Raw genomic sequence first — 57,671 nt, forward strand, 5'->3', positions numbered from 1 at the left:
GGGGCTATAGCTCAGCTGGGAGAGCGCTTGCATGGCATGCAAGAGGTCAGCGGTTCGATCCCGCTTAGCTCCACCAAATTTACTCCCGATAAATTTGGCGTATACGTAAAAGCACTATGGGGCTATAGCTCAGCTGGGAGAGCGCTTGCATGGCATGCAAGAGGTCAGCGGTTCGATCCCGCTTAGCTCCACCAACATTCAAACCCTCGCTGAAAAGCGGGGGTTTTTGCTTTTTGTCACAAAATTTATGGCGTCTGAGCTGCTCTTCAGGTGCGTTTGTTTGCCGCTGCTTTTGCGGTCAATATGAGCTTTTGTTAGATTGCTTCATAATGCGAATATACTTATTATTCATGCGCCTTATATAATGATGTGAGCATTAAAGCAATGCCGGATAAGTGTAACGTATTAAAAAATATAAAAATATTCTTACTGGCCTTCTGCCTGACCGTTCCGGCTATTCTGTTATCTCGTCTCATTTCTCCCCGCGCCACAATTGATTCCAGCTATATCTTTCTGGCCTGGCTACCGCTCTGCGTCATGTTTTCCGTGCTGTTTTTATTTGGCCGCCGTGGCGTCGCGCCGATGGTAGGCGGAATGATGTTGACTAATGAATGGAATTTTCATTTACCTCTGCCACAGGCGATGGTGCTGCTATTTTGCCAGACGTTTCCCGTGTTGCTGGTTTGCGCTATCGTACGCTGGCAGTTGGGCGCGCGCTGGCGCTACGGAATACCCAACCAAGGCATCTGGCTACGCGTTTTCTGGTTAGGGTTAATGACGCCGTTTGGCATAAAAATCAGTATGCATCTGGCGGGGCACTACCTGGCTTTCCCGGTGACCATCTCTACCTTCTTTGGCACCGGCACCGCTATTTTCTCGATTGTTGATTTATTGAGTCTGATTTCTGCCGCGCTTATTTTTACCCTCTTTTTCTATTATCCGCTGCGGATGATAGTCAGCCCGCACTATATTCGTATTTTCTGGCGGAGGGATGTCGCTCCTTATCTCGCCAAAGAAAAACGCCTGTTTACGCTTCTCTGGTTTGCCACTCTGGCGACGCTATTAGCGGTGCTGTGTACGCCTTTCGAGACAAAGTATATTGCTGGCTATCTGGTGCCAGTCCTGTTCATTGGATTTACCATCGGCGTGGGGAAAATCAGCTATCCGCTGTTGAATTTTAGTTGGGCTCTCACTGCGCTATTCCTGCTTAGCTATAACCGCAATTTTCTGCAGGGCGTGGGCTCAGAATATTCGCTGGCATTTATCCTTTCAGTTCTCATTTCTTTTAGTATTTGTTTGTTGTACATGGCGCGGATTAATCAGCGTAGCGAATGGTTGAATCGACAGTGGCACTCGCAGGCATTAACCGATCCGTTGACGCAACTGCCTAACCTGCGTGCGCTGGAGCAGTTTCTTTTACAGGATGCCGGGCAAAGCGTGTGTTATCTACGCATGGAAAACCTGGAATTTCTGAGCCGTCATTACGGTATGCAGATGCGCGTGCATTGCGAACGCGAGGTGTTTCGCGTGTTGCAGCCGCTGCTGCTGGAAAAGGAGAAAATTTTCCATCTGCCGGGCAGTGAGTTATTGCTGGTATTGACGGGACCGGAGACGGAAGCCCGCCTGCAATATATGCTCAATGTGCTTAATAACCGCAAAATTTACTGGAACAATACCGGTCTGGACATGGAATACGGCGCATCGTGGGGAACATTCGATGGTCGCCAGGAAACCTTGCAACCGCTGTTGGGGCAATTAAGCTGGCTGGCGGAGCAATCCTGTTCGCACCGTCGGGTGCTTGCACTGACCCAGAGTATTGAAGCCGCTTCCGGGCAGACGACGGAACGGGTGCTGCGGTTGCAGAAAATCCGTCAGGCGCTGGAGCGCGGCGCGCTGGTTTTGTATGCGCAACCCATTCGCGACGCGCAGGGAAAAGGGTATGACGAGATTCTGACGCGGCTTCGGTGCGACGACGGTATCATGATGCCCAATCAGTTCATTCCGCTTATCGCCCAGTTTAACCTGAGCGTACGGTTTGATATGCAGGTGATGGAAGCGCTCCTGCAATGGTTGTCCGCGCATCCTTCGGCGGAGCAGGGGGCGCGTTTCTCGGTTAATTTGATGCCGCTGACGCTGCTGCAAAAAGAGACGGCGTCACGCATTATGCAGCTTTTTAAACGCTATGGCGTCCCGCCTGCTTCGGTCATCATCGAAATTACTGAAGAACAGGCCTTCTCTCATTCCGAAATCAGTATGCACAATATCAACCAGCTGCGTAAGTTTGGCCTAAAAATCGCCATTGATGATTTCGGCACCGGCTATGCAAACTATGAACGGCTAAAACGCCTCAAGGCGGACATCATTAAAATCGACGGTTGTTTCGTAAAAGATATTCTGACGGACTCCCTGGATGCGATGATCGTGAAATCCATCACTGATTTAGCGAAAGCGAAATCGTTGAGCGTCGTGGCTGAGTTTGTTGAAACGCCTGCGCAGCGCGATCTGCTATTGCAGCTTGGCGTACACAGTTTGCAGGGATATCTGATTGGCCGCCCGCGCCCGTTAGGCAAATAAGCGGCATAAAAAAACCGGGGATAGCTCCCCGGTTTCTGCATTAAACCCAGACTTACAGTACCAGCGCCGCGATAGAGGCGGACAGTACGCTCACCAGCGTAGAACCGTAAACCAGTTTCAGACCAAAACGGGAAACCACGTTGCCTTGCTCTTCGTTCAGGCCTTTAATCGCGCCCGCAATAATACCGATGGAAGAGAAGTTCGCGAAGGACACCAGGAAGACGGAGATAATGCCTTCAGCGCGTGGAGAGAGGGTAGAGGCGATTTTCTGCAGATCCATCATCGCCACGAATTCGTTGGAAACCAGTTTGGTCGCCATGATACTTCCTACCTGCAGCGCTTCACTGGACGGTACGCCCATTACCCATGCGACCGGGTAGAAGATGTAACCCAGAATGCCCTGGAAGGAGATGCTGTAGCCGAACCAACCGGTAACCGTTGCGAACAGCGCGTTCAGCGCCGCGATCAGCGCGATGAAACCGATCAGCATCGCCGCGACGATAATCGCCACTTTAAAACCTGCCAGAATGTACTCGCCCAGCATTTCGAAGAAACTTTGGCCTTCATGCAGGTTCGACATCTGAATATTTTCTTCGCTGGCATCAACGACATAGGGGTTGATCAGCGACAGAACGATAAAGGTGCTGAACATGTTCAGAACCAGCGCTGCGACCACATATTTAGGGTCCAGCATGGTCATATACGCGCCCACGATAGACATGGAAACGGTAGACATCGCCGTTGCAGCCATGGTGTACATGCGGTTACGGGACATTTTGCCGAGGATATCTTTATAAGCGATAAAGTTCTCAGACTGGCCGAGGATCAGCGAGCTGACGGCGTTAAAAGACTCCAGTTTGCCCATACCGTTTACTTTGGACAACAGAAAACCAATAGCGCGGATGACCACTGGCAGAACGCGGATATGCTGAAGAATACCGATCAACGCGGAAATAAAGACGATCGGGCACAATACTTTCAGGAAGAAGAACGCCAAACCTTGATCGTTCATACTGCCAAAGACGAAGTTTGTCCCTTCGTTGGCAAATCCGAGCAGTTTTTCAAACATCTCGGAGAAACCTTTTACGAAGCCAAGGCCAACATCCGAGTTCAGGAAGAACCAGGCCAGTAATACTTCGATAACAAGTAACTGAATGACGTAACGAATGCGAATTTTTTTACGGTCGCTGCTAACCAGCAGTGCGAGTACCGCAACAACGGCAAGCGCCAGGACAAAATGAAGGACGCGGTCCATATTTGCTCCAAATATGAGGCAGGTTTAATTTTCGTGCACATTCTATGCAACAGCCGTAAAGAAAACGAGATCCAACACACACTATAATAAGGACCTGTGACGAGATTCAAAATTAGTGATCTGTAATACACTTTTACTGTACTGAATATGAAAATGAAAAGTTATATCAGTGTGCTAATCTTGTAATGTTAAGCCAAACTGTTCTGATACAGGTCGTCATCGTATCGGTCTATCGTTTCACACTATCAAAGTAATCACCCGTACCCATTGAAATGCACTTGATAATCATTATCAATAAACATAGCATGAAACATAGCAAAGGCTATGTTTTTGAGGCAAAAGATGACTGACAATCGCGTAGAGAATAGCAGCGGACGGGCGGCGCGCAAGCTAAGGCTCGCATTAATGGGACCTGCGTTCATTGCCGCGATTGGTTATATCGATCCCGGTAACTTCGCGACCAATATTCAGGCCGGCGCCAGCTTTGGCTACCAGCTACTCTGGGTGGTGGTCTGGGCGAACCTGATGGCGATGCTGATTCAAATCCTCTCGGCAAAACTTGGAATCGCCACGGGCAAGAACCTGGCGGAGCAAATTCGCGACCATTATCCGCGCCCGGTAGTCTGGTTTTACTGGGTACAGGCGGAAATCATCGCGATGGCCACCGATTTAGCTGAATTTATCGGCGCGGCAATAGGTTTTAAGCTGATCCTGGGCGTCTCTTTATTACAGGGCGCGGTATTGACCGGTATCGCGACGTTTCTGATTTTAATGTTACAACGCCGCGGTCAAAAACCGCTTGAAAAAGTCATCGGCGGTTTACTGCTTTTTGTCGCCGCCGCTTACATTGTGGAACTGTTTTTCTCTCAGCCTGATATGGCGCAGCTCGGCAAAGGAATGGTTATCCCGGCGCTACCGAACCCGGAAGCCGTATTCTTAGCCGCCGGCGTGCTTGGCGCGACGATTATGCCGCACGTGATTTATCTGCACTCGTCATTAACACAGCATCTGCACGGCGGAACGCGGCAACAACGGTACTCAGCAACGAAATGGGATGTCGCTATTGCTATGACGATTGCCGGTTTTGTCAATCTGGCAATGATGGCGACCGCCGCGGCGGCGTTTCATTTTAGCGGCCACACCGGCATCGCCGACCTCGATCAGGCATACCTGACGCTGGAACCGTTACTAAGCCATGCGGCGGCAACGGTGTTTGGTCTTAGTCTGGTAGCGGCAGGGCTTTCCTCCACTGTGGTAGGGACTCTGGCGGGGCAGGTGGTGATGCAAGGGTTTGTCCGTTTTCACATTCCGCTGTGGGTACGGCGCACCATTACCATGCTGCCCTCATTTATTGTGATTTTGATGGGGCTGGACCCTACCCGAATTCTGGTGATGAGTCAGGTGCTGCTGAGTTTTGGTATTGCGCTGGCGCTGGTGCCGCTCCTGATTTTCACCAGTAACGCTACGCTAATGGGCGAGCTGGTGAACACGCGGCGAGTAAAACAGATTGGCTGGATAATTGTCGTGCTGGTCGTCGCCCTGAATATCTGGTTACTGGTTGGAACGGTGATGGGGTTGTCATAAAGACAGAAAGATAGCAGGCCCGATGCGTGAACGTCATCGGGCTATTATTCAGCAGGAGGCTTAGTGATGATGTTTGTGACCCCGGCCTCGCCCGCGATGATCGTCGCGATCGCGCCAGCCTTCCCGATAACCGCGTTCATACGCTTCACGCTTATCCCAGCCGCGATGATAGCCGTTGTCATGGCGCCACCAGCGATTTTTACGCCATTCATAATGGTTGTGCCAGTAATCACGGTCGCGCCAGCGACCACCGTCCCAGTAGTTACCGTAATCATCGCGATCGCCAATCTGTAATTTTATTGAGGGCAACAGGGTGATTTCGCCCGCATTCGCGGCAAGCGGTGTAAAAGCCAGCAAGGCTGCCGCCAGAATCAGTGACCTGAACATACTTTCTCTCCTTCACGATCGAGCCGTCGCCGGCCTGTTAATGCAATATTACAAAGCAGTAAAGATTTGTTTCATCGCCTTAACTCTTAAATCATGAAGGAGAGCATTTTTTGCTAAAACCGGCCCTCCAGAATAGCGTCAATTTCTGCACATTCCGCCGCCGAAAAACGGCGATTGGCCAGCATTCCCACGGCGTCTTCGATTTGCGACGGTTTGCTGGCGCCAATCAGTACCGAGGTAACGTTATCGTTACGCAGCACCCAGGCGAGCGCCATCTGAGACAATTTTTGGCCCCGTCGCGCAGCCAGTTCATTCAACCGGCGAACTTTTTCCAGTTTGTCGGCGGTAATCTGTTCTGGTTTAAGGAAACGGCTTCCGCTTGCCGCGCGGGAATCTTCCGGAATGCCATTCAGATAACGGTCAGTGAGCTGCCCGCCCGCCAGCGGCGAGAAGGCAATATTGCCGACGCCTTTTTCCTGCAATAGCGCCAGCAGCCCGTCCTCTACCCAACGCTCAAAAAGCGAATATTTAGGCTGATGAATCAGGCAAGGCGTGCCGAGATCCTCCAGAATATCGATAGCTTGTCTGGCCAGATCGGCAGGATAGTTAGAGATCCCCACGTACAACGCTTTGCCCTGGCGCACAAGGTGATCTAACGCTTTCATCGTCTCTTTAAGCGGCGTTTCGGGATCGGGACGATGGTGATAAAAGATATCGACATACTCCAGCCCCATACGTTTCAGGCTTTGATCGAGGCTGGCGATAAGGTATTTCCGTGAACCCCAGTCGCCATAAGGGCCATCCCACATGGTGTAGCCCGCTTTGGTGGAGATGATTAACTCATCGCGCCACGGTAAAAAGTCTTCCTGCAGAATGCGGCCAAAATTGCATTCTGCGGAGCCCGGCGGCGGCCCATAATTATTGGCGAGATCAAAGTGGGTAATGCCCAGATCGAACGCGCGTTGCAGCAGCGCCCGGCTATTTTCTACCCGTGTCGCATCGCCGAAGTTGTGCCATAGCCCCAGCGAAATGGCGGGAAGTTTGACGCCGCTGCGCCCGCAGCGACGATACTCCATTGTGTGATAACGATTCTCATCGGGCTGATAAATCATGACCTTTCCCCCTGTGGCGTGAATAAATAGTGTATACGGTTACACTCGCCAGGCGGTATCCGGCTTTTACTGTTTGCCGCTGTAAACATTGTTTTCCAGGCTTTCATCCCCGCCGTGCTGGACAGCCATCGGCATTCCTTAATACTCAACATAATGTCAACGTCAGAAGGAAAGCTGTCATGCAAAACCCCTATACCGTGGCCGACTATTTGCTGGACAGACTGGCAGGATGCGGCATTGGCCATCTTTTTGGCGTACCGGGCGATTATAACTTGCAGTTTCTTGACCATGTGATTGACCACCCGACCCTGCGTTGGGTGGGATGCGCCAATGAGCTGAACGCCGCTTATGCCGCGGACGGTTATGCGCGCATGTCGGGCGCTGGAGCGCTACTCACCACCTTTGGCGTGGGAGAACTTAGCGCTATTAACGGTATCGCGGGCAGTTACGCGGAATATGTCCCGGTCTTGCATATCGTCGGCGCGCCCTGTAGCGCTGCGCAGCAGCGTGGCGAATTGATGCACCATACCCTCGGCGACGGCGATTTTCGTCATTTTTATCGCATGAGTCAGGCGATATCTGTTGCCAGCGCAATATTGGATGAACAGAACGCCTGCTTCGAGATTGACCGCGTATTGGGTGAAATGCTTGCCGCACGCAGGCCAGGATACATCATGTTGCCCGCCGACGTGGCGAAAAAAACGGCCATCCCGCCTACGCAGGCGCTGACGTTGCCCGTGCATGAAGCGCAAAGCGGCGTGGAGACGGCTTTTCGTTACCACGCCCGTCAGTGCCTGATGAACAGTCGGCGCATTGCGCTATTGGCCGACTTTCTTGCCGGGCGTTTTGGTTTACGACCACTGTTGCAGCGCTGGATGGCGGAAACGCCCATCGCTCATGCGACACTACTGATGGGGAAGGGGCTTTTTGATGAACAGCACCCGAACTTCGTTGGCACCTATAGCGCTGGCGCCAGCAGCAAAGAAGTGCGTCAGGCCATAGAGGACGCCGATAGGGTTATCTGCGTCGGCACCCGTTTTGTCGATACCCTTACGGCCGGATTTACCCAACAATTGCCGGCGGAACGCACGCTGGAGATTCAGCCTTACGCGTCGCGCATCGGCGAAACCTGGTTCAACCTCCCGATGGCGCAGGCGGTGTCTACGCTGCGCGAACTGTGCCTGGAATGCGCTTTTGCGCCGCCGCCGACGCGTTCCGCCGGACAGCCAGTGCGGATTGATAAGGGAGAACTGACCCAGGAAAGCTTCTGGCAAACCTTACAGCAGTATCTTAAACCCGGAGATATTATCCTTGTCGACCAGGGGACTGCAGCTTTTGGCGCTGCCGCGCTGTCGCTTCCTGACGGCGCGGAAGTTGTGGTACAGCCGCTGTGGGGGTCTATCGGCTATTCCTTGCCCGCCGCGTTTGGCGCGCAAACCGCCTGTCCCGATCGGCGGGTGATTCTGATTATCGGCGATGGCGCGGCGCAGCTCACGATTCAGGAGATGGGCTCGATGTTACGCGACGGGCAGGCGCCGGTCATCCTGCTGCTCAACAATGACGGCTATACCGTAGAGCGCGCCATTCACGGCGCGGCCCAGCGGTATAACGACATCGCGAGCTGGAACTGGACGCAGATACCACCGGCGCTAAACGCGGCGCAACAGGCGGAGTGCTGGCGGGTGACGCAGGCTATCCAACTGGCAGAGGTCCTCGAACGTCTGGCGCGCCCACAACGTCTGTCATTTATTGAAGTGATGTTGCCAAAAGCCGATCTGCCGGAATTACTGCGTACCGTGACCCGGGCGCTGGAAGCCCGCAACGGGGGATAATGGCCCCCGCTGCGCCGGATTAGGGTTCGTGACGGTTGGCGGCCAGCAACGGTTTTCCCGCCAGCAATAGCCAGGCGGGGAGCATCACAATGCAGAGCAGCGGCAGCAGATTGGTATCCGGTACGACGACTGCCGCCATAAACAGACTGAGCCAGCCGTCGCGCGTCACTACCAGCACTAAGCCAAGAATCGCGCAGGAGACGGTAATCGCCGCGGGTACGGCCTCAACATGGGCATGGAGCATGAGCCCCAGCGCCGCGCCGATAAACACAGCCGGAAAAATGCGCCCGCCGCGAAAGCCGCTCGCCGCCGCGATGACCAGCGCGGCGAGTTTGACGACGGCTAAGGTAAAATAATCTCCTGCGCCCAACGTTTGGCTAAACGCCATTTGTTGCATTTCGTCCAGGCCTTTAAACAGGGTAAGCGGCCCGCCAATGACGCCCAGAATACCCAGTATAAAACCGCCAATGCCGAGAATCAGGACCGGATTTTTCAGGCGATGCAACAACTCATGCAGACGCGGAAGGCACCAGACGGCGACCATCCCGGCGGCAATGGCGATCGCCGCGACGATCGCTCCGCTGGCAATGTCCACCAGCCGCATCTGCGTGTAATGGGCGATGGGTAACGAAAAATGCGGATGAAAGAACAGGCTGGTGGTGAGTGACCCCGCCGCTGCCGCCATTAACGGCGCAAACAGGCGATCCCACATGGGAATATCGTTAGAGCCGCTAAGCGTTTGCGAAAAAATCAGCGCCGCGGCGACGGGCGTGCCGAACAGCGCGCCGATGGTACCCGCTGAGGCCAGAATCGTCCAGTCTAACGCCGTAATACGCGGAAACAGGCGGGAGCCGAAAGCCGCCGCCAGCGCGATATTTATTGTCATTATCGGATGCTCTGGCCCCAAACTTACCCCACCAGCAAGGCCGATGATTAAGGCGAGAAGCAGCCCGGGTAGCGCAGATGGCGAGACCGGCATACTGATTAACGGTTCGATGGCCGGATCGGGGCCAGCGTGTCCGGGACTGTAACGGATAATCAAACCCACCACGATCCCGGTTAGCGTGAGCATACCCACTATCCAGAACGGCGAATCATAAGCGATGCCGATGCTGGTGGGCAGTCGTTGCCAAAGAAATTGCTGAAAAACCGACGCGACTTTCATCGCAGCGATTAAAACCAGGCTTGACGCTACGCCAATAATCAGCGCGGGGAGCGACAGCAGCAGCATCGTTCGGGCACGCGGGTGGAACATAATCTCTTCCTTACACGGGGTCGTATACCTATTTTGCACAGCCTGCCCGACGGCATTGCTGCAATTGGTGCTGAAACAAGAAAGTAATTCTGTGATGAAGATCTATATTTATAGGCAGTCAGCCTGATGGCCGTTGTTGTTATGCCCCCATGAATTTACAGTGTGACAAAGACTTATTTTGACTTTAGCGGAGCAGTAGAAGAATGACAAAGTATGCTTTAGTAGGAGATGTAGGCGGCACGAATGCGCGTCTTGCCCTGTGTGATATCGCCAGTGGAGAAATCTCGCAGGCCAAAACGTATTCCGGCCTGGATTATCCCAGTCTTGAGGCCGTGGTGCGCGTTTATCTCGATGAGCATAGCGTCAGCGTGGAAGATGGTTGTATCGCCATAGCCTGCCCGATTACCGGTGACTGGGTAGCGATGACTAACCATACCTGGGCTTTTTCTATTGCGGAAATGAAAAAAAATCTCGGCTTTAGCCATCTGGAAATCATCAACGATTTCACCGCCGTGTCGATGGCGATCCCGATGCTGAAAAAAGAGCATTTAATTCAGTTCGGCGGCGGCGAACCGGTAGACGGCAAACCTATTGCGGTGTATGGCGCGGGAACCGGCTTGGGCGTGGCGCATCTGGTGCATGTGGATAAGCGTTGGATTAGCCTTCCGGGCGAAGGCGGGCATGTCGATTTTGCGCCTAATAGCGAAGAAGAAGCTATGATTCTGGAAATATTGCGCGCCGAAATTGGCCACGTTTCCGCCGAGCGCGTGCTGTCTGGCCCGGGGCTGGTGAATCTTTACCGGGCGATTGTTAAGTCCGACAACCGTCTGCCGGAGAATCTGCGCCCGAAAGATATTACCGAACGCGCCCTGGCGGATAGCTGTATCGATTGTCGCCGCGCGTTATCGCTCTTTTGCGTCATCATGGGGCGATTTGGCGGCGATCTGGCGTTAACCATGGGGACATTTGGCGGCGTTTATATCGCTGGCGGTATTGTCCCGCGCTTCCTGGAATTTTTTAAAGCGTCCGGCTTCCGTGGTGGCTTTGAAGATAAAGGCCGCTTTAAAGATTATGTACACGGTATTCCGGTCTATCTGATTGTCCATGATAATCCTGGCTTGTTAGGCTCCGGCGCGCATCTGCGCCAGACATTAGGTCATATTCTATAAGCCAGATGGTGGCATAAACGCCTTATCCGGCCTACAAAAGTGTGTCATCTGTAGGCCTGATGAGCGCAGCGTCATCAGGCAATTAAACATTCTCTTGTCAGTCTCAAACCGCGTGCCTCACGCGGTTTTTTTCATTGCCTTTCCTGTGCATGAATGCTTCAACTGACTGAATTATTTCACTTTACTTTTGCTGAGCGAAAGGTCAAACACCAGCGCGTTGAGTCATCATGTCATGGCGGTTAGTCAGGCGAAAACAGGGATTTATTTTACTATACGTATCCGGTTCGCTGCCTTATTTACGGTTTCATCGCGGCATCTTGCTGGAAAGGATCCTCATTTTCGGGGAAATGTCCCTGAAAAATACCGCAATATGACATGATTGAATATCATTATCATTAGTAAGGATTTTGGTTAAAGAGGAAAAACCACAAAATCAAAAGGGGATTATTTGAGATAAGGTTTATTGACAGGAAATTATCGTCGGCTGCGCCACGTTACGTAAATTCAATGATATAAATTTGTTAATAATATGATTTATTTGATGCTATAACTGACATGCTTAAAAGGTAAATTTTTACGCTTGTTCCTCTTTTTTCGTCGCTAAAAAATATTTTCATTAGCCTCTCGACAGGAAGAAAATTTTCAGGCTATTTTCTAAAGGAGCCACCATCGTGGCAGCGTCGCTCGGACGGTCCGGGCGCTAACGTTAATCTGAGGATATTATGGCTGATTTCCGCCCTGAACGTCGCTTTACGCGTATCGATCGCCTTCCGCCCTATGTTTTTAACATCACCGCTGAACTCAAAATGGCTGCGCGTCGGCGCGGCGAAGATATTATTGATTTCAGTATGGGTAATCCTGATGGCGCAACCCCTCCCCACATTGTCGAAAAACTTTGCACCGTCGCGCAACGTCCGGATACGCACGGTTATTCCACGTCTCGCGGCATACCGCGCTTACGCCGCGCGATTTCTCACTGGTATCAGGAACGTTATGATGTCGATATCGATCCGGAAACCGAAGCGATTGTGACCATCGGTTCCAAAGAGGGACTGGCGCATTTAATGCTGGCGACGCTGGATCATGGTGATACGGTACTGGTGCCGAACCCCAGTTACCCGATTCATATCTATGGCGCCGTTATCGCCGGGGCGCAGGTGCGTTCGGTTCCATTGGTAGAGGGGGTGGATTTCTTCAACGAGCTGGAGCGCGCTATTCGCGAAAGTTATCCGAAACCGAAAATGATGATTTTGGGTTTTCCGTCTAACCCTACGGCCCAGTGCGTCGAACTGGAATTTTTTGAAAAAGTGGTCGCTCTGGCTAAACGTTATGATGTGCTGGTGGTGCACGATCTGGCGTATGCCGATATCGTGTACGACGGCTGGAAAGCGCCATCCATTATGCAGGTGCCTGGCGCGCGCGACGTGGCGGTCGAATTTTTCACGCTGTCGAAAAGCTATAATATGGCGGGCTGGCGTATTGGGTTTATGGTGGGTAATAAAACCCTGGTCAGCGCGCTGGCGCGCATTAAAAGTTATCACGATTATGGCACCTTTACCCCGCTTCAGGTGGCGGCTATCGCCGCTCTGGAAGGCGATCAGCAGTGCGTGCGCGATATTGCCGAGCAGTATAAACGTCGTCGCGATGTGCTGGTGAAGGGGTTGCATGAGGCGGGCTGGATGGTTGAAATGCCGAAAGCCTCAATGTACGTCTGGGCGAAAATCCCGGAGCAATATGCGGCGATGGGATCGCTTGAGTTTGCCAAGAAGCTGCTGAATGAGGCGAAGGTTTGCGTTTCTCCAGGGATAGGCTTTGGTGATTATGGCGACACCCATGTACGCTTTGCATTAATAGAGAATCGCGACCGCATTCGCCAGGCCGTCAGAGGGATTAAAGCGATGTTCCGCGCCGATGGCGTGCTGCCGTCACATCCAAAACCCGTTGAAGCGAGCACGGAGTAGAAAAGCAAACAGGAGCCCCATGGCTCCTGTTTTTCTTTGCATTGTACTTTTAAATCATCAGGGCGAAAGTACCGGCCCAAACGATGACCATAAATGAAATGCCCATAAAGAAATATTTCACGTTTCATCTCTCCGCGTACCTGTCGTACGCCTAAATGAACTTACACTTACCTGATTATAGAGAGTTGATGCCGGACAATACGAAATTGAGAATTATTCGTGTTTCGACCGCCTGCATCACCTCAGAATTCTGCGCGTCATCGCTCCAGACGGCGCTAATGTACGCCTAAAAATGAGGTGAAACAAGAGGCATTTTCTTATTTACTTTTAGTAACTTACAAGTGTCGGGAATCGGCGACAGTTTAATTTCTGACAGTGATGAATCGCTATTGAGCGACGCCGCCGACACAGTAAAAAATCGCCTGTAAACAGGAGACTTATCGCTAAAAGCAGGAATGAGTAATTTACGATATGAATATTATGACAATGCGAAATGCCAAAATAAAAGGCCTTGCGGCCTTTTTCAGATGTAGAGTGACGCTTCCCCCAACGGGCGAGTCTTGAAACGGCGATGGATCCAGAGATATTGCTCCGGGGCGCGCATGATCTCTTTCTCAATAATTTTATTCATATAGGCAGCGGCTTGATTTTCATCTGCCGGGTAACCTTCCATTTCAGGGGTAATATACAGACGATAACCCGAGTTATCGGATTTCCTTACCATTGTAACGGTCAACATGGCGGCGCCAGACAGCCTGGACAATACATAGGTGCCGTTGGTGGTGGCGACGTTTTCAACCGCGAAAAATGGCGCAAAGGAGCTGCCTTTAGGGCCGTAGTCCTGGTCGGGAGCAAACCAAACGGCTTCCCCTTTTTTTAGCGCGCCCACAATGCCGCGCAGATTGTTTCTGCCGATCATCGCTTTATTTGAGCGCATACGACCGCGCGTCTGCACCCACTCCATGAGCGGATTGTTATGCGGACGATAGGTCGCCATCATCGGCTGGCAGAGACCCATTACCCGGCCTCCCAATTCCAGCGACATAAAATGCACGCCAACGACCATTACGCCGCGATTTTGCGCCTGCGCACGGGTAAGGTTGTCCAGCCCATCCACATCAAACCATTTGCGAACCCGGTTATCAGGCCAGAACCAGGCCATGCCCGTTTCAAGCAGCGCCATGCCAAGAGAGTGGAAATTCTCGGCGATCAGTTTTTCCCTTTCTTCCCGGGAGAGGGTCGGAAAACAGAGTTCAATATTTTTCTGGGCGATCGACTCACGTCGCTTCAGGAAGGGGCGCGCCAGTTTACCGGTGCGGGTGCCCAGAAAACGCAAAACCGGGTAGGGAAGCTGCACCAGTAACCAGAGGACGCCAACGCCAAACCACGTCAGCCAGTAGCGCGGGTGCAAAAACGCGCGTGAAAATTTGCTTTGAGGAAACATAAAATACCTTCTGTAGATACGAAAATAATGTATCGCAGAAGAGTCATTATCCGCAGCGGTACACTCTGAAATACGCATCATCCTTCAAGTTGCGTTCGCTTATCCGAAGCACTTACTTGAGTAAGCTCATCAGGGTAACTTGAATGATTTACGTATAGTTAGGCCATCATGTACGACAATGGTTCCCGTAAGGAGTGTAAAACTAAGTCAGTACTAAACCACGAGGGCATGAACGCCAGGCAGGCTAATGTACCACCAGTTATTTACTCGCGCCCAGAAATTCTTTATCAAGAAGCGTAAATATTTCTCCCGTAGCAAAAATAAGCTAATCATTATTTTTAATGCATTGTTTTTACAGTGATAATTTTATTTCAGACGAAGGTCATTGAAAAATGATTAAAAAAATAAAATGTGAGATAAATGTTATGGAAATGACGGGCTGATAAGGTTTATCTTAAAGGAGAAGTGAGAGGGACCGTAAGGCTATATGGAAGCCTTGCCATAGACAGGAGGTATTATAGATGATCTATTTATGGACATTTCTTGCAATAAGTATACTTGCCGTGAGTGGCTATATCGGTCAGGTGATGGGGGCTTTTTCTGCGGTTTCTTCTTTTACGGGAATGGTTATCCTTGCCGCGCTGATTTATTTACTCAATGTATGGTTGCAGGATGGCGATGACATCGTTAGCGGATTATTGCTTTTTCTCGCACCGGCATGTGGGTTAATTATTCGCTTTATGGTGGGATACGGTAAGCGTTAGTCAGTACATACCCTTCATACTTCAAGTTGCTGATGTGTTGGCTACGGATTACTCGGCCCATCGATGGGCCTCGCTCTGACGGGCCGTCGCACGTGACGTTCAAATCTGCTCCCGGCAGATTTGTCGCTCACCCCAGTCACATCGTTATCTATGCTCCTGGGGACTCACTCCCTTGCCGCCTTTAAGCAACTCGAATTATTTTGGGTATATACGATGCCAGTGAATAGATAGCGCCGACAATGTCGGCGCTTCTGTTCCCCAGGAAGGCTAATCGTTTATTGCGCGTCCGCAAGCTGCAGTGAGTCCTGATTATGTAACGCATTCTGGCGCTGGCGTTCCAGTTCCAGCGCGCCGCGATGGGAGAGGTAACAGAATAGAATGCAGCACACGATGCCGCCCATCAGAAGATAAAATCCGCCGTACCAGCCAAGTTTATCCACCATTACACCAAACAGGCTGGTGCCCAACGAGGCGCCGAAAATATAGCTCATGAACCCACGTAAACCGACGGCGGAACCTACGGCAAAGCTGGGGACTATCTCCATTGTCTGTACGGACGCGAGGAACTGCGGGACGTAAATCAGACAACCTACAATGGCGGCGAAAATCGTTACCATCAGCAAAGATTCACTTTTCCAGTATCCGATCAGACAGACAAAAATCAGCGCCATGCAAATCATGGCTAACGGCATTCTGCGGCCCTTAAACAGTTTATCTGACAGCCAGCCTGCCAGTAGCGTGGAGGGAATCGCCGCCCACTCGAAAAAGAGAAACGCGACGCTCATCTGTTCTTTTGAAAAGTGTTTTACTGTCAACAGATAGATAGGCAACCAGCTAATCATGCCAAACCGCACCATATAGACGAAGACATCCACCAGCGAAATATACCAGGCATTTTTATTGCGCAGCACATAAGTACAGAAGATTTGCCATGCGCTCATATTTTCCGGCGCTTTTGCCGTATTCTTCGTTTTCAGTACGACTTTTTCTTCCGGCATCATCTGTTCCAGGGAGGGAAGACCTTCTTCGCGCGGCGAACCTTTTCCCAAGACCAGAACAATTAAGGCAAAAATGACGGCGACGCAGGCCGGAACGATATAACTGGCGCTTTGCCAGTGTTCGCTGCCCAATATCGCAAAAGCCGCGCCGACGATAGGCGCGACGATCCCGCCGCCAACGTTATGCGAGATATTCCAGAAGGCGCCTACGCGTCCGCGCTCCCGACGAGGGAACCAGTTTGCAATGGTAATAAACGAGGGGCCGACGCCCATGCCCTGAAAAAGGCCATTGAAGACCACCAGAGCGGCAAATATCCAGAATGCGCTACTGAATCCCAGCCCAACGTTAACAATCGCGCAGAGTACCAGACCGCACGCCATGAAGACTTTTGGGCTGGCTTTATCCGCCAGACTGCTCATTACGCCTTTACTGATTCCGTAAGCAATAAGCATACAGCTACTCAGCAGGCCGATTTGCGTAGCGCTGAGATCCAATTGCTCTTTTAAATAAGGCGTCGATAATGTGAAGTTGTTTCTGACTATATAGTAAGCGAGATATCCCAGAAATACGCTTAACAATGCCTGTATACGATATCGACCATACGTAGCCTGGACTTTTTCCGGTGGGACTTTATGCGCCGATTGCCCTGTTTTTAATATTGTTAACATGGAGTCACCTGTATTTTATAGTGAGATGAACATCAGGAGGTTTTGTCGGTAGAGTGAAAGGAGTGACAATAAAATTCAAGTCGAAGAAATGTGTCAAAATTGACTCAATTGGGTGAATTTAAAGGTTATTTTTGACCCATCCTGAAGGGTGTGGTGAAACTTTAATTATTGGCATGGCCGTTTTATCGTTAGCATGTGCGGATATTAACAAATTTGCTGCCAGTGATCTGATACGCTTTATTGATGTTTTCGGGCGACGGACCCGTTATTATTCAAATAACGTTGTTCTGGATGCCAACAGAAATAAAAGGGTAAGTTTTGTCTCAATATTTTCTTTATGTGATATCGATATTTATGAACGGGATCACAAATCGACTTTTCTCATGCTGTAGTCGTTTCGCCAGAGTGGGCGCTTTTACGCTATGGCTGGCGGCAATGTTCGGTTCTTGCCAGGCGTACAGCCGCGAGCTGGTGATGGCAACGACCTTTTCACCCAGCGCGACCGCCTGGATTATCCAGCGCTGGCAGACGGAGCCGGGTTCCGTCATGATTCGTACGCTCAACCGTACCAGCGGTTCTTTAGAGCAATTACTTGATACGGCGAATGCGGAAAATGTCGATCTGATCCTGACGTCATCCCCCATGCTGTTGCAACACCTTCAGGAGCACCAAAAGCTGGCGCTATTGGATAGCGCGCCAGCCGCCAGCCAGAAGCTGGTGCCGCGTTCTATCCGCTCAACTTCAGTGGCGGTAGCGGTATCCGGATTTGGGCTATTGATCAACCGTTCAGCGCTCGCTGCGCGCCATCTTCCGCCGCCTGCCGACTGGCAGGATATGGGCCTGCCCAGTTACCAGGGCGCTCTATTAATGAGCAGTCCGTCACGTTCAGACACCAATCATTTGATGGTGGAGTCGCTGTTGCAGCAAAAAGGCTGGACGGCAGGATGGGCGACGCTGCTGGCAATCTCGGGTAATTTGGTCACGATTTCCTCTCGCAGTTTCGGCGTAGCGGATAAAATCAAAAGCGGGCTTGGCGTTGCCGGGCCGGTCATTGATAACTATGCTAATTTGCTACTTAACGATCCTAATCTTGCTTTTACCTATTTCCCGTCTTCTGCGGTGTCGCCCACTTACGTCGCGGTGTTGAAAAACAGTCGTCATGCAGACGAAGCGCGTGCTTTTATTCATTACTTATTAAGTCCGAAAGGGCAAAGGATACTGGCTGACGCGAATACCGGTAAGTATCCCGTCGCACCGCTTAGCGCCGATAATCCTCGCGCCGCGCAACAAAAGCGTTTGATGGCCCAGCCGCCGTTGAACTATCGCCTGATCCTGAAGCGCCAGCAACTGGTACAGCGCATGTTTGATACCGCGATCAGTTTTCGACTTGCGCAGCTTAAAGATGCATGGCGAGCGTTGCACAGCGCAGAAACGCGGCTTAAACGCCCCTTACCTGAAATCAGAGCTTTATTGACCAGCGTCCCGGTGGATGCGGCAAGCAGCGAGGATGAAACCTGGCTGGCGCAGTTTGATAATAAAAGCTTTGCCGAACAAAAAATGATGGAGTGGCAGATCTGGTTTCTGAACAATCAGCGGCTGGCGATTCACAAACTGGAAGAGCTGAAATGAAGGGGAGATTATTGCAACGGCTTCGTCAGCTCAGTATCAGCAACAGTTTACGGGGTGCATTTTTAACGGGCGCATTACTGACGCTGATTGTCAGTATGGTCAGCCTTTATTCCTGGCATGAGCAAAGTTCGCAGGTTCGCTATTCGCTTGATGAATATTTTCCTCGCATCCACTCCGCTTTTTTAATTGAGGGGAACCTGAATCTGGCCGTGGATCAACTCAATGAATTTTTGCTGGCGCCGAACACGACGGTACGTTTGCAGTTACGTACGCAGATTATTCAGCATCTGGATAAGATTGAGCGTCTCAGTCAGGGGCTTCAGCTTGCTGAGCGCCGGCAACTGGCCGTCATTTTACAGGATAGCCGGACCTTGCTGGCGGAGCTGGACAACGCCCTCTACAACATGTTTTTGGTGCGGGAGAAAGTCAGTGAGCTTTCCGCTCGCATTGACTGGCTCCATGATGATTTCACCACGGAGCTAAATTCGCTGGTACAGGATTTTACCTGGCAGCAGGGGACGCTGCTCGATCAAATTGAGGCGAATCAGGGCGATGCAGCGCAGTATTTGCAACGTTCGCGCGAGGTGCAGAACGAGCAGCAGCAGGTATATACCCTGGCGCGAATTGAAAATCAGATTGTTGACGACCTGCGCGACAGATTGAATGAGCTCAAGTCCGGCAATAATGACGGGATGCTGGTGGAGACCCATATTCGCTATCTGGAAAACCTAAAAAAAACGGCGGATGAGAATATTCGTGCGCTCGATGACTGGCCCAGTACGATCACGCTGCGGCAAACCATCGACGAACTATTGGAAATCGGGATGGTAAAAAATAAGATGCCCGATACCATGCGCGATTATGTTGCGGCGCAAAAAGCCTTACTGGACGCCAGCCGCGCCAGAGAGGCTACGCTAGGGCGCTTTCGCACGCTGCTTGAGGCGCAGTTAGGTAGTAGTCACCAGCAAATGCAGACGTTCAATCAACGCCTGGAACAGATTGTTCGCGTTAGCGGCGGGCTTATTTTAGTGGCGACGCTCCTGGCGTTGTTGCTGGCCTGGGGATTAAACCACTATTTTATCCGTTCCCGGCTGGTAAAGCGTTTTACCGCGCTTAATCAGGCTGTGGTACAGATAGGGCTGGGGAGAACCGACTCGACTATCCCGGTTTACGGGCGCGATGAGCTAGGGCGGATAGCCCGCTTGCTACGTCATACGCTGGGCCAGCTCAATATGCAACGCAGGCAGCTTGAACAAGAGGTCGCCGAGCGCAAAGAGATAGAAGCCGACCTGCGCGCCATGCAGGATGAGTTGATTCAGACGGCGAAACTGGCGGTAGTCGGCCAGACCATGACCACGCTGGCGCATGAAATTAACCAGCCGCTGAATGCGCTTTCAATGTATTTATTTACGGCGGGACGCGCGATTGAACAAGGTCAGAGCGGACAGGCGAGAAATACGCTCACCAAAGCGGAAGGGCTCATTAACCGGATTGACGGCATTATCCGTTCGCTGCGGCAGTTTACCCGTCGGGCGGAGCTGGAAACGCCATTGTATCCCGTTGATCTGCGCCAAACTTTCGTGGCGGCATGGGAGTTATTGGCCATGCGCCACCAATCCCGGCAGGGAGCGCTTTCACTGCCAACCGACACCGTATGGGTTAGCGGCGATGAAGTGCGTATTCAGCAGGTTCTGGTGAATGTGCTGGCGAATGCGCTTGACGCCTGTTCGCATGATGCGGCGATCGCGGTGACGTGGCAGACGCAGGGAGAGGCGCTGGAGGTTTATATTGCAGATAATGGCCCTGGCTGGCCTGTGGCGCTGTTGCCCTCTTTACTCAAGCCGTTTACCACTAGTAAAGCTGTCGGGTTGGGTATTGGGCTGTCGATTAGCGTGTCGCTGATGGCGCAAATGAAGGGCGACCTGCGTCTGGCGTCGACGCTGACGCGTAACGCTTGCGTGGTGCTGCAATTCTCGGTAACGGATGTCGATGATGTTGAATGATGAATGTTCTATTTTGCTGATTGATGATGACGTTGATGTACTTGACGCCTATACCCAAATGCTTGAGCAGGCAGGCTACCGCGTGCGTGGCTTTACCCATCCTTTCGAGGCCAAAGAGTGGGTAAAAGCGGATTGGGAGGGGATCGTTTTGAGCGATGTGTGTATGCCGGGGTGTTCCGGTATCGATCTTATGACGCTGTTTCATCAGGATGACGATCAACTGCCAATCTTATTGATTACCGGACATGGCGATGTACCGATGGCGGTTGATGCGGTGAAAAAGGGCGCCTGGGATTTTCTGCAAAAACCCGTCGATCCGGGCAAGCTGTTGATATTAATTGAAGACGCGCTACGCCAGCGCCGGTCGGTCATTGCACGGCGGCAATATTGCCAGCAGACGTTACAGGTTGAACTGATTGGGCGCAGCGAGTGGATGAATCAGTTTCGACAACGGTTACAACAACTGGCGGAAACGGACATTGCCGTATGGTTTTACGGTGAGCATGGCACTGGACGTATGACTGGCGCCCGTTATCTCCATCAACTGGGGCGTAACGCGAAAGGGCCGTTTGTACGCTATGAACTTACGCCGGAGAATGCCGGGCAGTTGGAGACATTCATCGACCAGGCGCAAGGAGGTACGCTGGTGTTGAGCCATCCCGAATATCTGACACGCGAACAGCAGCACCATCTGGCGCGTTTACAAAGCCTGGAGCATCGGCCTTTTCGTTTGGTGGGCGTTGGCAGCGCTTCGCTGGTGGAGCAGGCGGCAGCTAACCAGATTGCGGCCGAGCTGTACTACTGTTTCGCCATGACCCAAATCGCCTGCCAGTCTCTTTCTCAGCGACCGGATGATATCGAGCCGTTATTTCGCCATTATCTTCGAAAAGCCTGCCTGCGACTCAATCATCCAGTGCCGGAAATAGCGGGGGAATTACTGAAAGGAATAATGCGACGCGCCTGGCCAAGCAATGTGCGCGAACTGGCTAATGCGGCAGAGCTTTTTGCTGTTGGCGTGCTGCCGCTGGCGGAAACGGTCAACCCGCAGTTGCTTCTTCAGGAGCCGAGCCCGCTTGATCGGCGCGTTGAAGAGTATGAGCGACAAATTATTACCGAAGCATTAAATATTCATCAGGGACGAATTAATGAAGTGGCGGAGTATCTGCAAATTCCCCGTAAAAAACTTTATCTGCGCATGAAAAAATATGGTCTAAGTAAAGAGCATTATAAATTCTGATATTACAGTTACTTTCAATCTGGCTGACAACAACAGCAACGATGTCGTTAGCCAGATAACGTCACATCACCGTAATGGTAAATCATTCCATTATTATTATAGATTGCTTATTATTCACCTGAACATCAAATTCTATTTCTTAACTTCAATATAAGGTAAAAATGCGTCAAGTTCTCTGGTGTAATAAATGTACTCTTGTCCGACGATTTGACAAGATGAAAACTTCATCACCTCTCCAGATTACATCTGAATATGAGGACAAGAGAAATGAGAAAACATGCTATTGCAGTAATGATGATCGCCGTATTTTCTGAGTCGGTTTATGCGGAGTCTACCTTATTTATTCCGGACGTCTCTCCTGATAGCGTCACGACATCCCTTTCTGTGGGGGTGTTAAATGGTAAATCCAGGGAGCTGGTTTATGACACCGACACCGGGCGGAAGCTGAGTCAACTGGACTGGAAAATAAAAAATGTCGCCACGTTGCAGGGGGATTTATCATGGGAACCCTATTCGTTCATGACGCTGGAGGCCCGCGGCTGGACGTCTTTGGCATCGGGATCGGGTCATATGGTTGACCATGACTGGATGAGCAGTGAGCAGCCAGGCTGGGCCGATCGTTCAATTCATCCGGACACCAGCGCCAACTATGCTAATGAATACGATTTGAATGTGAAAGGTTGGTTATTGCAGGGCGATAACTACAAGGCGGGCGTGACAGCGGGCTATCAGGAAACCCGTTTTAGCTGGACGGCAAGAGGCGGGTCTTATATTTATGATAATGGTTGATATATTGGTAATTTTCCTCATGGCGTGCGCGGCATAGGTTATAGCCAGCGTTTCGAAATGCCCTATATCGGGCTGGCGGGTGATTATCGTATTAATGACTTTGAGTGTAATGTACTGTTTAAATACAGCGACTGGGTAAATGCGCATGATAATGACGAACACTACATTCGAAAACTTACCTTCCGTGAAAAAAACGGAAAATTCACGATATTATGGCGCGTCTATTGATGCCGGATATTATATTACCAGTAATGCAAAAATCTTTGCTGAGTTTGCTTACAGTAAATATGAAGAAGGTAAGGGCGGTACGCAAATCATAGATAAAACCAGCGGTGATACGGCGTATTTTGGTGGCGATGCCGCAGGTATAGCTAATAATAACTATACGGTTACCGCGGGGTTGCAGTACCGCTTCTAGACCACATCGGGATGTCATCGGTCATAACCGGCCGATGACGACTTTTTGCTGAACGTATGGCATGTCCGGTGATATTGCATAGGGGCAATAAAAGCAACATGAAAGGGGAACCGCTCGAAAGACTATGCAGCAAGAAGAGAATTTCCTGGGTATCAATGGTGTCCCCTGCAGGAATCGAACCTGCAACTAGCCCTTAGGAGGGGCTCGTTATATCCATTTAACTAAGGGGACAACGCGGTGCCAGTATAGCGTTTTTTATTCGCCGGAGTAAGTGTAGCGCCGCCTGACTGGTTAAACCGTCGCCACTCAGCGCTGTTTTTCCGCTTTTTTCCGCTCCCGTTCCAGGCGCTCGCCGCGTAGCCTCGCTTCTTCCTTACGTTTATTGCTCATATCGTTGCGGATCTGCGCGTGGCTCATTAATGCGAAAATAAAGGTGCCGCCGCAGATATTTCCGGCAAGTGTGGGAAGGGCGAAGGGCCAGAGAAAGTCGCTCCAGGGCAGCGTGCCGTTGAAAACCAAATACAAAATTTCAACGGAACCGACGACAATATGGGTGGTATCGCCCAGCGCGATAAGCCAGGTCATCAAAATAATGACCACAATCTTTGCCCCGCCTGCTGCAGGAAACATCCATACCATTGTGGCGATGATCCAGCCAGAGATAATCGCGTTGGCAAACATCTCCGTTGGGCTATTTTTCATGACCTCCATACCAATTTTGACAAAGGCGTCGCGGGTCTCTTCATCAAATATAGGCATATATTCAAATGCCCACGCAGCAACCCCGGTGCCAATAAGGTTGCCCAATAAGACTACGCCCCATAAGCGCATCAGCAGGCCAACGTTACTCAGAGTGGGATTTTGCATTACCGGCAATACGGCGGTAACGGTATTTTCAGTAAATAATTGCTGGCGGGCCATGATGACAATGATAAAACCAAAGGTATAGCCGAGATTTTCCAGTAAAAAGCCGCCGGGAACGCCTTCAAGCTGCACGTGGAAAATCCCTTTCGCCAGGAGTGATGCCCCCATAGAAAGTCCTGCGGCAATGGCTGACCAGAGCAAAGCCATCGCATCGCGTTCCATCTCTTTTTCACCATCCTGGCGAATATGTTCATGAATCGCCATGGCGCGGGAAGGAAGACGATCTTCATCCACTTCAATCTCTTTACCGCTTTGTTTTTCTTCGCTTTCAACTTCCAGGTCACTGCTGTGCCGGTTAATTTTATCGTCGTTAAGGCTATCCATGATGATCTCTGCTGATTAACACATATTAATAAAGCGTAGCGGTTTTTCATTTACCCAGGCCGGGGCATTCTCCGAAAAAATAAAAATGATCACGCTCGTTTTTATCTGTTTCGTTAGAATAGGGCCGTCACGTTGTTGCGTTACCAGGCTATGCTCAAAGCAATGAGATCGCGCATATAGACATCGTTTGACGTGCTGTTAAAATCGCTCACACCTAAACAGGCGGATACGGTAGCGTTCCGTCATGGATGGCAATCAGCGATAGCCATAATTCACAGGGAGACATCTATGAAGCTTCGCCTGTCGGCGCTGGCGCTGGGAACCACACTGCTGGTCGGGTGTGCGAGTTCCGGTACAGAACAGCAGGGGCGTTCAGACCCATTTGAAGGGTTTAACCGCACCATGTACAACTTCAACTTTAATGTGCTGGACCCGTATGTTGTTCGGCCGGTCGCGGTCGCCTGGCGTGATTATGTTCCACAGCCTGCGCGTAACGGTTTAAGTAATTTCACCGGCAACCTCGAAGAACCGGCGATCATGGTGAACTATTTCCTGCAGGGCGATCCTTATCAGGGTATGGTGCATTTCACCCGTTTCTTCCTGAACACCTTATTAGGGATGGGCGGCTTTATTGACGTCGCGGGAATGGCGAATCCTAAGCTGCAGCGCGTTGAACCGCATCGCTTTGGCAGTACGCTGGGCCATTATGGCGTGGGGTATGGGCCTTATATGCAACTTCCGTTCTACGGCAGCTTCACGCTGCGTGAAGATGGCGGGGATATGGCGGATACCTTGTATCCGGTGCTCTCGTGGTTGACCTGGCCAATGTCCATAGGAAAATGGACTATCGAAGGGATAGAAACCCGCGCGCAGTTGCTGGACTCCGATGGTTTGCTGCGCCAGTCTTCCGATCCTTATATTATGGTGCGCGAGGCGTACTTCCAGCGTCATGACTTTATCGCCAATGGCGGAAAACTCAAGCCGCAGGAAAACCCGAACGCGCAGGCGATTCAGGATGAACTCAAAGAGATCGACTCGGAATAAACGGCAGTAAATAAAAAGGTGAGCGCAATGCTCACCTTTTTGATCCGTCTCAGAAAGAGATTAGAACGCGTAGTTAAAGTTAGTACCGAACAGCCAGGCTTTCCCTTCAGATTCAAACTGATAAGGGCCTTCATTAATTTTCACGCTCTGACCATGCATATAAGAGACGCCAACGTCGACAGACGCATCTTTGTTAAAGGCGTAAGTCGTACCGGCGCTCAGCCAGAAACGGTCCTGGTCCGGAATAGAGATAGAACGGTTTTGCGCTGGTACCGGGCTGTCATCGAAGGCGATACCGGTACGGAACGTCCAGTTGTCATCGTAGTAATAGGTGGTACCCAACGCAATGCGATAAGCGTCTTTAAAGCCTTCATGCTTCTCAAAGAGCGTATCGCCGGCGGTCGATTTTGCCTTCAATTCCTGGAACTGGCTCCAGCTGGTATAGGCCAGGCTATAGTGGATGGCCCACTGTGGCGCCACACGGTTATAACCGGACACTTCCCACATTTCCGGCAGATTCAGCGTCAGGTAGCCTGACCGTGTCGCGCCGCCGGTTGCCGTTGGGATAGGCAGGTTAAATCGGTTTATAGCGATGGGAAGATCGCTACTGTAGTTGCCTTTAAAGTCAATTTTGACTTCCGAGCGGTAGGTCAGCGCGTAGCGGTTATTTTTATCCAGTTCATAAAGGATACCGGCATTCCAGCCAAAGCCCCACTGATTACCGTTCAGGTGGGCAATCTTGGTGTCGCTGGGAATCTGACCCGCGACCGGCGCCAGCGCCGGATTCTGTGCCGCGACCAACTGGCCTAAATCGCCCGCAAAACGTTCGATTTTCGCACGTGCGTATACCGCATCAAAGCCGAGGCCGAAGCTCCAGGCCTCATTTAAGCGATAAGCGCCGCTTAAATTCAGGTTCATGGTTTCAAGATCGGTCGTACCGCCAACCGAGCCGCCGGCGTATGTGTCGTTAAACTCTGTCGCCAGACCATAGTTAGAGGTAATAGAAGCCCCCCAGCCAAACTGATCGTTAATCGGGGCGACAAAATGGACGTTCGGCACCCAGGCCGTCGGCGCGATGTTATCCGCATCTAACGTCCGACGAGATGGCGATGTCCCGCTAATATTAACATCAGGATCAATATAAACCGCGCCCGCTGAAAACGTCGGGCGGTCAAACATGGTAATTAACGCCGGGTTGCGGCTAACGTTACCCGCATCATCTGCGATTGCGCCTTCACCCGAATAGGCCCGGCCAAGGCCAGAGGAAGAAAATTCGTTTAACTGAAAGCCTGCAGACCAGGCCTGGGTGGAGATGATTGCCACTGCGACTGCGAGAGCAGACTTTGTAAACAGGGTTTTCTGGCTCATGACCATAACCTCATTGATTATTTTTATACAAACTATGTTACATGCTGTAACAGGAGCGCGAAGTGTAGGGTCTGCGGTACGACTTAGAAATCAGACCAGTGGCGAGAGTATAGGTCTGACCAGCTAGAATGTTGCAAGTATGTTTATAAGTTTTTTCAATTGTGATCTTAGAAACGAGATCTGGCTGGCAAAATCGGCGGGCTTAACGGTCACCCGATCGCGCGATTTTTGTTTTAGATCATTTTTAAGTGTGATTTCGGTCACTTAACGCGTTTCCCACCATTAACGACTGGAGAGGCGAATGCCGGGAGCGTAAAATATCCCCATCGTTTATCTGGCACCCTGGGTGCAAATACAGAGGAAATCTACAATGAGTAAATGCAGTGCTGATGAAACCCCGGTTTGCTGCTGTATGGACGTTGGAACCATCATGGACAACTCCGATTGCACCGCGTCATACAGCCGCGTATTCGCTACCCGCGCAGAGGCTGAAGAGACGCTGGCGGCGTTAACCGAAAAAGCGCGTAGCGTGGAGTCTGAACCTTGCCAAATTACGCCAACCTTTACCGAGGAATCCGAAGGCGTTCGTCTGGATATTGATTTTGTTTTCGCCTGCGAAGCAGAAACGCTGATCTTCCAGCTCGGCCTGCGTTAATCCGTTCATTCACGACGCCTCCGTCATCATCTGGCGGAGGCGTTTTCTTTTTTTGTCGTTTCCCTTCACTGTGCCTTAGCTCCCACTTTCTTTTCTCTCTGCTTGGCTAAATGTAAAAAATTGGTTAAGACTGTGATCAGGTCAGACCACTAATTTATTTTTTTACAGGGGAGTACTATGCGTCAGGCTTTACCGTTGGTCACCCGTCAGGGCGATCGCATTGCTATTGTCAGTGGGTTACGAACCCCCTTCGCTCGTCAGGCCACTGCATTTCATGGTATTCCCGCTGTTGATCTCGGCAAGATGGTGGTAGGCGAGCTGCTGGCGCGCAGTGAAATTCCAGCCGATGCCATTGAGCAACTGGTTTTTGGTCAGGTAGTACAAATGCCGGAAGCCCCCAACATTGCGCGCGAAATTGTGCTGGGTACGGGAATGAATGTTCATACCGATGCCTATAGCGTAAGCCGCGCCTGCGCCACCAGTTTTCAGGCGGTAGCGAATGTGGCGGAAAGCCTGATGGCCGGCACGATACGCGCGGGTATCGCTGGCGGCGCAGATTCGTCGTCGGTACTGCCAATAGGCGTGAGTAAAGCCCTGGCGCGGGTACTGGTTGATGTCAATAAAGCCCGGACGACCCGCCAACGGCTGACGCTTTTTTCTCGTCTGCGCTTACGCGACCTGCTGCCCGTTCCCCCCGCTGTTGCTGAGTATTCCACCGGTCTGCGCATGGGCGATACCGCCGAACAGATGGCGAAAACGTATGGTATTACGCGTGAACAGCAGGACGCGCTGGCGCATCGTTCACATCAGCGCGCCGCGCAGGCATGGGCGGAGGGCAAACTGGCGGAAGAAGTGATGACGACCTATGTGCCGCCGTATAAAAACCCCTTTGCAGAAGACAACAACATTCGCGGCGCCTCCACGCTGGCGGACTACGCTAAACTGCGTCCCGCTTTTGACAGAAAACATGGCTCCGTAACTGCCGCCAACAGTACACCGCTGACCGACGGCGCTGCCGCCGTTATTCTGATGACCGAATCCCGCGCTAAAGAGCTGGGGCTGCTCCCGCTTGGTTATCTGCGCAGCTACGCCTTTACCGCTATTGATGTCTGGCAGGACATGCTATTGGGGCCGGCCTGGTCAACGCCGCTGGCGCTGGAGCGGGCCGGGTTGACGATGGCCGATCTGACGCTTTTTGACATGCATGAAGCGTTTGCCGCTCAGACTCTGGCGAACTTACAACTGCTGGGCAGCGAACGATTTGCCCGTGAGGTGCTTGGTCGTGCGCAGGCGACAGGGGAGGTGGATGACGCTAAATTCAACGTGCTCGGCGGCTCAATCGCCTACGGGCATCCTTTTGCCGCAACGGGCGCGCGGATGATAACCCAAACGTTGCATGAATTACGGCGTCGGGGCGGAGGTTTTGGCCTGGTCACGGCCTGCGCAGCTGGCGGTCTTGGCGCGGCGATGGTTCTGGAGGCGGAATAATGACTACCACATCAGCTTTTATGCTTAACGTGCGTCTGGATAATGTCGCGGTTGTCGCTATTGATGTCCCTGGAGAAAAGGTGAACACCCTGAAAGCGGAGTTTGCCGCGCAGGTACGCGCCATCCTGAAGCAGATCCGGGAAAATAAAGCGTTGCAGGGCGTTGTTTTTATCTCAGCCAAAGCAGATAACTTTATTGCTGGCGCTGATATCAACATGATAGGTCACTGCCAAAACGCGCAGGAAGCGGAAACGCTGGCGCGTCAGGGGCAACAACTGATGGCGGAGATTCAGGCGTTGCCTGTTCCGGTTATCGCTGCCATTCACGGCGCCTGCCTGGGGGGCGGTCTTGAAATGGTGCTGGCCTGCCATCGGCGTATCTGTACCGACGACGTTAAAACCGTTCTCGGACTGCCGGAGGTACAGTTAGGGCTTTTACCGGGATCGGGCGGAACGCAGCGACTTCCACGGCTGGTGGGGGTCAGTACCGCGTTGGATATGATCCTGACAGGTAAACAGCTTCGCGCCAGACAGGCGCTTAAAGCCGGGCTGGTTGATGATGTGGTGCCGCAAACCATTTTACTGGAAGCGGCTGTCGAGCTGGCTAAAAAAGAACGTCTGGCGCAGCGGACATTACCGGTCCGGGAACGTATCCTGGCGGGGCCGCTGGGGCGCGCGCTGTTATTTCGCCTGGTGCGTAAAAAGACAGCGCAAAAAACGCAGGGTAATTATCCGGCGACGGAGCGGATCATTGATGTGATTGAAACCGGACTGGCGCAGGGCAGCAGTAGCGGCTATGACGCGGAAGCGCGCGCTTTCGGCGAGCTGGCGATGACGCCTCAATCGCAGGCGCTGCGCGCTGTTTTCTTTGCCAGTACCGAGGTGAAAAAAGATCCCGGTAGCGATGCGCCGCCCGGCCCGCTGAACAGCGTGGGCATCTTAGGCGGCGGGTTAATGGGCGGCGGTATCGCCTGGGTTACGGCCTGTAAAGGCGGTTTGCCAGTACGAATTAAGGATATAAATACTCAGGGGATCAATCATGCTCTGAAATACAGCTGGGATCTGCTTGAAACAAAAGTACGCCGCCGCCATATCAAAGCCAACGAACGCGATAAACAGTTGGCATTGATATCAGGTTCGACCGATTACCGTGGTTTCAGTCATCGTGATCTGGTCATTGAAGCGGTGTTTGAAGATCTGCCGTTAAAACAACAGATGGTGGCGGAAGTGGAGCAAAATTGCGCTGCTCACACCATTTTTGCCTCCAATACTTCTTCCCTGCCGATTGGCGATATTGCGGCGAATGCGGCCAGACCGGAACAGGTGATTGGATTGCACTTTTTTAGCCCGGTCGAAAAAATGCCACTGGTTGAGGTTATTCCTCATGCGTCTACTTCCGCGCAGACCATCGCCACGACCGTTAAGCTGGCGAAAAAACAGGGTAAAACCCCGATAGTCGTCAGTGATAAAGCCGGGTTTTATGTTAACCGAATTCTTGCGCCGTATATCAATGAGGCGATTCGGATGCTGACTGAAGGCGAACGCGTCGAACATATTGACGCCGCCCTGGTAAAATTTGGTTTTCCGGTGGGACCAATCCAACTTTTGGATGAGGTGGGAATCGATACGGGCACTAAAATTATTCCTGTGCTTGAGGCGGCGTATGGAGAACGTTTTAGCGCGCCTGCAAATGTTGTTGCTTCAATTTTGAATGACGATCGCAAAGGTAGAAAAAATGGTCGCGGTTTCTATCTTTATGGCGAAAAAGGGCGTAAAAGCAAAAAACAGGTTGACCCTGCTATTTATAAGCTTATTGGCGTGCAAGGGCAGAGTCGACTATCTGCGCAGCAGGTGGCAGAGCGCTGTGTCATGTTAATGCTTAACGAAGCGGCGCGCTGTTTCGACGAAAAAGTGATTCGCAGCGCGCGCGATGGCGATATTGGCGCCGTGTTTGGTATCGGTTTTCCGCCGTTTCTCGGTGGCCCGTTCCGCTATATGGATGCTCTCGGACCGGGTGAAATGGTGGCGACATTACAGCGCCTGGCGGCACTTTACGGTCCTCGTTACGCGCCTTGTGAACAATTAGTGCGCATGGCGGAGCGCAGGGAGCATTTCTGGACGAATGGGGAAACTGACCAGGGAAATTGAGGTCAAAGAGAATATGAATCCGCACTGAATGCCTCCTTAGTGGCGAAATAACAATCAAGGATTGACTATACTTACGCCATTGAGGTAAAAAACAGCGTTTCATTCAGTGAATGGATAAGGCACAATGCCGGCCACCGCATTTTTGCCGCAGCCAATAGGGGCATGTGGTAAGCGTGTTGGTGAAACTGGTTAACAAAAGCGGTGCAATATGCAAGTTTTTATCATGCGTCACGGCGACGCAGCCCTCGATGCCGCCAGTGATTCGGTTCGTCCCTTGACCCCTTGTGGGTGTGACGAGTCTCGCCTGATGGCGAACTGGCTGAAAGGTCAAAAAGTGGATATCGAACGTGTTCTGGTGAGTCCGTTTCTTCGGGCCGAACAGACGTTAGATGTGGTCGGCGATTGTATGAATCTGCCGGCTCAGGTGGATGTCCTGCCGGAGCTAACGCCCTGTGGCGATGTCGGTCTGGTCAGCGCCTACCTCCAGGCGCTGGCCAATGAAGAGATCGGATCGGTGCTGGTGATTTCTCACTTACCTCTGGTCGGATACCTGGTATCTGAGCTTTGTCCGGGCGAAACGCCGCCGATGTTCACGACGTCCGCAATTGCCAACGTTACGCTTGATGAAAGCGGCAAGGGGACATTCAACTGGCAAATGAGTCCCTGCAATCTGAAAATGGCGAAAGCGATTTAATCTTTGCTGCCTGATGGCGCTTCGCTTATCAGGCCTACGACAGCGCTGGCTGTTCGTAGGCTGGATCAGGCGCTTGCGCCGCCATCCGGCAATTCCGCATCAGGGTAATTCGGGCGGTTGCCACTCTTCCACTTCAATCAACACCAGCAGCGCGGCGTCGCCGCCGTACTCTTTCGGCGCCTGATGAAAGGCCATCACATGCGGATGCTGCGCCAGCCATAACGGCGTTTGCTGTTTCAGAATATGTTTACCGTGTCCATGCATGACGCAGGCGCAAAAAATATGTTCCCGACGGCAGGCGGCAATCAGCGCCCCCAGTTCCTGCTTGGCCTGAAGCTGCGTTAAGCCGTGTAAATCCAGAAACAGTTCCGGCGAATAGTCGCCGCGGCGCATTTTTTTTAGCTCGAAATGGCTGACATCTTTACGGACATACTTTACCGGCCCTTCCGTATTGAGCAGCGGCTGGAACTCATCGGAAAAATAGTGGCTGGCGTCCGCCTGTTCCTGAATTAACCTTCGGGTAGGGACTTCCGTGATTTTCTTGCGCAGTGGCCGATGGACGATAGTATCCTGTTTAATCTTTCGGGTGCCGACCATCAGCTGACGGAACAGCGCCTGGTCCTCCTCGCTGAGCGATGTTTTCTTTTTCATTCGTGGGTCTCGTCTGATCTTTTGCCTTAGTTTACCCGACCCGGAGGATATCCGAACGGTCAAAACGGATTTTTCGTATTCTCCCGCCGCGTCAATGCTGATTTATCCCTGTCTTCGTGGCAAACTAGCCGCCGAATTTAATGCGAGCATGCCCTGGAGGAATACGTGGATAAAATTTTCGTCGATGAAGCAGTAAGTGAACTGCATACCATTCAGGACATGTTGCGCTGGGCGGTAAGCCGCTTTAGCGCGGCGAATATCTGGTATGGACACGGTACCGATAACCCGTGGGATGAAGCGGTACAACTGGTGTTGCCGTCTCTTTATCTGCCGCTGGATATTCCGGAAGATATGCGGACCGCGCGGCTGACGTCCAGCGAAAAACACCGCATTGTCGAGCGAGTGATTCGTCGCATTAACGAGCGTATCCCGGTCGCCTACCTGACCAATAAAGCCTGGTTCTGCGGCCACGAATTTTATGTCGATGAGCGCGTGCTGGTGCCGCGTTCGCCGATTGGCGAGCTGATTAATAACCACTTCGCCGGCCTTATTAGCCAACAGCCGAAATATATTCTGGATATGTGTACCGGTAGCGGCTGCATCGCCATCGCCTGTGCTTATGCTTTCCCGGACGCAGAGGTTGATGCGGTCGATATTTCGCCGGATGCGCTGGCTGTCGCCGAGCATAACATTGAAGAACACGGTCTTATCCATCACGTGACGCCAATCCGTTCCGATCTGTTCCGCGATCTGCCGAAAGTTCAGTACGATCTGATTGTCACTAACCCGCCTTATGTCGATGCGGAGGATATGTCCGATCTGCCGAACGAATATCGCCACGAACCTGAGCTGGGGCTGGCGTCCGGCACTGACGGCCTCAAATTGACCCGTCGTATCCTGGGAAATGCGCCGGATTATCTGTCCGATGATGGCGTTCTGATTTGTGAAGTCGGAAACAGCATGGTACATCTGATGGAGCAGTATCCGAATGTGCCGTTCACCTGGCTGGAGTTTGACAACGGCGGCGATGGCGTCTTTATGTTGACCAAAGCGCAGTTGCTCGCGGCCCGTGAACATTTCAACATTTATAAAGATTAAAACACGCAAACGACAACAACGATAACGGAGCCGTGATGGCAGGAAACACAATTGGACAACTCTTTCGCGTAACCACTTTCGGCGAATCACACGGGCTGGCGCTTGGGTGTATCGTCGATGGCGTGCCGCCCGGCATCCCGTTGACGGAGGCCGATCTGCAGCACGATCTCGACAGACGCCGCCCCGGCACCTCGCGCTATACTACCCAGCGCCGCGAACCGGACCAGGTAAAAATTCTCTCCGGCGTGTTTGATGGCGTGACGACCGGCACCAGCATTGGCCTGCTGATTGAAAACACCGATCAGCGCTCGCAGGACTACAGCGCGATTAAAGATGTTTTTCGTCCGGGACACGCGGATTACACCTATGAGCAGAAATACGGCCTGCGTGATTACCGTGGCGGTGGACGTTCTTCCGCGCGTGAAACCGCGATGCGCGTAGCGGCAGGGGCGATCGCCAAGAAATACCTGGCGGAAAAGTTCGGCATCGAAATCCGCGGCTGCCTGACCCAGATGGGCGACATTCCGCTGGAGATTAAAGACTGGCGTCAGGTTGAGCTTAATCCGTTCTTTTGCCCCGATGCGGACAAACTTGACGCGCTGGACGAACTGATGCGCGCGCTGAAAAAAGAGGGTGACTCCATCGGCGCGAAAGTGACGGTGATGGCGAGCGGCGTGCCGGCAGGGCTTGGCGAACCGGTATTTGACCGACTGGATGCGGACATCGCCCATGCGCTGATGAGCATCAATGCGGTGAAAGGCGTGGAGATCGGCGAAGGATTTAACGTGGTGGCGCTGCGCGGCAGCCAGAATCGCGATGAAATCACGGCGCAGGGTTTTCAGAGCAACCACGCTGGCGGCATCCTCGGTGGCATCAGTAGTGGGCAACACATTGTGGCGCATATGGCGCTGAAACCTACCTCCAGCATTACCGTGCCGGGACGTACGATCAACCGGATGGGTGAAGAAGTCGAAATGATCACCAAAGGGCGCCACGATCCGTGTGTGGGGATTCGCGCAGTGCCGATCGCAGAAGCCATGCTGGCGATCGTACTGATGGATCACCTACTGCGCCATCGGGCACAGAATGCGGATGTAAAGACAGAGATTCCACGCTGGTAAGAAATGAAAAAAACCGCGATTGCGCTGCTGGCATGGTTTGTCAGTAGCGCCAGCCTGGCGGCGACGCCGTGGCAGAAAATAACTCATCCTGTCCCCGGCGCCGCACAGTCTATCGGTAGCTTTGCCAACGGCTGCATCATTGGCGCCGACAAGTTGCCGGTACAGTCCGATAATTATCAGGTGATGCGCACCGATCAGCGCCGTTATTTCGGCCACCCGGACTTGGTCATGTTTATCCAGCGGTTGAGTCATCAGGCGCAGCAACGGGGGCTCGGAACCGTCCTGATAGGCGACATGGGGATGCCTGCCGGAGGCCGCTTTAATGGCGGACACGCCAGTCATCAGACCGGGCTTGATGTGGATATTTTCTTGCAGTTGCCGAAAACGCGCTGGAGCCAGGCGCAGCTATTGCGCCCGCAGGCGTTAGATCTGGTGTCCCGCGACGGTAAACATGTCGTGCCGTCGCGCTGGTCGTCGGATATCGCCAGTCTGATCAAACTGGCGGCACAAGACAATGACGTCACCCGTATTTTCGTCAATCCGGCTATTAAACAACAGCTTTGCCTCGATGCCGGAAGCGATCGTGACTGGCTACGTAAAGTACGCCCCTGGTTCCAGCATCGCGCGCATATGCACGTGCGTTTACGCTGCCCTGCCGACAGCCTGGAGTGCGAAGATCAACCTTTACCCCCGCCGGGCGATGGATGCGGCGCTGAACTGCAAAGCTGGTTCGAACCGCCAAAACCTGGCACCACAAAGCCTGAGAAGAAGACACCGCCGCCGCTGCCGCCTTCCTGCCAGGCGCTACTGGATGAGCATGTACTCTGATGGACAATTTTTATGATCTGTTTATGGTCTCCCCGCTGCTGCTGGTGGTGCTGTTTTTTGTCGCCGTACTGGCAGGATTTATCGATTCTATCGCCGGGGGCGGAGGGCTGCTCACTATCCCTGCGCTGATGGCCGCCGGGATGTCGCCGGCAAACGCGCTGGCGACCAATAAATTACAGGCGTGCGGCGGCTCCCTCTCGTCTTCGCTCTATTTTATTCGCCGTAAAGTGGTAAACCTGGCCGAGCAAAAGCTCAATATTCTGATGACGTTCATTGGCTCGATGAGCGGCGCGCTGCTGGTGCAGCACGTGCAGGCGGATATTTTGCGCCAGATCTTGCCTATCCTGGTGATTTTCATCGGCCTCTATTTTTTATTGATGCCGAAGCTGGGCGAGGAAGATCGCCAGCGCCGCCTGTATGGATTACCGTTCGCGCTGATAGCCGGGGGATGCGTCGGGTTTTACGACGGCTTTTTCGGGCCTGCCGCCGGGTCGTTTTACGCTCTGGCGTTTGTCACCTTATGTGGCTATAACCTGGCGAAATCCACGGCACATGCCAAAGTGCTTAACGCTACCTCCAACGTTGGCGGCCTGCTGTTATTTATCATCGGCGGCAAAGTGATCTGGGCGACGGGCTTCGTGATGCTGGTTGGTCAGTTTTTAGGGGCGCGAATGGGGGCGCGTCTGGTGTTGAGCAAAGGCCAAAAACTTATCAGACCGATGATCGTTATTGTCTCGGCGGTAATGAGCGCCAGGTTACTTTATGATAGCCACGGACAGGAGATCCTCCACTGGTTGGGGATGAATTAATGAACAGTACGCACCATTACGAACAGTTAATTGAGATTTTTAACGGCTGCTTTGCCGAAGAATTTAATACCCGTCTGATTAAAGGCGACGACGAACCGATCTATCTTCCTGCTGACGCGCAGGTACCGTACCACCGTATCGTCTTTGCGCATGGGTTTTACGCCAGCGCGCTGCATGAGATTTCTCACTGGTGTATCGCCGGTAAGGCGCGCCGCGAACTGGTTGACTTTGGTTACTGGTACTGCCCGGACGGACGCGACGCGCAGACCCAAAGTCAATTCGAAGACGTTGAGGTGAAGCCACAGGCTTTCGACTGGTTGTTTTGCGTGGCGGCGGGGTATCCCTTTAACGTCAGTTGCGACAATCTGGAAGGCGATATTGAGCCGGATCGCGTGGCGTTTCAGCGCCGGGTTCATGCGCAGGTAATGACGTATCTGGAGCAGGGCATTCCTGAACGTCCGGCCCGCTTCATCAAAGCGCTACAGAATTACTATCACACGCCCGAACTTAAGGCGGAACAGTTCCCGTGGCCGGAAGCGCTTAATTAAAGCCAGCGCCACGTTTACAATGAGGAAAGAAGATGATCGCGGAGTTTGAATCACGCATTCTGGCATTAATTGACGATATGGTAGAGCACGCCAGCGACGATGAGCTTTTTGCCAGTGGATACCTGCGTGGCCACCTGACGTTAGCCATTGCCGAGCTGGAGAGCGGTGATGACCACTCCGTCGAGGCGGTCTATGCCAACGTTAGCCAAAGTCTGGAAAAAGCGATCGGCGCCGGCGAACTGTCGCCGCGCGATCAGGCGTTAGTCAAAGCGATGTGGGACAATTTGTTCGACAAGGCAAAACAATAACACCGTGGGCCGGAAGGCGACGCTTGCCGCCTTCCGCTATTGACTGACCCATTACTTCACCGCTTTTCCCTTCAATAACTTTCTCACCCATAACCGATTCGGATTTAACGCCGCCAGCGTACCGGCATCCAGTGGAATCGGCTCGTTACTCATCTGCGCCGCCAGAATTTCTGCGCATAATGGCGCTGAGCACAAACCACGCGATCCCAGCGCGCCGAGCATAAATAAACCCGGATACACAGGCGCAGGCGCCGCCGACGTTTTATTATCGGCTAAATCGGCGTAATGCGTCAGCGTGGCGTGGTAATCCGGGACATTGCCCACCATCGGCAGGTGGTCGCGGGTGGCGCAACGCACGCCGCAACGGGCGCTGTTGCCGCTAACGTCAACCTCTGTGGCCCATTTCGCATCCGGAAAACAGTCAAGCAGACGCTGTCGGTTCTGACGCTGATCTTCTTCGCGCCAGACGGTGCTTTCGTCGCCCCGGTGATAGCTGGCGCCAATACAGTGCTGCTGATTATGCGGATTTTGCGGCGTCAGATAGCCGTCGTAGCATAACACCTGACGCAACGCCGAGAGAGCGGGGGTGGTGGGAATATGACTGACCTGCCCCCCGACGGCATACACCGGCAGCGGCCGGGTCTGATCAAAACGGTTAATCTGATGGCCGTTCGCCAGGACGACGGTCTCATGGCTGGCGGTTTCACCTGACATAAAGCGCAGTTGCCAGCGCGACTCCTGCGCAACGAGCGACGTGAGCGTATGGCGAAAGCGCGTTTGTAAACCCTGTTCGGTCGCCAGTGCGATGACTGCGCGAGTTAATTGTTCCGGGCACAGCCAGCCGCCTGCCGGATAGGTAATTCCTCCGCAGCGTGTCGTCACGCCAACCGCCTGTTCCGCCTCTTCGGCATTGAGCGCCGAGGCCAGTCCGGCGGGCAGCGCCAGGGACAGCATCTGGGTAATTTTCTGCTGGCTTTTCTCATCCCATCCGAGCTGCGTTACGCCGCACCAGTCATGATCAAAAGAGACGGGCAGGGCATCATACAGGCGACGGGCAAAGGTGAATGCGGTCGGGAAAAAGCGATTAATGGCGGCGTCATGTTTGCTAAGGAGCGGATAAAGCGCGCCCTGTCGATTACCGGAGGCGCCCTGGGCGGGCTGATCATCTGCGCAATAGAGCGTCACCTGCCAGCCGCGACGCAGTAACGCCAGTGATAACAGCGCGCTGGCGATGCCGCCGCCAATGATCGCCGTTTCACGTTTTTCGCTTCCGCTGCGGTAAAACCAGGGCGCGGAAAGGGTCGGCATGAGGTGTTGTTCCATCACTCCGCAAAGCATCTCGCGTTTACGTCCGAAGCCTTTGCGTTTTTGCATGGTAAAACCTGCTTCCTGTAATCCCCGACGAACGAAGCCCGCCGAGGTAAACGTCGCCAGCGTTGCGCCGGGCCGCGCCAGCCGCGCCATCGCGTTAAACAGGTTTGGCGTCCACATATCCGGATTTTTCGCCGGGGCAAAACCGTCGAGGAACCAGGCGTCGACTGTTTGATTCAGCGTGGCGTCCAGTTGGTCGGTCAATTCATTAATATCGCCAAACCACAAATCCAGTGTCACCCGGCCCCGATCCAGCAATAGGCGGTGGCACCCCGGGAGCGGCAGCGGCCATTGCGCCTGCAGCTGCTCTGCCCAGGGCGCGAGCTCCGGCCAGTGTTGGTGCGACAGCGCCAGATCGTCGCGCGTTAACGGGAATTTCTCAAAACTGATGAAATGTAACCTTTGCAGCGTCGCCTGTGGGTGCGCAGAACGAAAGCTGTCAAACGCCTGCCACAGCGTCAGGAAGTTGAGTCCGGTGCCAAAACCGCTTTCCGCGACTATAAATAATGGATGTGAATGTACGGGAAATCGCTCCGCAAGACGATTGCCGCCAAGAAAAACGTAGCGTGTCTCTTCGAGTCCATTGTCATTAGAAAAATAGACATCATCAAAATCTCGGGAAACAGGTGTACCCTCAGCGTTAAATTCGAGTGTGGCGGGTTGTATGGCGTATTGTTTCACGTAAGTTACTCGTCTGACGGGCGGTATCGCGATCTTAACGATGTGTGCCTGATGGCGCAAATTTCCGTACTAAATGGCTGATCGGACTTGTTCGGCGTACAAGTGTACGCTATTGTGCCAATCGAAACTTAAAAATAGTGCGAATTACAGAGGTATTGAATGAAACGTGCAGTGATTACTGGCCTGGGCATCGTTTCCAGCATCGGTAATAACCAGCAGGAAGTCCTGGCATCTCTGCGTGAAGGACGTTCAGGGATCACTTTCTCTCAGGAGCTGAAGGACGCCGGCATGCGTAGCCAGGTATGGGGCAACGTAAAACTGGATACCACTGGCCTCATTGACCGCAAAGTCGTGCGCTTTATGAGCGACGCCTCCATCTATGCTTATCTGTCTATGGAGCAGGCAGTGGCCGACGCCGGTCTGGCGCCGGAAGTCTATCAGAATAACCCGCGTGTCGGCCTGATTGCAGGTTCCGGCGGCGGCTCCCCGAAATTCCAGGTCTTTGGCGCAGACGCCATGCGTAGCCCGCGTGGTCTGAAAGCCGTGGGCCCGTATGTGGTGACGAAAGCAATGGCATCCGGCGTTTCCGCCTGCCTCGCTACGCCGTTTAAAATTTATGGCGTGAACTACTCCATTAGCTCCGCTTGCGCGACCTCCGCACACTGTATCGGCAATGCGGTTGAACAGATCCAACTGGGCAAACAGGACATCGTTTTTGCTGGCGGCGGCGAAGAGCTGTGCTGGGAAATGGCCTGTGAGTTCGATGCGATGGGCGCACTGTCCACCAAATACAACGATACGCCTGAAAAAGCGTCCCGTACCTATGATGCGCACCGTGATGGGTTTGTCATCGCGGGCGGTGGCGGTATGGTTGTTGTCGAAGAGCTGGAGCACGCTCTGGCGCGCGGCGCGCATATCTATGCGGAAATCGTCGGCTATGGCGCAACATCCGATGGCGCAGACATGGTTGCTCCGTCTGGTGAAGGCGCAGTACGTTGCATGCAGATGGCGATGCACGGCGTAGACACGCCGATCGACTACCTGAACTCTCACGGTACCTCTACTCCGGTAGGCGACGTGAAAGAACTCGGTGCAATCCGTGAAGTGTTTGGCGATAACAGCCCGGCTATCTCCGCGACCAAAGCGATGACCGGCCACTCGCTGGGTGCGGCTGGCGTGCAGGAAGCCATCTACTCTCTGCTGATGCTGGAGCACGGTTTTATCGCGCCGAGCATCAACATCGAAGAGCTGGATGAGCAGGCTGCGGGTCTGAACATCGTGACCGAAACGACCGAGCGTGAACTGACTACCGTAATGTCTAACAGCTTCGGTTTTGGCGGCACCAACGCCACGCTGGTGATGCGTAAGTTGTAAGCCTGACTATTACGTTGTAGTATCAACAATGAAACAGGTCGCTAATGCGACCTGTTTTTTCATTCAGGGAACAACAAATTATATGGATATTATATAAATGCCAACTAATACATTAGATAAAATTAGGCATAGTTTGAGTTGTGTGGCTGTTTTATTTGGTTTGTTCGGCATTTTTGTTTTTGCCTCATTTTCGCCTTCCTATGCCTGGCTTTATTTGGGAGGTCTGGCTGCGCCTTTTATATATAGTATTGTTTTTGTCTATGCGATTGCCGCCTGGAGTATTTATTCAAAGTATTACCCGTTTTTATCATTGGGTCGCTTATCATTCGTGGAGTGTTTTGTTCCGGCGCTGGTCCTGGTGTGCCTTACCGTTCTCTACAATGCTTTTAGTGGCCCGGAACCCTGGATGGCCGAGTTATCAAGGCAATTTTTTCTTCATAAATTTCTTAACACGCTGGCGATGTGCTTTCTGGCTCCTGTGGCGGAGGAAATTATATTCAGAGGGTTTTTATTAAACAGCAGTATCGGTTGGGGTCGGTACTCAAGAGCTTCCGGTATTATTATTACTTCACTCGCTTTTGCATTTATGCATACACAATATCTCTTTGCGGTGACTTTTGTTTATCTGTTTGTTTTTTCATCGATATTATGCGTTGTTCGAATGAGAAGCCGTGGGCTAATGATACCGATAACACTTCATATTTTAAATAATGCCTGGGTTGTTTTCGGCTTACTGTTTTCAGCGACGGAATAAGAGCCTGATGAAATAGGCGCTTTAACCTCTCCGGTACGAACAAGAGACCGATGGCGATTCCCTTTTTTAATGCTTCTTATATTCCGGCGCGACTTTTGCTGACCAGGCCTCAGCCTGGGTGATGGCGCCTGCGTCATAAATCGGCTGTTCATAACCCCTGTCAGCATCCCGAACGCGGTAAATTTTCCAGCGTCCCTCTTCCCAACGGGTATAAACTTCCAGGTGGATGGGCGTTGACTCTGTGCCCAACAGAACATCCACTTTTTCTCCGCCGAGGAAAGGGTGTGCCTTCCCAACCCGTAACTGTGGAATCCACTCTGGCGCATAGTCCTGCGCATACATAAAATAATCTGCCCCCACAATCTCCTGTTCATAAAGGGACTGTATTAGCGCCAGGCGAAGAATAACCTCTTTAGCAACGTAACGTTGCATTAAGGCGGTGGTGTCGTCAGGGGGATTCACATCGTTCGTGAACGTCGTCATCCATGAGGTATAGAACTGCTTCACGGCCTGCGTACTGTCGTGATGAGGCGCAGAGCAACTACAAAGCAACAGGATAAGCGCGACAAGGGAGAACGTTTTCATTAATTCTTCCTGTAGATGGTATATGAGGGCCTGGCTGCCCGGTAGCCCGGGCCGGCCCACATATCGCGTTGTTTAAAATCTGAATACCACTCTGTGCCATCGTATATCGCCATGTGACCGCTCGGGTTTCCGCCAGCGTAAGGTTGAATAATGATGACGTCACCCTCGCGCGGCATTTCATAGGTACCAATAGCGGTGAATCCGGCGCTTCTTAACATTGGGCCATAATCTTTCGCATGATACGTATGCCCCAGCGTGATACCGCCCGCCTGAATTGCCTTTCGGGTAAATTCCGCACACCGGCCTTGAGAATGAGAACCTGCATGCGTTTTGGCATAATTAACCGCCACTCTTTTATCCCAACTCATAATGATTCCTGTTAATAAAATACGTAATAGCAATTACGTAATGCTTTAACAGTATTTGATTCGGGAAGCATGACAGATAGTGCTATTACTATTTTCAATAGAATAAGTTTAAATGTTTATTAATTGTTGAGATTGATAAGTTAGGGCTAATTTATTCAACATTAACTATTATTCTGCGATATCGGCATCATTTTTTATTTGCATATCGCCATAGCGCGACGGCCAGATCTCCTGCGGCGTGATGCCCAGCGCGTCCGCAATAATCCGTTCAGCTCTCGGCCAGGAGCGGGTAAAGACATTGCGCAGTGAATCAGGTGATAAACCGGCCTGACGAGAAAGATCTCTGAGCGTAATACCTCTTTTTTCCAGTGCACTTTTAATATCTGCACGATGCCAGTCTTGGCTTTTTGGTTCCATTCTGTAATCCTAAGAAGATGTGTTATCGGCACCGATATTTTTAAGGTAAAAATTAGCGCGAGAAAAAGAAAGTTACTTTCTTTTTCACTCTGAGAATAGTGCCAGAAAGAAAGCAAAATTTCGCGAAAAAGAAGAAATATTTTTATTTCATCAGGGGAAAGGAAAGAAACCGATGGCAAAGGAATGGTTCACGGTTAAGGAATGTCTTGGCTTACCGGGGTTTCCGGGAAGCGAGCCTGCGGTTCGCGAACGTTTGTATAAGTACAGCGAAGGGAAAGAGGGTGTCAGGCGTAAGCGTGTTAAATCAAAGGCCGAGGAGTTTCATATATCTGTTTTCCCTCTTTATGTTCATCGTTATCTTGACGACAGCGGAGAGGAACCTACGCCGGAACCCATTTCCTTACAGGAAGCGGAGCCTGAAGATATCTGGGAGATGATGTTCAGGTTACTGACGCCAGAACAGCGCAAGCAGGTGACCGGACGCTTTAAGGTGAGAGGAATGAAAGCGGTCTTTCCCTTTCTGTTTGATGACACGCCGCCACGTTGATACCCTGGCTGCAATTTCAAGGTTGACAAGTTTCGCGTCTCACAGGCAGACTTCACTCTCTACATTATCCTTCCGATAATGCGTAAGCGTTTAACGTTATCCAACGCACCTTAATCCTGACGTTCAGGTAGAGGGGGGCGTGGCCTTTCCCCGCCTTACTCTGCATTCTGGAGTAATGCATGACAGCAGTTAGCCAAAAAACAACGACCCCGTCTGCGAATTTTTCGCTGTTCCGCATCGCCTTTGCGGTTTTCCTGACCTATATGACGGTCGGCCTGCCGTTACCCGTCATCCCGCTTTTTGTTCATCACGAACTGGGCTATAGCAATACGATGGTTGGGATCGCCGTGGGCATTCAGTTTTTTGCGACGGTACTGACGCGCGGCTATGCCGGACGGCTGGCGGATCAATATGGCGCTAAACGATCGGCGTTACAGGGGATGTTTGCCTGCGGGCTGGCGGGCGCCGCCTGGCTCCTGGCCGCGCTGTTGCCGGTTTCCGCGCCGATAAAATTCGCGCTGCTTATTGTCGGGCGTTTGATCCTCGGATTTGGCGAAAGCCAGCTGCTGACCGGAACCCTGACCTGGGGACTGGGGCTGGTTGGCCCAACGCGTTCCGGTAAGGTGATGTCGTGGAACGGGATGGCGATTTACGGCGCGCTGGCGGCCGGTGCGCCGTTGGGCTTGCTGATCCATAGCCACTTTGGCTTCGCGGCGCTGGCGGGGACGACGATGGTTTTACCGCTGCTGGCCTGGGCATTCAACGGCACCGTGCGTAAAGTGCCTGCGTATACGGGGGAGCGACCTTCACTGTGGAGCGTGGTCGGGCTTATCTGGAAACCGGGCCTGGGCCTGACATTGCAGGGCGTGGGCTTTGCCGTCATCGGTACGTTTATTTCACTTTATTTTGTCAGCAATGGCTGGACGATGGCGGGATTCACCCTGACCGCGTTTGGCGGTGCGTTTGTACTGATGCGCATATTGTTCGGTTGGATGCCGGACCGCTTTGGCGGCGTGAAGGTCGCCGTTGTCTCATTGCTGGTTGAGACGGCAGGGTTGCTGCTCTTGTGGCTGGCGCCGACGGCCTGGATAGCGCTGGTAGGCGCGGCGCTCACCGGGGCAGGGTGTTCACTGATTTTCCCGGCGCTGGGCGTGGAGGTTGTGAAACGCGTACCTGCACAGGTACGCGGTACGGCGCTCGGCGGCTACGCCGCGTTTCAGGATATCTCCTACGGCGTTACCGGCCCGCTGGCGGGCATGCTGGCCACGTCATACGGCTATCCTTCCGTATTCCTCGCGGGAGCGATCTCCGCGGTGGTTGGCATCTTGGTGACGATATTATCGTTCCGGCGCGGTTAAGAAACCAGCCAGAAAAGCGCCAGTACAATTATTAGCGCGATAAACAACAGGCCTGGTCGCGCAGACAGATTTTTCACGGTTTCAATCATCGGCGCAAACGGGCGGTAGATGGGTTGAATAGAGAGCGGTTCCAGCTCATCCGCCTCCCGCTCTACGCGACGCAGGAAAATATGGTTAAGTAAATCCTGCACCTGGGCGGTGGTCAGCACCGTTTGCGGCTGAATTTGATAAGTGTGTTGGGCATACTCTTTGATCGCTGTGAGTTCGTCCGGTTCCAGCGGTTGTTTTAACGCAGCCTGCAGCGTATGTAGCGTAGGCGCGTGTTGTAGTGACAGCGTCTGCCGCGCCTGTAGCCATGTCGCCAGATGGGTAAACTGTTTTGCCGGAATGAGCTCGCCGCTTTTCACGCCGGAGAGTTCCAGCATTGATTGCCAGATAAGTTTGTTTGACTCGCCGGTCGCGGCCGCCAGCTTCGTCACCAACTGATTCAACGTATTATGTTCAGCAGGCAATAATGGCCGATCCGTTGCCGGACGTTGCTGCGGCTGCGGAATGGAAAGCTGCCCCTGTTGCAGGAGCGTCAGCACGTTTTTGAGTTGATCGGGCGTAAGCTGGCTAAGCGCGGTTTGACCGTATTGCTGACGGATAAAATCGCTGACGGCCTGACGATTATTTCCGACGCCAAGCAGCTCTGTTAGCTGTGAAAGCACCTGACGATTGGCGTGATTTTGCTGCGCTACGCCCAGACGCTGGGTAAGATTCTGTTCAGCGGCGGGGAAGTGGCGCGACAGTAGCGGCGCGTCATTTTTTATCCCCAGATCGTGTTTCATTCCGGCCCATACTTCCGCGCTTTGCTGCTGGGTCAGTGAAATCAGGCGCGTGATCAGCCTTTCCAGTACCGTACGCTGTTGCATGGAAAGCGGCTGCTCGCTCGCAGCGGAAAGAGGATTACGCCCTTCGCCTGGAGGCTGTGCAGGGGCGCCGGAGATGGGATGCATAATTAATTATCCTTTAACCATAAATCTGAGCAATATATGCCTGGCGGCCAGATTATGGCACACTTGTCCGGTTAACTCTCGTTCTCAAACAGGTACGACAGTCGTGAAAATTCTCGTTGATGAAAATATGCCTTACGCCCGCGAATTATTTAGCCGCCTGGGTGAGGTAAAGGCAGTGCCGGGTCGCCCGATCCCCGTTGAAGAATTGAACCATGCCGATGCGTTAATGGTGCGTTCGGTCACGAAAGTGAATGAATCGCTGCTGAGCGGCACGCCGATTAACTTCGTTGGTACTGCTACGGCAGGCACCGATCATGTGGATGAGGCATGGCTGAAGCAGGCGGGCATCGGTTTTTCAGCCGCGCCCGGCTGTAATGCTATCGCCGTGGTGGAGTATGTGTTTTCCGCGCTGTTGATGCTGGCCGAACGTGACGGCTTTTCGTTACGCGATCGCACTATAGGGATTGTCGGCGTGGGTAACGTCGGAAGCCGGCTACAGACCAGGCTTGAAGCGTTGGGTATCCGCACGTTGCTGTGCGATCCGCCACGCGCCGCACGCGGGGACGAGGGTGATTTTCGTACGCTGGATGAGCTGGTGCAGGAAGCGGATGTCCTGACTTTCCATACGCCGCTCTATAAAGACGGACCGTATAAAACGCTGCATCTGGCCGATGAGACGCTGATCCGTCGACTGAAACCCGGCGCCATTCTCATTAACGCCTGCCGCGGTCCGGTGGTGGATAACGCTGCGTTGCTGGCGCGACTTAATGCCGGGCAGCCGCTGAGCGTGGTGCTTGATGTGTGGGAGGGCGAACCGGATCTTAACGTCGCGCTACTGGAAGCCGTGGATATCGGCACGTCGCATATTGCCGGCTATACGCTGGAAGGCAAAGCGCGCGGCACCACCCAGGTCTTTGAGGCGTATAGCGCGTTTATTGGCCGCGAGCAGCATGTCGCGCTGGAGACATTACTGCCTGCGCCTGAGTTTGGTCGTATTACGCTTCATGGCCCGCTGGATCAACCGACGCTGAAAAGACTGGCGCATTTGGTGTATGATGTGCGCCGCGATGATGCGCCGCTGCGTAAAGTCGCTGGAATTCCGGGTGAATTTGATAAATTGCGTAAAAATTATCTTGAGCGCCGTGAATGGTCGTCTTTATACGTGATGTGTGACGACGAAACGGCAGCCGCCTTGCTGTGTAAGCTAGGTTTTAACGCTGTTCATCACCCGGCACATTAATGTCTTCTTAATGCTCCCTGTCGAATAATGCGACAGGGACGCTTATGTATTTCTGGAGTAAATCACCATGTCTGAAGGCTGGAACATTGCCATTCTGGGCGCAACGGGCGCCGTAGGCGAAGCCCTGCTTGAAACACTGGCTGAACGCCAGTTCCCGGTCGGTGAAATTTATGCGTTAGCGCGTCATGAAAGCGCGGGCGAGCACCTCCGTTTTGGTGGCAAGTCGGTCATTGTCCAGGATGCGGCGGACTTTGACTGGACGCAGGCGCAGTTGGCGTTTTTCGTTGCCGGCGCAGAGGCATCGGCTGCCTGGATAGACGACGCGACCAATGCAGGTTGCCTGGTGATAGATTCCAGCGGTCTGTTCGCGCTGGAGCCTGATGTGCCGCTGGTCGTGCCGGAAGTTAACCCGTATGTACTGGCGGATTACCGTAACCGTAACGTGATTGCGGTCGCCGATAGTCTGACCAGTCAACTGCTGGCGGCGCTCAAGCCGTTAATCGATCAGGGGGGACTGTCGCGCATCGCCGTCATCAGTATGTTATCAGCGTCCGCACAGGGGAAAAAAGCGGTCGATGCGCTGGCCGGACAGAGTGCGAAGTTGCTTAACGGCATACCGATTGATGAAGATGATTTCTTTGGCCGCCAGTTGGCGTTCAATATGCTGCCGCTGCTGCCGGATCGGGAAGGCAGCGTGCGCCAGGAACGTCGTATCGTCGATGAAGTGCGTAAAATTTTGCAGGACGATGGCGTGATGATCTCCGCCAGTGTCGTGCAGTCGCCAGTGTTCTATGGCCATGCGCAGATGGTGAGCTTTGAAGCGCTCCGTCCGCTGGCGGCGGAAGAGGCGCGCGAGGCGTTTTCCCGCGGTGAAGATATCGTACTATCAGAAGAGACGGATTACCCGACGCAGGTGGGCGACGCTTCCGGCAATCCACAGCTTTCTATTGGCTGTGTGCATAATGATTACGGTATGCCGGAACAAATTCAGTTCTGGTCAGTGGCGGACAACGTGCGTTTCGGCGGCGCGCTGATGGCCGTTAAAATTGCGGAGAAGCTGGTGCAGGAGTATCTGTACTGATGTCCGGACAGCAATCATCGCCGGTCTATAAAATTGCGCTGGGTATTGAGTACGACGGCAGCAAGTATTATGGCTGGCAGCGTCAGAATGAAGTGCGCAGCGTGCAGGAAAAGCTGGAAAAAGCGCTCTCGCAGGTGGCAAATGAACCTATTAACGTGTTCTGCGCCGGGCGTACCGATGCCGGCGTTCACGGCACCGGGCAGGTTGTCCATTTCGAAACGACCGCATTGCGCAAAGATGCGGCATGGACGCTGGGGGTAAATGCGAATTTGCCTGGTGACATTGCCGTGCGCTGGGTGAAAACTGTACCGGATGATTTTCACGCGCGATTTAGCGCTACGGCTCGCCGTTATCGCTATATCATCTACAATCATCGACTGCGTCCTGCGGTGTTAGCAAAAGGCGTGACGCATTACTATGAGCCGCTGGATGCAGAGCGGATGCATCGCGCGGCGCAGTGTCTGCTTGGCGAAAATGATTTTACCTCGTTTCGCGCGGTGCAGTGCCAGTCGCGCACGCCGTGGCGTAATGTGATGCACATCAACGTTACCCGCCACGGCCCTTATGTGGTGGTCGATATCAAAGCGAATGCCTTTGTTCATCATATGGTCAGGAATATTGTCGGCAGCCTGCTGGAAGTAGGCGCTCACAACCAGCCGGAGAGCTGGATCGCAGAGCTGTTAGCGGCCAGGGACAGAACGCTGGCGGCGGCAACGGCGAAGGCGGAAGGGCTATATTTGGTTGCGGTGGATTACCCTGACCGGTTTGACCTTCCAAAACCGCCAATGGGCCCGCTATTTCTGGCGGACTAATCCGAATCGTACACCCGAAACGTGTCGGGTAGAAAGGCAAAGACAAATATGGACCTGATCTACTTTATTATTGATTTTATTCTGCACATCGATGTGCATCTGGCGGAGCTGGTCGCGGAGTACGGCGTCTGGGTGTACGCTATTTTGTTTTTGATTCTGTTTTGTGAAACCGGCCTGGTCGTCACGCCGTTCCTGCCGGGCGACTCGCTGCTGTTTGTCGCCGGGGCGCTGGCTTCGCTGGAAACCAACGATCTCAATGTGCATGTCATGGTGGCGTTAATGCTGATCGCCGCAATTGTCGGCGATGCGGTAAATTACACGATTGGTCGACTGTTCGGCGAAAAACTGTTCAGTAATCCGAATTCGAAAATTTTCCGCCGCAGTTATCTGGATAAAACCCACCAGTTTTATGAAAAACACGGCGGTAAAACTATCATTCTCGCTCGCTTCGTGCCGATCGTCAGAACCTTTGCGCCGTTTGTGGCAGGGATGGGGCACATGTCCTATCGGCATTTTGCCGCTTATAACGTCATCGGCGCGCTGCTGTGGGTGCTGCTCTTTACCTACGCCGGTTATTTCTTCGGTACGATACCGTTGATTCAGGATAACCTTAAGCTGCTGATTGTGGGGATTATCGTGGTTTCGATATTACCTGGCGTCATTGAGATTGTCCGGCATAAGCGCGCTGCGTCGCGTGCCGCAAAATAGAAAGTAACTCAGCGGTTCGACCACTTTTTTATCCAAAGTTTCGGGCTGTTATGTTTTAATGTGCAACATTCATGGTCTGTTGGGGGCAAAAATGGCATTATGCGCCCCTTATAATAAAGCTGACTAAGGTTCAGGCAGAAAGGTCACCAATGAGCTGGATTGAACGAATTAAAAGCAACATTACTCCCACCCGCAAGGCTAGCATTCCTGAAGGGGTGTGGACCAAGTGTGATAGCTGCGGTCAGGTTTTATACCGCGCTGAGCTGGAACGTAATCTTGAGGTCTGTCCTAAGTGTGACCATCATATGCGCATGTCGGCGCGCAATCGCCTGCATAGCCTGTTAGATGAAGGTTCCCTTGTGGAGTTGGGTAGCGAGCTGGAGCCAAAAGACGTGCTCAAGTTCCGCGACTCCAAAAAATATAAAGACAGACTGGCGTCCGCGCAGAAAGAAACCGGCGAGAAAGACGCGCTGGTGGTCATGAAAGGGACGCTTCACGGTATGCCGGTTGTCGCCGCTGCGTTTGAATTCGCGTTCATGGGCGGCTCAATGGGGTCTGTCGTTGGCGCACGCTTCGTTCGCGCCGTTGAACAGGCGCTGGAAGACAACTGTCCGTTAGTGTGTTTCTCTGCTTCCGGCGGCGCGCGTATGCAAGAAGCGCTGATGTCGCTGATGCAGATGGCGAAAACCTCGGCGGCGCTGGCTAAAATGCAGGAACGTGGCCTGCCCTACATCTCGGTATTGACCGATCCGACAATGGGCGGCGTTTCCGCCAGTTTTGCGATGCTGGGCGATCTCAACATCGCCGAGCCAAAAGCCCTGATTGGCTTCGCCGGCCCGCGCGTTATCGAACAGACCGTTCGCGAAAAACTGCCGCCAGGATTCCAGCGCAGTGAGTTCCTGATCGAAAAAGGCGCTATTGATATGATAGTCCGCCGCCCGGAAATGCGCCTGAAGCTGGCGAGCATTCTGGCGAAGCTGATGAATCTGCCCGCGCCGAACCCGGACGCCCCGCGTGAAGGCGTGGTGGTGCCTCCGGCGCCGGATCAGGAGTCTGAGGCCTGATAACTGAAAAGGGCAGGGCCACAGGCTCTGCCCTTTTGCTTTTCACCGTAAAGAAGCAGCGGAATCAATGAAAAACAAATCTATACCTCAAGCTGCGTCGCCCCTGGCCTCGTGGCTTTCTTATCTGGAAAACCTGCACAGCAAGAGTATCGATTTAGGCCTTGAGCGCGTAAGCCAGGTGGCAGCGCGTCTGGACATCCTCAAGCCTGCGCCGTTCGTTTTTACCGTTGCGGGAACCAACGGCAAAGGTACGACCTGTCGCACGCTGGAGTCGGTGTTAATCGCGGCGGGATACCGTGTGGGCGTCTATAGTTCGCCTCATCTGGTACGTTACACCGAGCGCGTGCGCGTGCAGGGGAAAGAATTAGCGGAATCCGCGCATACCGCGTCCTTTGCGGAAATAGAAGCGGCGCGCGGCGATATTTCATTGACCTATTTTGAATATGGCACGTTGTCGGCATTGTGGCTGTTTAAACAGGCTAACCTTGACGTGGTGATTCTGGAGGTCGGGTTGGGCGGGCGCCTGGACGCCACGAACATTGTGGATGCCGATGTAGCGGTAATTACCAGCATCGCGCTTGACCATACTGACTGGCTGGGGCCGGATCGCGAAAGTATCGGCCGCGAGAAAGCCGGGATTTTTCGTGCGGAAAAACCCGCTATCGTCGGCGAACCGGAAATGCCGGCAACCATCGCGGATGTCGCGCAGGAGACCGGCGCGCTGTTGCGGCGTCGCGGCGTTGACTGGCGTTATGAGGTGACAGCGACGCACTGGGCGTTTACCGATGGCGACGGCACGCTTGTCGGGCTGCCGTTGCCGCAGGTTCCTCAGCCGAATGCCGCCACCGCTCTGGCCGCGCTGCGCGCCAGCAGGTTGAACATTGACGAGCAGGCGATTCGCGACGGTATTGCGCAGGCTACCTTGCCGGGACGTTTTCAAATCGTGAGTGAGTCGCCGCGCGTTATCTTTGATGTCGCCCATAATCCTCACGCGGCGGAATACCTGACGGGTCGTCTGAAAATGTTGCCGAAACGCGGGCGCGTGCTTGCGGTGATTGGTATGCTGCATGATAAAGATATCGCCGGCACGTTAGCCTGGTTGAAAAGCGTGGTTGACGACTGGTATTGTGCTCCGTTAGAGGGGCCGCGCGGCGCGACGGCGGAACAACTTCTGGAACATCTGGGGAAAGGGAATGTCTATGATAGCGTCGCGCAGGCATGGCAGGCCGCTATCGACGCGGCGCAGCCAGAAGATACCGTGCTGGTGTGCGGATCGTTCCACACCGTCGCACATGTTATGGAAGTGATAGACGCGGGGAGAATCGGTGGCGAGTAAGTTTCAGAATCGTTTAGTCGGCACGATTGTGTTAGTCGCGCTGGGGGTTATTGTGCTTCCCGGTCTGCTGGACGGACAGAAAAAGCATTATCAGGATGAATTTGCTGCGATTCCACTGGTACCGAAGCCTGGCGACCGCGATGAGCCGGATATGATGCCTGCCGCAACGCAGGCGCTGCCGACACAGCCGCCGGAAGGGGCGGCTGAAGAGGTGCGGGCGGGAGATGCGGCAGCGCCATCGCTGGACCCGTCGCGCATGGCGTCTAACAATGTTGAGCTTGATCCGATACCGGCGGAGACGCCTAAACCGAAGCCGGTTGAAAAGCCGAAGCCGCAGCCTAAACCGCAACAGCCGGTTGTCGCCGCTTCCACGCCGACGCCCGCGCCGCAACCAGTCGCCGACGATAAACCTGCGCCGACCGGCAAAGCCTATGTCGTACAGTTGGGCGCGCTGAAAAACGCGGATAAAGTCAACGAGATAGTCGGCAAGCTTCGTTCCGCCGGGTTCCGGGTTTATACTTCCCCCTCAACGCCGGTACAGGGTAAAATAACCCGTATTCTCGTCGGGCCGGATGCGTCGAAAGATAAGATGAAAGGATCGCTTGGCGAGCTCAAGCAGATTTCCGGGTTAAGCGGCGTGGTGATGGGATATAGCCCGAACTAAGGCGCGTTTTGCCTGAGCGCGCAGCGTTAAGGCCTACGGTGTTCACCTGGTAATAGCCGAAGTTCTGTAGGCTGGATAAGGCGTTTACGCCGCCATCCGGCAGAAGGAATGAACCTGGTATCCTGCGCTTATCAGGCCGATGGCAGCTCTTCTGGTCGTGCCCGAAGAGATAAAAAGTGTGATGGCGTTGAATATTTTTTCAGCGCCATTTTTATTTACGCGTGGGAAGGAAATCCCTACGCAAACGTTTTCTTTTTCTGTTAGAATGCGCCCCGAACAGGACGACAGGGCGTAAAATCGTGGGACATCTATGGTCTGGATTGATTACGCCATTATCGCGGTGATTGCTTTTTCCTGTCTGGTTAGCCTGATCCGCGGCTTTGTTCGTGAAGCGTTATCGCTGGTGACGTGGGGTTGTGCTTTCTTTGTCGCCAGTCACTACTACACTTACCTGTCTGTCTGGTTTACGGGCTTTGAAGACGAGCTGGTTCGTAATGGGATTGCTATCGCGGTACTGTTTATCGCGACGCTTATCGTCGGCGCTATCGTGAATTTTGTGATAGGTCAGCTAGTAGAGAAGACCGGCCTGTCGGGAACTGACCGGGTGTTGGGGATCTGTTTCGGCGCACTGCGAGGCGCGCTGATTGTCGCCGCCATTCTGTTCTTCCTTGATACCTTTACCGGCTTGTCGAAAAGCGAAGACTGGAGCAAATCGCAGCTCATCCCGCAGTTCAGCTTCATCATCAGATGGTTCTTTGACTATCTGCAAAGCTCGTCGAGTTTCTTGCCCAGGACGTAACAGGTTCTGAGATGTGGCTTAACGAGGAAAATGACGTATGTGCGGTATTGTCGGTATCGCCGGTGTTATGCCGGTCAACCAGTCGATTTATGACGCGTTAACAGTGCTCCAGCATCGTGGTCAGGATGCTGCCGGTATCATCACCATTGATGCGAATAACTGCTTCCGCTTGCGTAAGGCAAACGGGCTGGTGAACGATATTTTTGAAGCTCGCCACATGCAGCGTTTGCAGGGCAACATGGGGATCGGCCATGTGCGCTACCCTACCGCAGGCAGCTCCAGCGCTTCCGAAGCGCAACCTTTTTATGTTAACTCGCCGTATGGCATCACGTTGGCCCATAATGGCAATCTGACTAACGCGCATGAGCTACGTAAAAAGCTGTTTGAAGAAAAGCGCCGCCATATCAACACCACCTCCGATTCCGAAATCCTGCTCAATATTTTCGCCAGCGAGCTCGACAACTTCCGTCACTATCCGCTGGAAGCCGACAATATTTTTGCCGCGATTGCCGCGACTAACCGTCAAATCCGTGGCGCCTATGCCTGCGTGGCGATGATTATCGGCCACGGCATGGTGGCTTTTCGCGATCCGCACGGCATTCGCCCATTAGTGCTGGGCAAGCGTGACGTTGGCGATGGTCGTACGGAGTATATGGTCGCTTCTGAAAGCGTGGCGCTGGATACGCTGGGCTTTGAATTCCTGCGCGATGTTGCGCCAGGCGAAGCTATCTATATTACCGAAAAGGGGCAACTGTTCACGCGCCAGTGCGCGGATAATCCGGTCAGTAACCCCTGTCTGTTCGAGTACGTTTATTTTGCTCGCCCGGACTCCTTTATCGACAAAATCTCCGTCTACAGCGCTCGTGTGAATATGGGCACCAAACTTGGCGAAAAAATCGCTCGTGAATGGGAAGATCTGGACATCGACGTCGTGATCCCTATCCCGGAAACCTCCTGCGATATCGCCCTGGAAATTGCCCGTATTCTCGGCAAGCCGTACCGCCAGGGATTTGTCAAAAATCGTTACGTGGGACGTACCTTTATCATGCCGGGTCAACAGCTACGCCGTAAATCCGTGCGCCGTAAGCTCAATGCTAATCGCGCGGAATTCCGCGATAAGAACGTCCTGCTGGTGGATGATTCCATCGTGCGTGGCACCACATCAGAGCAGATCATCGAGATGGCCCGGGAAGCCGGCGCGAAGAAGGTTTATCTGGCGTCCGCCGCGCCGGAAATTCGTTTCCCCAACGTCTATGGCATTGATATGCCGACCGCCAATGAGCTGATCGCGCATGGTCGCGAGGTAGATGAGATTCGTCAGATCATCGGCGCAGACGGGCTTATCTTCCAGGATCTGAACGATCTGATCGAAGCCGTACGCGCGGAAAATCCGGATATCCAGCAGTTTGAGTGTTCGGTATTTAACGGGATATATGTCACCAAAGACGTAGACCAGCAATACCTCGACTTCCTGGATTCATTACGTAATGACGACGCCAAAGCGGTGCTGTTCCAGAACGAAATGGAAAACCTGGAAATGCATAACGAAGGCTAATGGCTTTGCCAGCGGCGCAATGCCGCTGGCCGATGTCAATTACGCACCACGCCGAAGCGAATAGCGTATTTTTGTACTTTGTACTGTAACGTGGTGCGGGATACGTTAAGGCTGCGGGCCGCGGCGGCAATATTCCCCTGATGCGTATCCAGCGCGGTTTCTATTAAATGCCTTTCGTAGTTGGCAACCCGTACCTCCAGCGACCCTTCATACTGCGGATCGGGTGACGAGGGAAGGGGATTTTCCGGCGCGGTTTCCGGTACGCCTAAATTTAACTCGTCCTGTTCAAAAATGATGTGTTTGAGCAGCCCATCTTTTTCCTGCATGATCATGCTGCGTACAATCGCGTTTTCCAGCATCCTGACATTACCCGGCCAGGCGTGATTGAGCAGATCAGCACGCGCCGTCTCGCTTAGTCCGTGAATGTCCTGCGGCACGTCATTACGGTATTTATCAATAAAATAATTCGCCAGTAAGGGGATATCTTCCGGGCGGGCGCGCAGCGGCGGTAGCGTCAACATTCCGACGCTCAACCGATAAAAAAGATCTGCCCGCAGGCGTTCTTGTTGAATTAATTTGACGGGCGCTTCGTTCATGGCGGCAACGATCCTGACATCAGAGTGGAGTTGCTGTTGTCCGCCGAGCCGCCAGAAGGTTTTATCCTGCAAGAATCGCAGCAGCTTACTTTGCATCTCTATCGGCATGGCGTTCAGCTCATCAAGAAAGAGCGTTCCCCCGTTTGCCAGTTCCAGATAGCCCTGGCTATTTTCCGCGCCGGTATAGGCGCCGCGCACGTTGCCGAAAAGCGTACTTTCGATAAGCGTAGGCGGTAGAGCGCCGCAGTTCAGGGCGATGAAGGGTTTATTCGCCCGCTTGCTGCATTGATGTATCAGGCGGGAAAATAGCTCCTTACCCGTACCCGTCTCCCCGACAATCGTCACCGGAATATTACTGGCGGCCAGCCGTTTGGCTTTGGCGATATTACTGAGCATTTCCGGGTTTTCGGTAATAATGGCATGGTGCTTCTCATGGTGATCGGCATACAGCAGTTGGTTCAGTTCTACCACCTGCTCCTGGAGCCGCCTGACGCCGGACATATTCCTGCCGATTTCGATAACGCCGACCATGCCGCCATCGCTTGCATAGAGCGGCGCGGTGGTGTGCTGATAGTCAACGGCCTGGCCTCGCGCATTGTAATAAATTTGATAATGGCCAATGTATTCCACGCCTTTTTTTAACGATGAAAGCATCGTGCTTTGCGTCTCTTTCATGCCCGGATAGACATCCAGCATATGTTTTCCCATTGCCCGTTCAATGCTGTAGCCGTCCAGATCCGCGCTTTCCTGATTGTAGTAAACGTATTCACCACGCTCATTAATGACGGCCAACGGCTGATGAATCAAATCGAAAAAGCGGGAAAACATCCTGAGCGCCGAGGCCAGCTCCTGATTGGTGGATGCCATATATGCATTCCTCATATCTATTGTTCATGTTGTCATTATAAAAGTGACGAATTTTCGTCGTTGTGATGAATAGCAAACTCAATGACGAAAATGAGAAATAGCTTATTTTTATAAGCAATTGATTAATTTGATAAAAAATAGTGGCATGCCTTTTGCTTTATCCCTGTAAAGAATGCGGATTTTTACCATAAACATTAAGCAGAGGGCGTTATGACTGACTCGATTATGCAGAATTACAACCAGCTACGTGAGCAGGTAATCAACGACGATCGCCGTTTCCAGCACAAAGACGGTCATTTGTGTTTTGAAGGGGTCGATCTGGACGCTCTGGCGCGCCAGTACCCCACGCCGTTCTATGTGTTTTCTGAGCCGGAGATTATTCGTAACATTCATGAAATCCAGCAGGCATTTGCGGCGCATAAAAATACCAAAACCTTCTTTGCGTCAAAAACCTGCTCGGTCATGGGGGTGTTGAAAGCCATTCGTGACGCCGGAATTTGCGCGGAGGCAAACTCACAATATGAGGTTCGCAAGTGTCTGGAGATAGGCTTTCGCGGCGATCAGATCGTCTTCAACGGCGTGGTGAAAAAGCCTGCCGATCTGGAATATGCCATCGCCAACGATCTGTATCTTATTAATGTTGATAGCCTGTATGAGCTGGAACATATTGATGCCATCTCTCGCAAGCTGAAGAAAGTCGCCAATGTTTGCGTCCGTGTGGAGCCGAATGTTCCCTCGGCGACGCATGCGGAACTGGTTACCGCTTTCCATGCGAAGTCGGGTCTCGACCTGGAACAGGCGGAAGAAACCTGCCGCCGCATTCTGGCGATGCCTTATGTGCATTTGCGTGGCTTGCATATGCATGTGGGTGATCAGGTGCCGGAGTCAGAGCCTTTCGCAAAAGCGACTAAAGTGCTGGTGGATGAATCCCGTCGCCTGGAAGAGGTGCTCGGTATTAGATTTGATTTGATCAACGTGGGCGGCGGAATTCCGGTTCCCTATAAATATGACGATGAGAATGGCGACCCGTTAAAAGATAATATGTATGCCGGTATTACCGCCCAGGATTTTGCCGATGCGGTCATTCGCGAAGTGCATAAATGGCGTACCGATGTGGAAATATGTATTGAACCGGGACGTAAAGTGACCGGGTCGGCGGCGGTTTTACTGACGGAAGTCTCCTGCGAAAAACGTAAAACAAATTACGATCTTAACGGCAATGTGGAATGCCACGTTGAATGGAAATTTGTCGACGCTGGTTACAGCGTACTCTCTGACAGCCAGCATTTTGACTGGTTCTTTTATGTCTATAACGCCTCTCGCATGACGGCAGCGCACGACGCCTGGATAAAATTAGCCGGGCCGCTGTGTGATGGCGGAGATTATTTCCACATGGGGGCGAAAGGCGA

At 52.8% G+C, this 57,671-nt stretch carries 50 protein-coding genes, 3 tRNA genes and 1 pseudogene (1 of these 54 cut by a window edge); 37 read left to right on the plus strand and 17 right to left on the minus strand.

Features of this window, described 5'->3' with window-relative positions:
- The 3 genes from ACLJNW_RS21730 to ACLJNW_RS21740 all read left to right on the plus strand — a co-directional run bounded on the left by ACLJNW_RS21730 (position 1) and on the right by ACLJNW_RS21740 (position 2,574).
- Positions 1-76, plus strand: a tRNA-Ala gene (locus ACLJNW_RS21730).
- Between the two features lie 42 nt (positions 77-118).
- Positions 119-194 (plus strand) — tRNA-Ala (locus ACLJNW_RS21735).
- A 190-nt stretch (positions 195-384) separates the two neighbouring features.
- Entirely contained in the window at positions 385-2,574 is a 2,190-nt protein-coding gene (locus ACLJNW_RS21740; protein WP_001112941.1) for a sensor domain-containing phosphodiesterase, read from the plus strand.
- A 52-nt stretch (positions 2,575-2,626) separates the two neighbouring features.
- Here ACLJNW_RS21740 and nupC read toward each other — a convergent pair whose 3' ends face one another.
- A complete protein-coding gene (gene nupC / locus ACLJNW_RS21745; RefSeq protein WP_000376347.1) occupies positions 2,627-3,829 on the minus strand; it encodes a nucleoside permease NupC in 1,203 nt (400 codons plus the stop codon).
- A 342-nt stretch (positions 3,830-4,171) separates the two neighbouring features.
- Between nupC and ACLJNW_RS21750 the strand changes: the two genes are divergently transcribed.
- On the plus strand, positions 4,172-5,413 hold the full coding sequence (locus ACLJNW_RS21750; RefSeq protein ID WP_000131734.1) for an Nramp family divalent metal transporter: 1,242 nt from the start codon (positions 4,172-4,174) through the stop codon (positions 5,411-5,413).
- A 60-nt stretch (positions 5,414-5,473) separates the two neighbouring features.
- On the opposite strand, the gene ypeC is transcribed toward ACLJNW_RS21750, so the two are convergent.
- On the minus strand, positions 5,474-5,800 hold the full coding sequence (gene ypeC, locus ACLJNW_RS21755) for a DUF2502 domain-containing protein YpeC (RefSeq protein WP_023203893.1): 327 nt from the start codon (positions 5,798-5,800) through the stop codon (positions 5,474-5,476).
- A gap of 113 nt (positions 5,801-5,913) precedes the next feature.
- A complete protein-coding gene (gene mgrA, locus ACLJNW_RS21760; RefSeq protein WP_024154777.1) occupies positions 5,914-6,912 on the minus strand; it encodes an L-glyceraldehyde 3-phosphate reductase in 999 nt (332 codons plus the stop codon).
- 179 nt (positions 6,913-7,091) lie between these two features.
- Between mgrA and ACLJNW_RS21765 the strand changes: the two genes are divergently transcribed.
- Entirely contained in the window at positions 7,092-8,744 is a 1,653-nt protein-coding gene (locus ACLJNW_RS21765; RefSeq protein WP_023203892.1) for an alpha-keto acid decarboxylase family protein, read from the plus strand.
- A 19-nt stretch (positions 8,745-8,763) separates the two neighbouring features.
- On the opposite strand, the gene ACLJNW_RS21770 is transcribed toward ACLJNW_RS21765, so the two are convergent.
- A complete protein-coding gene (locus ACLJNW_RS21770) occupies positions 8,764-9,999 on the minus strand; it encodes an ion channel protein (RefSeq protein WP_000468920.1) in 1,236 nt (411 codons plus the stop codon).
- Positions 10,000-10,202: 203 nt separating this feature from the next.
- Here ACLJNW_RS21770 and glk point away from each other — a divergent pair, with 203 nt between their 5' ends.
- Entirely contained in the window at positions 10,203-11,168 is a 966-nt protein-coding gene (gene glk / locus ACLJNW_RS21775; RefSeq protein WP_000170380.1) for a glucokinase, read from the plus strand.
- 722 nt (positions 11,169-11,890) lie between these two features.
- On the plus strand, positions 11,891-13,129 hold the full coding sequence (gene alaC, locus ACLJNW_RS21780; protein WP_000763118.1) for an alanine transaminase: 1,239 nt from the start codon (positions 11,891-11,893) through the stop codon (positions 13,127-13,129).
- Positions 13,130-13,178: 49 nt separating this feature from the next.
- Here alaC and ypdK read toward each other — a convergent pair whose 3' ends face one another.
- On the minus strand, positions 13,179-13,250 hold the full coding sequence (gene ypdK, locus ACLJNW_RS21785; RefSeq protein WP_010723117.1) for a membrane protein YpdK: 72 nt from the start codon (positions 13,248-13,250) through the stop codon (positions 13,179-13,181).
- Between the two features lie 402 nt (positions 13,251-13,652).
- Complete coding sequence (gene lpxP, locus ACLJNW_RS21790; RefSeq protein ID WP_000484428.1) at positions 13,653-14,573, minus strand: kdo(2)-lipid IV(A) palmitoleoyltransferase; 921 nt, start codon at positions 14,571-14,573, stop codon at positions 13,653-13,655.
- A 521-nt stretch (positions 14,574-15,094) separates the two neighbouring features.
- Here lpxP and ACLJNW_RS21795 point away from each other — a divergent pair.
- Complete coding sequence (locus ACLJNW_RS21795; RefSeq protein ID WP_000639889.1) at positions 15,095-15,337, plus strand: YfdY family protein; 243 nt, start codon at positions 15,095-15,097, stop codon at positions 15,335-15,337.
- A gap of 275 nt (positions 15,338-15,612) precedes the next feature.
- On the opposite strand, the gene pgtP is transcribed toward ACLJNW_RS21795, so the two are convergent.
- Entirely contained in the window at positions 15,613-17,004 is a 1,392-nt protein-coding gene (gene pgtP, locus ACLJNW_RS21800) for a phosphoglycerate transporter PgtP (RefSeq protein ID WP_000955747.1), read from the minus strand.
- Positions 17,005-17,439: 435 nt separating this feature from the next.
- Here pgtP and pgtC point away from each other — a divergent pair, with 435 nt between their 5' ends.
- The 4 genes and pseudogenes from pgtC to pgtE all read left to right on the plus strand — a co-directional run bounded on the left by pgtC (position 17,440) and on the right by pgtE (position 23,080).
- Positions 17,440-18,633 (plus strand): phosphoglycerate transport regulator PgtC, encoded by a 1,194-nt coding sequence (gene pgtC / locus ACLJNW_RS21805; RefSeq protein WP_000467980.1) that lies wholly within the window; start codon positions 17,440-17,442, stop codon positions 18,631-18,633.
- Complete coding sequence (pgtB, locus tag ACLJNW_RS21810; protein ID WP_024154776.1) at positions 18,630-20,636, plus strand: two-component system sensor histidine kinase PgtB; 2,007 nt, start codon at positions 18,630-18,632, stop codon at positions 20,634-20,636. Before pgtC ends, pgtB begins: the two co-directional genes overlap by 4 nt.
- Positions 20,626-21,873, plus strand: a complete 1,248-nt coding sequence (pgtA, locus tag ACLJNW_RS21815) for a two-component system response regulator PgtA (RefSeq protein WP_000930842.1) — start codon at positions 20,626-20,628, stop codon at positions 21,871-21,873. The genes pgtB and pgtA overlap by 11 nt, the downstream gene beginning before the upstream one ends.
- Before the next feature lie 267 nt (positions 21,874-22,140).
- Positions 22,141-23,080: pseudogene (pgtE, locus tag ACLJNW_RS21820) on the plus strand (omptin family outer membrane protease PgtE).
- A 156-nt stretch (positions 23,081-23,236) separates the two neighbouring features.
- On the opposite strand, the gene ACLJNW_RS21825 reads toward pgtE, so the two are convergent.
- Positions 23,237-23,311 (minus strand) — tRNA-Arg (locus ACLJNW_RS21825).
- 75 nt (positions 23,312-23,386) lie between these two features.
- On the minus strand, positions 23,387-24,328 hold the full coding sequence (locus tag ACLJNW_RS21830) for a formate/nitrite transporter family protein (protein WP_000377772.1): 942 nt from the start codon (positions 24,326-24,328) through the stop codon (positions 23,387-23,389).
- Positions 24,329-24,616: 288 nt separating this feature from the next.
- On the opposite strand from ACLJNW_RS21830, the gene mlaA reads away from it, so the two are divergent.
- On the plus strand, positions 24,617-25,372 hold the full coding sequence (gene mlaA / locus ACLJNW_RS21835; RefSeq protein ID WP_000776787.1) for a phospholipid-binding lipoprotein MlaA: 756 nt from the start codon (positions 24,617-24,619) through the stop codon (positions 25,370-25,372).
- Positions 25,373-25,432: 60 nt separating this feature from the next.
- Here the strand turns inward: mlaA and fadL are convergent, their stop codons facing one another.
- A complete protein-coding gene (gene fadL, locus ACLJNW_RS21840) occupies positions 25,433-26,740 on the minus strand; it encodes a long-chain fatty acid transporter FadL (RefSeq protein ID WP_001533060.1) in 1,308 nt (435 codons plus the stop codon).
- A 370-nt stretch (positions 26,741-27,110) separates the two neighbouring features.
- Here fadL and ACLJNW_RS21845 point away from each other — a divergent pair, with 370 nt between their 5' ends.
- The 4 genes from ACLJNW_RS21845 (at position 27,111) to sixA (ending at position 31,724) form a co-directional block, all read left to right on the plus strand.
- Positions 27,111-27,395, plus strand: coding sequence for a YfcZ/YiiS family protein (locus tag ACLJNW_RS21845; RefSeq protein ID WP_000030904.1), 285 nt, complete (start codon positions 27,111-27,113; stop codon positions 27,393-27,395).
- Between the two features lie 177 nt (positions 27,396-27,572).
- Positions 27,573-28,883: an acetyl-CoA C-acyltransferase FadI gene (fadI, locus tag ACLJNW_RS21850; RefSeq protein WP_023203889.1), complete on the plus strand. Its 1,311-nt coding sequence runs from the start codon at positions 27,573-27,575 to the stop codon at positions 28,881-28,883.
- On the plus strand, positions 28,883-31,030 hold the full coding sequence (gene fadJ / locus ACLJNW_RS21855; protein WP_024154775.1) for a fatty acid oxidation complex subunit alpha FadJ: 2,148 nt from the start codon (positions 28,883-28,885) through the stop codon (positions 31,028-31,030). Before fadI ends, fadJ begins: the two co-directional genes overlap by 1 nt.
- A 208-nt stretch (positions 31,031-31,238) precedes the next feature.
- A complete protein-coding gene (gene sixA, locus ACLJNW_RS21860) occupies positions 31,239-31,724 on the plus strand; it encodes a phosphohistidine phosphatase SixA (protein WP_001195800.1) in 486 nt (161 codons plus the stop codon).
- Between the two features lie 99 nt (positions 31,725-31,823).
- Here the strand turns inward: sixA and smrB are convergent, their stop codons facing one another.
- Entirely contained in the window at positions 31,824-32,375 is a 552-nt protein-coding gene (smrB, locus tag ACLJNW_RS21865; RefSeq protein ID WP_000730795.1) for an endonuclease SmrB, read from the minus strand.
- A gap of 165 nt (positions 32,376-32,540) precedes the next feature.
- Here smrB and prmB point away from each other — a divergent pair, with 165 nt between their 5' ends.
- Genes prmB through ACLJNW_RS21895 form a run of 6 tightly spaced genes read left to right on the plus strand, consistent with a single transcriptional unit; the run spans position 32,541 to position 37,087 of the window.
- Positions 32,541-33,473: a 50S ribosomal protein L3 N(5)-glutamine methyltransferase gene (gene prmB / locus ACLJNW_RS21870; protein WP_001650203.1), complete on the plus strand. Its 933-nt coding sequence runs from the start codon at positions 32,541-32,543 to the stop codon at positions 33,471-33,473.
- Positions 33,474-33,508: 35 nt separating this feature from the next.
- Positions 33,509-34,594 (plus strand): chorismate synthase, encoded by a 1,086-nt coding sequence (gene aroC, locus ACLJNW_RS21875; protein ID WP_000918457.1) that lies wholly within the window; start codon positions 33,509-33,511, stop codon positions 34,592-34,594.
- Positions 34,595-34,597: 3 nt separating this feature from the next.
- Positions 34,598-35,422, plus strand: coding sequence for a penicillin-insensitive murein endopeptidase (mepA, locus tag ACLJNW_RS21880; RefSeq protein WP_000750423.1), 825 nt, complete (start codon positions 34,598-34,600; stop codon positions 35,420-35,422).
- Positions 35,422-36,231 (plus strand): sulfite exporter TauE/SafE family protein, encoded by an 810-nt coding sequence (locus tag ACLJNW_RS21885; RefSeq protein WP_000368596.1) that lies wholly within the window; start codon positions 35,422-35,424, stop codon positions 36,229-36,231. The genes mepA and ACLJNW_RS21885 overlap by 1 nt, the downstream gene beginning before the upstream one ends.
- Entirely contained in the window at positions 36,231-36,779 is a 549-nt protein-coding gene (locus tag ACLJNW_RS21890) for an elongation factor P hydroxylase (RefSeq protein ID WP_001089212.1), read from the plus strand. The genes ACLJNW_RS21885 and ACLJNW_RS21890 overlap by 1 nt, the downstream gene beginning before the upstream one ends.
- A gap of 32 nt (positions 36,780-36,811) precedes the next feature.
- Positions 36,812-37,087, plus strand: coding sequence for a YfcL family protein (locus tag ACLJNW_RS21895; RefSeq protein ID WP_000559749.1), 276 nt, complete (start codon positions 36,812-36,814; stop codon positions 37,085-37,087).
- A gap of 51 nt (positions 37,088-37,138) precedes the next feature.
- On the opposite strand, the gene mnmC is transcribed toward ACLJNW_RS21895, so the two are convergent.
- Complete coding sequence (mnmC, locus tag ACLJNW_RS21900) at positions 37,139-39,139, minus strand: bifunctional tRNA (5-methylaminomethyl-2-thiouridine)(34)-methyltransferase MnmD/FAD-dependent 5-carboxymethylaminomethyl-2-thiouridine(34) oxidoreductase MnmC (RefSeq protein ID WP_023203887.1); 2,001 nt, start codon at positions 39,137-39,139, stop codon at positions 37,139-37,141.
- Positions 39,140-39,298: 159 nt separating this feature from the next.
- Between mnmC and fabB the strand changes: the two genes are divergently transcribed.
- Both fabB and ACLJNW_RS21910 read left to right on the plus strand, forming a co-directional pair.
- Positions 39,299-40,513, plus strand: a complete 1,215-nt coding sequence (gene fabB, locus ACLJNW_RS21905; protein ID WP_000817161.1) for a beta-ketoacyl-ACP synthase I — start codon at positions 39,299-39,301, stop codon at positions 40,511-40,513.
- A 97-nt stretch (positions 40,514-40,610) separates the two neighbouring features.
- Positions 40,611-41,267, plus strand: a complete 657-nt coding sequence (locus ACLJNW_RS21910) for a CPBP family intramembrane glutamic endopeptidase (RefSeq protein ID WP_023203886.1) — start codon at positions 40,611-40,613, stop codon at positions 41,265-41,267.
- Between the two features lie 66 nt (positions 41,268-41,333).
- Here ACLJNW_RS21910 and ACLJNW_RS21915 read toward each other — a convergent pair whose 3' ends face one another.
- The 3 genes from ACLJNW_RS21915 to ACLJNW_RS21925 all read right to left on the minus strand — a co-directional run bounded on the left by ACLJNW_RS21915 (position 41,334) and on the right by ACLJNW_RS21925 (position 42,637).
- Complete coding sequence (locus ACLJNW_RS21915) at positions 41,334-41,852, minus strand: YbjP/YqhG family protein (RefSeq protein WP_000847535.1); 519 nt, start codon at positions 41,850-41,852, stop codon at positions 41,334-41,336.
- A complete protein-coding gene (locus tag ACLJNW_RS21920; protein ID WP_000118258.1) occupies positions 41,852-42,220 on the minus strand; it encodes an NlpC/P60 family protein in 369 nt (122 codons plus the stop codon). The genes ACLJNW_RS21915 and ACLJNW_RS21920 overlap by 1 nt, the downstream gene beginning before the upstream one ends.
- 168 nt (positions 42,221-42,388) lie before the next feature.
- Positions 42,389-42,637, minus strand: coding sequence for a transcriptional regulator (locus ACLJNW_RS21925; protein ID WP_000433427.1), 249 nt, complete (start codon positions 42,635-42,637; stop codon positions 42,389-42,391).
- 172 nt (positions 42,638-42,809) lie between these two features.
- On the opposite strand from ACLJNW_RS21925, the gene ACLJNW_RS21930 reads away from it, so the two are divergent.
- Positions 42,810-43,184, plus strand: coding sequence for a hypothetical protein (locus ACLJNW_RS21930; protein WP_001051266.1), 375 nt, complete (start codon positions 42,810-42,812; stop codon positions 43,182-43,184).
- A 179-nt stretch (positions 43,185-43,363) separates the two neighbouring features.
- Positions 43,364-44,542 carry an MFS transporter gene (locus ACLJNW_RS21935; RefSeq protein WP_024154774.1) on the plus strand — a complete coding sequence of 393 codons (1,179 nt, stop codon included), beginning with the start codon at positions 43,364-43,366 and terminating at the stop codon, positions 44,540-44,542.
- Here ACLJNW_RS21935 and flk read toward each other — a convergent pair.
- Positions 44,539-45,540 carry a flagella biosynthesis regulator Flk gene (gene flk / locus ACLJNW_RS21940; protein WP_000553395.1) on the minus strand — a complete coding sequence of 334 codons (1,002 nt, stop codon included), beginning with the start codon at positions 45,538-45,540 and terminating at the stop codon, positions 44,539-44,541. The two genes, ACLJNW_RS21935 and flk, sit on opposite strands and share 4 nt — an antisense overlap.
- 103 nt (positions 45,541-45,643) lie before the next feature.
- On the opposite strand from flk, the gene pdxB reads away from it, so the two are divergent.
- The 9 genes from pdxB (at position 45,644) to purF (ending at position 54,799) form a co-directional block, all read left to right on the plus strand.
- Positions 45,644-46,780 (plus strand): 4-phosphoerythronate dehydrogenase PdxB, encoded by a 1,137-nt coding sequence (gene pdxB / locus ACLJNW_RS21945; protein WP_000699176.1) that lies wholly within the window; start codon positions 45,644-45,646, stop codon positions 46,778-46,780.
- A 67-nt stretch (positions 46,781-46,847) separates the two neighbouring features.
- Entirely contained in the window at positions 46,848-47,861 is a 1,014-nt protein-coding gene (locus ACLJNW_RS21950) for an aspartate-semialdehyde dehydrogenase (RefSeq protein ID WP_001289138.1), read from the plus strand.
- Complete coding sequence (gene truA, locus ACLJNW_RS21955) at positions 47,861-48,673, plus strand: tRNA pseudouridine(38-40) synthase TruA (protein ID WP_000016631.1); 813 nt, start codon at positions 47,861-47,863, stop codon at positions 48,671-48,673. The genes ACLJNW_RS21950 and truA overlap by 1 nt, the downstream gene beginning before the upstream one ends.
- A gap of 48 nt (positions 48,674-48,721) precedes the next feature.
- Complete coding sequence (locus ACLJNW_RS21960) at positions 48,722-49,381, plus strand: DedA family protein (protein ID WP_000364318.1); 660 nt, start codon at positions 48,722-48,724, stop codon at positions 49,379-49,381.
- Positions 49,382-49,530: 149 nt separating this feature from the next.
- The gene (gene accD / locus ACLJNW_RS21965) at positions 49,531-50,445 is read left to right on the plus strand and encodes an acetyl-CoA carboxylase, carboxyltransferase subunit beta (RefSeq protein ID WP_000118383.1); all 915 of its coding nucleotides are present in this window, start codon (positions 49,531-49,533) and stop codon (positions 50,443-50,445) included.
- A 67-nt stretch (positions 50,446-50,512) separates the two neighbouring features.
- Positions 50,513-51,781, plus strand: coding sequence for a bifunctional tetrahydrofolate synthase/dihydrofolate synthase (gene folC / locus ACLJNW_RS21970; RefSeq protein ID WP_023203884.1), 1,269 nt, complete (start codon positions 50,513-50,515; stop codon positions 51,779-51,781).
- A complete protein-coding gene (gene dedD, locus ACLJNW_RS21975) occupies positions 51,771-52,445 on the plus strand; it encodes a cell division protein DedD (protein WP_000157031.1) in 675 nt (224 codons plus the stop codon). Before folC ends, dedD begins: the two co-directional genes overlap by 11 nt.
- A 310-nt stretch (positions 52,446-52,755) precedes the next feature.
- Complete coding sequence (gene cvpA, locus ACLJNW_RS21980) at positions 52,756-53,244, plus strand: colicin V production protein (protein ID WP_000262102.1); 489 nt, start codon at positions 52,756-52,758, stop codon at positions 53,242-53,244.
- 37 nt (positions 53,245-53,281) lie between these two features.
- The gene (gene purF, locus ACLJNW_RS21985; protein ID WP_000334204.1) at positions 53,282-54,799 is read left to right on the plus strand and encodes an amidophosphoribosyltransferase; all 1,518 of its coding nucleotides are present in this window, start codon (positions 53,282-53,284) and stop codon (positions 54,797-54,799) included.
- A gap of 35 nt (positions 54,800-54,834) precedes the next feature.
- On the opposite strand, the gene ACLJNW_RS21990 is transcribed toward purF, so the two are convergent.
- A complete protein-coding gene (locus tag ACLJNW_RS21990) occupies positions 54,835-56,262 on the minus strand; it encodes a sigma-54 interaction domain-containing protein (RefSeq protein WP_024154773.1) in 1,428 nt (475 codons plus the stop codon).
- A gap of 210 nt (positions 56,263-56,472) precedes the next feature.
- Here ACLJNW_RS21990 and ACLJNW_RS21995 point away from each other — a divergent pair, with 210 nt between their 5' ends.
- A protein-coding gene (locus ACLJNW_RS21995) for a diaminopimelate decarboxylase family protein (RefSeq protein WP_023203883.1) crosses the window boundary here: on the plus strand, positions 56,473-57,671 show its 5' portion. Its footprint extends 199 nt past the window's final position; only the first 1,199 of its 1,398 coding nucleotides appear in the window; it begins with the start codon at positions 56,473-56,475; its stop codon lies beyond the right edge, outside the window.

The organism is Salmonella sp. SAL4457, from assembly GCF_046548235.1.
Classification (GTDB): domain Bacteria; phylum Pseudomonadota; class Gammaproteobacteria; order Enterobacterales; family Enterobacteriaceae; genus Salmonella; species Salmonella enterica.

What these genes read in the sequence shown, in the direction of transcription:
- ACLJNW_RS21740 (WP_001112941.1), top strand. Translation starts at nt 385, where the DNA reads ATGCCGGATAAGTGTAACGTATTAAAAAATATAAAAATATTCTTACTG.
- nupC (WP_000376347.1), bottom strand. Translation starts at nt 3,829, where the DNA reads ATGGACCGCGTCCTTCATTTTGTCCTGGCGCTTGCCGTTGTTGCGGTA.
- ACLJNW_RS21750 (WP_000131734.1), top strand. Translation starts at nt 4,172, where the DNA reads ATGACTGACAATCGCGTAGAGAATAGCAGCGGACGGGCGGCGCGCAAG.
- ypeC (WP_023203893.1), bottom strand. Translation starts at nt 5,800, where the DNA reads ATGTTCAGGTCACTGATTCTGGCGGCAGCCTTGCTGGCTTTTACACCG.
- mgrA (WP_024154777.1), bottom strand. Translation starts at nt 6,912, where the DNA reads ATGATTTATCAGCCCGATGAGAATCGTTATCACACAATGGAGTATCGT.
- ACLJNW_RS21765 (WP_023203892.1), top strand. Translation starts at nt 7,092, where the DNA reads ATGCAAAACCCCTATACCGTGGCCGACTATTTGCTGGACAGACTGGCA.
- ACLJNW_RS21770 (WP_000468920.1), bottom strand. Translation starts at nt 9,999, where the DNA reads ATGTTCCACCCGCGTGCCCGAACGATGCTGCTGCTGTCGCTCCCCGCG.
- glk (WP_000170380.1), top strand. Translation starts at nt 10,203, where the DNA reads ATGACAAAGTATGCTTTAGTAGGAGATGTAGGCGGCACGAATGCGCGT.
- alaC (WP_000763118.1), top strand. Translation starts at nt 11,891, where the DNA reads ATGGCTGATTTCCGCCCTGAACGTCGCTTTACGCGTATCGATCGCCTT.
- lpxP (WP_000484428.1), bottom strand. Translation starts at nt 14,573, where the DNA reads ATGTTTCCTCAAAGCAAATTTTCACGCGCGTTTTTGCACCCGCGCTAC.
- ACLJNW_RS21795 (WP_000639889.1), top strand. Translation starts at nt 15,095, where the DNA reads ATGATCTATTTATGGACATTTCTTGCAATAAGTATACTTGCCGTGAGT.
- pgtP (WP_000955747.1), bottom strand. Translation starts at nt 17,004, where the DNA reads ATGTTAACAATATTAAAAACAGGGCAATCGGCGCATAAAGTCCCACCG.
- pgtC (WP_000467980.1), top strand. Translation starts at nt 17,440, where the DNA reads ATGTTCGGTTCTTGCCAGGCGTACAGCCGCGAGCTGGTGATGGCAACG.
- pgtB (WP_024154776.1), top strand. Translation starts at nt 18,630, where the DNA reads ATGAAGGGGAGATTATTGCAACGGCTTCGTCAGCTCAGTATCAGCAAC.
- pgtA (WP_000930842.1), top strand. Translation starts at nt 20,626, where the DNA reads ATGTTGAATGATGAATGTTCTATTTTGCTGATTGATGATGACGTTGAT.
- ACLJNW_RS21830 (WP_000377772.1), bottom strand. Translation starts at nt 24,328, where the DNA reads ATGGATAGCCTTAACGACGATAAAATTAACCGGCACAGCAGTGACCTG.
- mlaA (WP_000776787.1), top strand. Translation starts at nt 24,617, where the DNA reads ATGAAGCTTCGCCTGTCGGCGCTGGCGCTGGGAACCACACTGCTGGTC.
- fadL (WP_001533060.1), bottom strand. Translation starts at nt 26,740, where the DNA reads ATGAGCCAGAAAACCCTGTTTACAAAGTCTGCTCTCGCAGTCGCAGTG.
- ACLJNW_RS21845 (WP_000030904.1), top strand. Translation starts at nt 27,111, where the DNA reads ATGAGTAAATGCAGTGCTGATGAAACCCCGGTTTGCTGCTGTATGGAC.
- fadI (WP_023203889.1), top strand. Translation starts at nt 27,573, where the DNA reads ATGCGTCAGGCTTTACCGTTGGTCACCCGTCAGGGCGATCGCATTGCT.
- fadJ (WP_024154775.1), top strand. Translation starts at nt 28,883, where the DNA reads ATGACTACCACATCAGCTTTTATGCTTAACGTGCGTCTGGATAATGTC.
- sixA (WP_001195800.1), top strand. Translation starts at nt 31,239, where the DNA reads ATGCAAGTTTTTATCATGCGTCACGGCGACGCAGCCCTCGATGCCGCC.
- smrB (WP_000730795.1), bottom strand. Translation starts at nt 32,375, where the DNA reads ATGAAAAAGAAAACATCGCTCAGCGAGGAGGACCAGGCGCTGTTCCGT.
- aroC (WP_000918457.1), top strand. Translation starts at nt 33,509, where the DNA reads ATGGCAGGAAACACAATTGGACAACTCTTTCGCGTAACCACTTTCGGC.
- mepA (WP_000750423.1), top strand. Translation starts at nt 34,598, where the DNA reads ATGAAAAAAACCGCGATTGCGCTGCTGGCATGGTTTGTCAGTAGCGCC.
- ACLJNW_RS21885 (WP_000368596.1), top strand. Translation starts at nt 35,422, where the DNA reads ATGGACAATTTTTATGATCTGTTTATGGTCTCCCCGCTGCTGCTGGTG.
- ACLJNW_RS21890 (WP_001089212.1), top strand. Translation starts at nt 36,231, where the DNA reads ATGAACAGTACGCACCATTACGAACAGTTAATTGAGATTTTTAACGGC.
- ACLJNW_RS21895 (WP_000559749.1), top strand. Translation starts at nt 36,812, where the DNA reads ATGATCGCGGAGTTTGAATCACGCATTCTGGCATTAATTGACGATATG.
- fabB (WP_000817161.1), top strand. Translation starts at nt 39,299, where the DNA reads ATGAAACGTGCAGTGATTACTGGCCTGGGCATCGTTTCCAGCATCGGT.
- ACLJNW_RS21910 (WP_023203886.1), top strand. Translation starts at nt 40,611, where the DNA reads ATGCCAACTAATACATTAGATAAAATTAGGCATAGTTTGAGTTGTGTG.
- ACLJNW_RS21915 (WP_000847535.1), bottom strand. Translation starts at nt 41,852, where the DNA reads ATGAAAACGTTCTCCCTTGTCGCGCTTATCCTGTTGCTTTGTAGTTGC.
- ACLJNW_RS21920 (WP_000118258.1), bottom strand. Translation starts at nt 42,220, where the DNA reads ATGAGTTGGGATAAAAGAGTGGCGGTTAATTATGCCAAAACGCATGCA.
- ACLJNW_RS21925 (WP_000433427.1), bottom strand. Translation starts at nt 42,637, where the DNA reads ATGGAACCAAAAAGCCAAGACTGGCATCGTGCAGATATTAAAAGTGCA.
- ACLJNW_RS21930 (WP_001051266.1), top strand. Translation starts at nt 42,810, where the DNA reads ATGGCAAAGGAATGGTTCACGGTTAAGGAATGTCTTGGCTTACCGGGG.
- ACLJNW_RS21935 (WP_024154774.1), top strand. Translation starts at nt 43,364, where the DNA reads ATGACAGCAGTTAGCCAAAAAACAACGACCCCGTCTGCGAATTTTTCG.
- flk (WP_000553395.1), bottom strand. Translation starts at nt 45,540, where the DNA reads ATGCATCCCATCTCCGGCGCCCCTGCACAGCCTCCAGGCGAAGGGCGT.
- ACLJNW_RS21950 (WP_001289138.1), top strand. Translation starts at nt 46,848, where the DNA reads ATGTCTGAAGGCTGGAACATTGCCATTCTGGGCGCAACGGGCGCCGTA.
- truA (WP_000016631.1), top strand. Translation starts at nt 47,861, where the DNA reads ATGTCCGGACAGCAATCATCGCCGGTCTATAAAATTGCGCTGGGTATT.
- ACLJNW_RS21960 (WP_000364318.1), top strand. Translation starts at nt 48,722, where the DNA reads ATGGACCTGATCTACTTTATTATTGATTTTATTCTGCACATCGATGTG.
- accD (WP_000118383.1), top strand. Translation starts at nt 49,531, where the DNA reads ATGAGCTGGATTGAACGAATTAAAAGCAACATTACTCCCACCCGCAAG.
- folC (WP_023203884.1), top strand. Translation starts at nt 50,513, where the DNA reads ATGAAAAACAAATCTATACCTCAAGCTGCGTCGCCCCTGGCCTCGTGG.
- cvpA (WP_000262102.1), top strand. Translation starts at nt 52,756, where the DNA reads ATGGTCTGGATTGATTACGCCATTATCGCGGTGATTGCTTTTTCCTGT.
- purF (WP_000334204.1), top strand. Translation starts at nt 53,282, where the DNA reads ATGTGCGGTATTGTCGGTATCGCCGGTGTTATGCCGGTCAACCAGTCG.
- ACLJNW_RS21990 (WP_024154773.1), bottom strand. Translation starts at nt 56,262, where the DNA reads ATGGCATCCACCAATCAGGAGCTGGCCTCGGCGCTCAGGATGTTTTCC.